This window comes from Mesorhizobium captivum (assembly GCF_033977165.1).
Taxonomy (GTDB): Bacteria; Pseudomonadota; Alphaproteobacteria; order Rhizobiales; family Rhizobiaceae; genus Mesorhizobium; species Mesorhizobium captivum.
In genome coordinates, this window is record NZ_JAVIJB010000002.1 from 334,033 (window position 1) to 390,360 (window position 56,328).

A 56,328-nucleotide genomic window follows, 5' to 3' on the forward strand; every position below is an offset into this window, starting at 1 on the left:
GCGCAGCTCGGCCAGCTGATCGACCAGGCGGCCGTCAATCTCGGCCAGGTCGAGGAACGCCTCACCGGCAGCACGCAGAGCTTCGCCACGACCACGGAAAAGGCCGCCCAAACCTTCGCCAGCTCGGCACGTCTCGTCGATTCGAACACGACGCGGCTCACCGATCTGTCGTCGGCGACCTTGCGCGAGGTCGCCTCGATCGCGACCAAGTTCGACGAGCACAGCCGCCTGCTGTCAAGCGCCTCGGACCTGCTGAGCTCCGCACAGAGCAATCTCGAGCACACGCTGGAGCGGCAGTCTTCGCTGGAAGACCTCGCCGTCGGGCTGGTCAAGAAGTCGGAGGACCTCGAGAAGGTCATGCGCTCGTTCGAGAGCCTCGTCGGCCAGACGATGCAGAACGCCGAAGGCCGGACGATGGAATCGGCGGAAAAGATCCGCACGGCCATCGCCGAGGTCGTCGATTCGGCGACGCGGCGCTTCGCCGACGCGACCGAGGAGATGCGGCGCACCGCGGGCTCTATCAAGAGCGAGCTCGAGCTGACCCGCGCCGAGCTCAAGAAGGGCGTCATCGAGATGCCGGAGGAAGCCAAGGAATCGACCTCGGCTATCCGCCGCGCCGTCTCCGAGCAGATCAACGCACTCAAGGAACTGTCGGATATCGTTGCGAAATCCGGCCGCAGCGGCAGCAGCGAGGCGGGCGAGCCCCGCGGCCTGCGCCCCGCGCCGCAGGCGCCTGCCCGCCCCGCCGAACAGCCGCTGCGCCGTCCGCCGGCGCCGCAGTCTCAAGCTGAGCGCCGCGCGCCGCAGGCACCGCTCGCCGAGACGACGCTGCGCGGCACGCTCGATCTCGAGCGTCCCGCGGAGGCGCCGCGCCGCGATCCCAATGGCCGCACGGCGCAGGGCGGCTGGGTGCGTGATCTCCTGACCAATGCCTCGCGTGAGGAAGAGCTGAAGCCGGCGGCGCCGGCGGAAGCGCCGCGCGCGGCGCCTGCCCAGCGCTCGCCGCTGCATGTCATGGAATCGCTCAACTCGCTATCCGTCGACATTGCGCGCGCCATCGACCATGACGCCTCGATCGAGCTGTGGAACCGCTATCGCCGTGGCGAGCGCGACGTCTTCACCCGTCGGCTTTACACGCTGAAGGGCCAGCAGACCTTCGACGAGATCCGCCGCAAGTACCAGGCCGAGGCCGAGTTCCGCGCCGCCGTCGACCGCTACTGCGACGATTTCGAAAAACTGCTCAAGGACGTTTCGCGCAACGACCGCGACAACATCATGGCGCAGACCTACCTGACCTCGGACACCGGCAAGGTCTACACCATGCTGGCCCACGCCAGCGGCCGCCTGCAATAAGCCGGGCCTATCGAGGATATGGAAAAAGGCGGGCCGAAAGCCCGCCTTTTTTGTCCCTGGCAGCAAGCCTGTGACGCGATCTGCAATAGATATCGTCGATAGGCGCTGCCCCTCATCCGCCTGTCGGCACCTTCTCCCGGTATAGTGACGGGGAGAAGGGGATGGCCGCAGCGCCGGCGGCTTCTCGCAACGTTGGCGATTGGCGAAATCGTCGATGGCAGCGTCTTTCTTCCCGTCTCTATACGGGGAGAAATGCCCAGCAGGGCAATGAGGGGCGGCGCCGACTCTTCAATGCTTGTCGCCCGAGGCAAATGGCCTCAGCGACCGGGTGGAACCCGCCTCAGATCACCGAATCCGTCCAGCGGACGATGTCCTTCGCCGCCTGGCCGAACGCGCTGTCCAGCGCGCCGACATAGGCGGCACTGCCGCTGCCCGAGACCGGTGCGCTCGCCGTGAAGCTCTTGGAGGCGCGCACCTCGCCATTGCGGTCGTTGAGGACGCGCACGAACAGCTCGACATCGGCATGTTCGCCGCCATTGACCCGGACTTCGAAGGCACGGACCTCGACGATGATCTGGTAGTCGATCGCCAGACCCTCGCCCGGCTTTCCGACGCCGGCGAAGCTGCCGGAACGCTGGAAGGTCTCGGCGAGCCTTGCCTGCACGATCAGCGGCAGGCGGTCCGCCCATTGCGCGCCCTTGAGGAACTGGATCGACTGGTCGGAGGGCCTGATTACGATGTTCTGGCTGTCCAGCGCCTTCAGCGCCGAGGGCTGGGCGATCAGGATCTGGCGGCGGCTATGGCCGTGCATCTCGATCGACGGAGCGGAAAGCTCGAACGTGTCGAGCGGCGCCGGTTTGCTTGCCAGTGCCGCGCAGCCGGCGAGCGCCAACACGAGCGCCGCGGCGGCAACCGGCTTCAACCACCCTCTACCCGACTTCACGCGCGATCCCCGTTGTCCCCGGACCTTACGATCAACTTACAGCTGCAATCCATGTTCTTGACGTTCGCAGCAGCCGAAGTCAACGCCGCGCCCTGCCATCGAATTGCCGAACCTCTCCCTCGCCGCCCGTCAGGATGCGCTGCGGATTGCGGCTGAGGTCGGTCACTGCTTCCTCGATGCGGTTGATGGACCGCCGGCTGTCCTGCACCAGCGCCTTCACATCCTGCAGCCCCGAGCCCGAGAAGCGCGCCAGATTGTCGGTGATGGTGCCGAGGCGAGCGTTCAGCGTATCGGCGACCTGCTTGAAGGATTTCAGCGTCGCCCTGGCATCGGCCATCACGCCATTGGCCTCGCCGGAACCGAGCAAATGGTCGACCTTTTCGAGGATACCGTCGACGCGCACCGAAGCGTCGTTGAGGCGCTGCGCAAGCTGGCGGGCATTCTTGATGGTGTCGTTGATGTCGTCGGAGCGATTGGCGATCTTGTCTGTGACCTTGGCGATATCGGCGGCCGCCTTGTTGGCGCTGTCGCTGGCCTTCTGGATATTGGCCAGCGCCGTGCGCACGTCGGCTGGATCGATGCCGTCGAGCACGTTGTCGACTTTGGCGAGCGTGCCTTGCGTCTGCTTGGCGAAGTCGTTGATCGAGCCAACCGCCGTGTTGACGTTGTCGATGGTGGCGTCGAATTGCTTCGAGGTTTCCTTCAGGTTTGCGGTCACCGTGTCGACATTGGCGACGATGCTCTTGATCTGGTCCTTGTCGACCGAGTTGAGCAGCCCCTCGGCCGCCTTCAGCGTGCTGTCGAGTCGGCCCGACACATTCTGCAATTGCTCCGAAAGCGAGCTCACGGCGGACAGGAATTTGTCGATGCCGTCCGAATTCTTGGCCAGCGCGTCGGAGAAGGTCTCGACGTTCTTGACGGTCTGCGTCAGCGGGCCGCGAACATCCTTGGTGAAGCCCTCGAGTTCGGACAGCACCTTGTCGGCACGGGTGAAGATGTTCTGCGCCGTCTGCAACAAGTTGGTCACGGCCGACGGATTTGCGACGATCTCTGGAACCCGGCCCTCCTTCTCGGCCTGGTCGAGCAGCTTCACTTCCTTCGGATTGGCACCCCTGAGCTCGATATTGGCCTGGCCGGTAAGGCCCGCGAGCCCGATATCGGCCTGCGTCGACTTGGTGATCGGCGTCATGCGGTCGATCTCGGTGTCGGCGATGGCGACGGTCGGATTGTCGACGTCGATATAGACCCGTTTGACGTCGCCCACCTTGACGCCGTTGAACAGCACGAAGCTGCCGCGACCGAGCCCTGAAGCGGAACCGGGAATGCGCACGCGCAAAAGTGTCGTCTCGCCCCGTTCGCCGATCGCGGCGGTCCAGTAGACGAAGGCGAAGGCCGCGAGGATCGCGGCCAGCGTGAAGATGCCGACAATGACGTAGTTGGCTCTGGTTTCCATTGCCCCACTTATGGCTATGCGCGCGCCGCAAGATCAAGTTGCCGAGCGCGTTTTCCGCGGAAATAGGACTTTACCCACGGCTCCTCGCTCTTGAGCATATCGTCGATCGTGCCTTCGACCAGCACCCTCTTCTTGCCGAGCACCGCTACGTGGTCGCAGGCGGTGAACAGCGTATCGAGGTCGTGCGTGACCATGTAGACCGTCAAATCCATCGTATCGCGCAGCTTGACGACCAGCTCGTCGAACTCGGCGGCGCTGATCGGATCGAGGCCCGAGGTCGGTTCGTCGAGAAAGACGATATCCGGATCGAGCGCCAGCGCGCGCGCCAGCGCCGCGCGCTTGATCATGCCGCCGGAAAGCTCGGAGGGGAATTTCTGCGCCGCGTCGGGCGGCAGCCCGACCAGTTCGACCTTCAGCATAGCGAGTTCGTCCATCAGCGCCTTCGGCAGGTCGAGATATTCGCGCATCGGCACCTGCACGTTTTCCAGCACCGTCAGCGCCGAAAACAGCGCGCCGTGCTGGAAGAGAACGCCAAGCCGCATGTCGATGCGCAGGTGCTCGGCCTCGCTCGCCTTGTCGACGTCGACGCCGAACAGCCTGATCGTTCCCGATTGCTTGGGCATCAGCCCGAGTATGGTGCGCAACAGGACAGACTTGCCGGCGCCCGAGGCACCGACGAAGCCCAGAATCTCGCCACGCTTGATGTCGAGCGAAAGCTTATCGAGGATCACCTTGTCCTCGATGGCAACGGTGACGTCCTGGACCGAAAGCACGGTTTCGCTTTCGTCCGCGTTCTGCGTCGTCTGGACTCCGTTGCCGCTCGCGATTGCCATTTCAGAACTCGATCGCTGCGTAGAACATGGCGAAAAGCCCATCGAGGATGATGACGACGAAGATCGACTTCACCACCGAGGCGGTAACATGCAGGCCGAGCGATTCGGCACTGCCGCCGACCTTCATGCCTTCGACGGAAGCAATGGTGCCGATGATCATGGCCATGAACGGCGCCTTGATCAGCCCGGCGAAGATGGTGCTGAGGTCGATGGCGACACGCAGCCGGTCAATGAAGGCTGCCGGCGGAATGTCGGAATAGAGCCAGGCGGCGACGATGCCGCCGCCAAGAGCCGCGAAATTGGCAATGATCGTCAAGCAAGGCAGCGCGATCACCAGCGCGACGAGTCGCGGAAACACCAGCACGCCGATCGGGTTGAGCCCGATCACTTTCAGCGCATCGACCTCCTCGCGCATCTTCATCGAGCCGATCTCGGCGGTGATGGCGCTGCCTGAACGGCCGGCCAGCATGATCGCCGTCATCAGCACGCCGAGCTCGCGCAGGATCAGCACGCCGACGAGGTCGACGACGAAGATGTCGGCGCCGAAATAGCTGAGCTGATAGGCGCCCTGCTGGGCGACGATGGCGCCGACGATGGCCGACATCAGCACCACCACGGGAATGGCGCCGACGCCCATGCGGTCGATTTGGTTGAAGATCGCGGCTGGATTGACGGCATGGCCGCGGCCGAGCTTCATCTGGGCGCCGCGAATGGTGGCGCCGAGGATGTTCATCGAGGCGAGGAAGTCGTCGCGCATCTCGTAGACGCGGCGGCCGACCAGCTCCAGCGCGCGCAGGATGATGTTGGGCGGCCCGGCCGGGCCCGATTCGGGTTCGCGCCGCACCGCGTCGCCGACGGCGCCGAGCAGGATCGACGCGATTTCACTCTGCCCCTGCACTTGGACCTCGACGCCCTTCTTCTCGAAGACGCTGGCCAGCCGGTCGATCAGCCAGGCGCCGGCCGTGTCTATCTTCTCGACGTGGGAAAGATCGAGCACCAGCTTTTTCGCGCCGCTGCGCTTCTCGATCTTGCGCATCTCGGCGTCGACCGATGCCACCGTCCGCGTCGTCCAGACACCGGAAAAAGCGCAGCCGAGCACGCCGGACTCCTCGCCGACGGCGATGCGCGGCTGATGGTTGTCCTTGGCGGCGGCGCTTGCGTCGCGTTTGCGGATGGTCAACATGGCGTCCTGTTTAGCGTGACGGGACTGGCGTGTCGATTTGCCGGCAGACCGGTGTCGCACAGCCGGAGAAGAAAAATATGGCGCGTGTCATTTCGGTCGAGGCCGAGCGATTCCCGATCGCGGGCACCTTCACCATCTCGCGCGGATCGAAAACCGAGGCCGAGGTCATCACGGTGACGATCGGCGAGAACGGACACGTCGGGCGCGGCGAATGCGTCCCCTACAGGCGCTACGGCGAGACGATGGAGGGCGTGCACGCCGCAATCGAGGCGATGCGCGCCCGGATCATCGGCGGCATCGACCGCATCGCCCTGCTCGCCGCCCTGCCGGCCGGCGCGGCCCGCAATGCCCTCGACTGCGCCCTGTGGGACCTTGAGGCCAAGCTCAGCGGCAGGCCGGTGGCGGACGCGATCGGCGCTGTTTCCCCGAAGGCGCTGGAAACCGCCTACACGCTTTCGCTCGCTGAGCCCGAGGCGATGGCGGCGCAGGCCCGCGCCAACGCCTCGCGGCCGTTGCTCAAGGTCAAGATCGGCGGCGAGAACGATATGGCGAGGATTCGCGCGGTGACCGAAGCTGCTCCGCAAAGCCGCATCATCCTCGACGCCAATGAGGGATGGACCGACGACAATGTCGAAGCCAACCTTGCCTTTGCTGCCGAGTACGGCATCGCGCTGGTCGAGCAGCCGCTGCCGGCAGGCAAGGATGACATCCTGCGTCGGATCGCGCATCCGGTGCCGGTCTGCGCCGATGAAAGTGTGCATGAGGCGAAGAACCTCGAAGCGCTTGTCGGCCTCTACGACGCCGTCAACATCAAGTTCGACAAATCGGGCGGCCTGACCGAAGCGCTGATCCTTCGCGACCGTGCCCGCGAACTGGGTTTCGGCATCATGGTCGGCTGCATGGTCGGCACGTCGCTTGCCATGGCGCCGGCGGTGCTATTGGCGCAAGGCGCCGATTTCGTCGATCTCGACGGCCCGCTGCTGCTTGCGCGCGACCGTGAGCCCGGCCTGGTCTACCAGGGATCGCTGGTGTCACCCCCCGACCGGGCGCTGTGGGGCTGAGCGGGCGGCAAGACCGATCAGCACGAGGCCGGCAATCGCGATCGGGATCATCGCCAGGAACCCGTCGACGCCGAGACGATCGTAAAGCGGGCCGGAAGCGAGCGTCACCGCCGCCATGAAGAAGCCGTTGAAGAAATAGGCAATGCCTTGCGCAGCACCCGTGCGCTCTTCGGAAACCGTTTCGCCGATCATCTTCTGCAGGCCGATCAGCACCATAGCCACCGACACGGAATGCAGCGTCTGGACGCCGAAGAAGCCGGCGACGCCCAGCCCGAGCGGCCAGACCAGCGGAAAGGCGATCCAGCGCACGATCGAGCCGATGCCGGCGATCACCATGACCCTGACGACCGAGACGGAGGCAAAAATGCGATTGAAAAACAAGAACATGCAGACCTCGGCTACCACGCCCCAGGCCCACAGCAGGCCAACGACGGAATCGCCGATGCCGATCGACTTCCAGTAGATCGACACGAAGCCGTAGAGAAATGCGTGGCTGGCGGTGATGATGCCGACGCCGAGGGTGAAATAGAGGAAATAGGCGTTGAGGAGACTCGGGGCCGAATGCTGGATATCGGTCGCCGACAGTGGCGACGCCTTGCGGGGCCGTCCCATGCGCGGCGCCCACAGCCCCGCGACAAGGGCTGCGGCAAGGGCCACGAAGATGATCACCGGGACGGCTTGAGGACCCGTGGCTGCCAGGATGAAGCCGCCCACCACATTGGCGCAGAAATAGGAGATCGAACCCCATTTGCGCATGGCTGTGTAGTTCGAGCCGAATCGGCGCACGCCCGACAGCGCCAGCGAATCGGCCATCGGCGAATGCGGCGTCCAAGGGATCGAGAGCAACAGCGAGACGGCCAGCACGCCCACGTAGGTGGCCGGCAGGAAATAGCCGGCCGAAATGATCATCGTGGCCGCGACAAGCGCGATATAGACGTTGGCGCGATCCTTCGCCCGGTCGGCAAGCGCAGTCAGCATCGGCGTCGTCACAACGCGCAGGAACATCGGCGCGGCCAGGACGACGGCGATCTGCTCGGCATGAAAACCTTTCGCCTCCAGCCAGAGCGGAAAATAGGGCAGATGCGTGCCCTGCGACACGAACAATGTCGCGAAGATCAGGCTCATGCGCAGTTCGAAATGGCTCGGCTTGACGAGTTGCTCAGGCGAAAGCGGCGGCAGCGACATGAATCGATCCAATTACGCTGCATCCCACGACCTGCAACGCGTTTCGATCCGTAACATGCGGCAAGACGCGGCGGAACTGCCTGGACCAATCGATCAAGCTAAAGCTGTTGAAAGACAAAGAAATCTCAGGCCCGTGGCGCTCCTGCGCCCCGGGCTTGCCGCCCTCCTCGCTCAGTTCTGGAAATAGGTCGGCTGGTCGACGTCCTCGATTAGCCCGGGCTGGGTCGGCTCCCAACCCAGTTCCTGCCGGGTCAGCGCGCTCGAGGCCTCGTTGTCGATCGCGGCGAAATGCGCGAACCAGCCGAAATGTTCGGCGGATTCTTCCCGGCTCTTACTCACCACCGGAACGCGGAGCTTGCGACCGATGACGCCGGCGATCTCGCGAAACGGCACGCCCTCCTCGGCGACGGCGTGGTAGCGGGCGCCGCCCCGGCCCTTCTCCAGCACCAGCCTGTAAAGCCTGGCGGCATCGAGCCGGTGCACGGCCGGCCAGTGGTTTAGGCCTTCGCCTGTATAGACCGAGGCGCCCTTCTCACGGGCAATGCCGATCAGGATCGGAACGAAGCCGTGATCGCCCGCGCCATGCACCGACGGCGGCAGGCGGACGATCGAAACGCGCACGCCCTTCTCGGCCGCGGCATAGGCCGTTTGTTCCGAGACACGCGGGATCGCTGGATTGGACGCCGGCGGAACATCTTCGGTCGCGACGCAGCCTGGCTGGACCAGTCCGATGCCGGAGGTGACGATCAGCGGCCGGTCGGTGCCGGCAAGCTCCAAGCCTATCGCCTCGATGGCGCGCCGGTCGGTCTCGCAATTCTCCTTGAACCTCGAGAAGTCGTGGTTGAAGCCGGTGTGGATAACGCCATCCGCCTGCGCCGCGCCGCGCCGGAGGCTGTCGAGGTCCTCCAGATTTCCTCTGAGCACCTCGACGCCCGCGGCGGCGAGAGCGTCGGCGCCGGCATCCGAGCGGGCAAGGCCGAGCACCTGGTGGCCGGCTCCGAGAAGTTCCTGGACAGTGGCCGAGCCGACAAAGCCGGTGGCTCCGGTGACGAAGACACGCATTGCAGTTTCCTTTGCTTGATTTGACCGGTGCCGCTGCCTTGGCGGCTCGTCGCGTTCAAATAAGCGCTTGAGGAAAGACGATCTATGCTGCAACGTCCGTATTATCTTTGCAATCGTCCAGGAGCGCCTATGGACCCGCTATCTGACGTGCTGTCGCTATTGAAACCGCAGAGCAACGTCTCGGCCGGCTTCGATGCCGGCGGAGACTGGTCGATCGAGTTCCCCCGCAACATCGGCATCAAATGCTACGCGGTCGTCTCGGGCCAATGCTGGCTGGTCGTGGAAGGCGTGCCCGAGCCGGTGCATCTAACCGCGGGCGACTGCTTCCTGCTGCCGGGTGGGCGACCGTTCCGTATGACAAGCGATATCAGCCTGACACCGGTCGGCGCGCACACTATCTTTCCCCCTGCCCGCGCCGGCGGCGTCGTCACCTACAATGGCGGTGGCGACGTGTTCCTGGTCGGCAGCCGTTTCGTGCTGAGCGGCCGTCACGCCGACATCCTGCTCAAGATGATGCCGCCGATTATCCATATCCGCCGGGACGAGGACAGATCCGCACTCCGCTGGTCGGTGGAGCGGATGATGCAGGAGCTCAGCGAAGGTCAGCCGGGTGGCTTCCTGGTGGCGCAGCATCTTTCGCACATGATGCTGGTCCAGGCACTGCGCCTGCACATGGCGGAAGGGCCGAATGGCGGCGTCGGCTGGCTTTTTGCCCTGGCCGACAAGCAGATGGGCGCCGCGATCGGCGCCATGCACGAGGATCCTGCTCACCGTTGGACCCTGCAGGAACTGGCGGAGCGCGCCGGCATGTCGCGCTCGAATTTCGCGCTCAAATTCAAGGAGATGGTCGGAACCTCGGCGATGGAATATCTGACCCGCTGGCGCATGCTACTCGCCGGCGAAAGGCTCGCCAATTCCAACGAGCACACTTCGGTCATTGCGCTCTCGCTCGGCTACGAATCCGAGAGCGCCTTCAGTACGGCCTTCAAACGCGTGATGGGTGCTTCGCCGCGCCAGTATGGCCGCGACCGCAGCGCGGTTGCCGCTTGAGGCAGGAAGACGAGAAGCAGCTTAGGCAGCCTTGACCGCCCTGCCCTTGAGATTGACGATATCGACGGGCACCAGCGCGTCCTTGCCGACCGGAACCCCGGGCAGCACATGCGCCCAGGTCAGGATTTCCATGCGGCCGTCGAAATGCTCGACCACCGCCGTGCAGCTCTCCACCCAGTCGCCGGTGTTGATGTACTGCACATCGCCATAGTTTTCGATCGCGGCATGGTGGATGTGGCCACAGATGACGCCGTCGACATGCGAGCGACGCGCTTCCTCGGAGAGCACCGTCTGGAACGAGCCGATGAAGTTCACCGCCTTCTTGACCTTGACCTTCGCCCAGGACGAGAACGACCAGTAAGGCAGCCCGAGCAGATGGCGCAGCTTGGTCACGACGCGGTTGATCAGCATCGCCGCGTCATAGGCGTGGTCGCCGAGATAGGCGAGCCAGCGCTGATTGTGCACGACAGTATCGAACTGGTCGCCATGGATGACGAGCAGGCGCCTGCCGTCGGCGGTCTCGTGGACGGCGCGATCGGCAACGACGATGCCGCCGAAATGCACGCCCTGGAACTGGCGGGCGAACTCGTCATGGTTGCCGGCGATATAGGTGATCGAGGCGCCCTTGCGCGCCTTGCGCAGCAATTTCTGCACCACGTCGTTGTGGCTCTGCGGCCAATGCCAGCTGCGCCGCAGGCGCCAGCCGTCGACGATGTCGCCGACCAGATAGATCGTATCAGCGTCATGATGGCGCAGAAAATCGATCAGGAAATCGGCCTTGGCCGCCTTCGAACCGAGATGCACGTCGGAAATGAACATCGTGCGAAAAGTGCGGGGCTCTGGACCGGACATCGCGATTCACCCTTTGCTTTCGCGTGCCTATGCCTCGATTCATGCAACAACCGTATGACGGTTGCGGTTGGTCCAGCCCAAGCGCTAAAGCAGGTCGCGTGAAAAAGGATTCACGCGACCTGCTTTAGGTTCTTGATTTTAAGCATGTCTTCGTCCCGAAACCGGGCCCACTTTCGGGAGACATGCTTTAGCTTGCCGCCCTCGAAAAAGGAGAAATCACAATGGATCTCGGCATTCGCGGAAAGAAAGCCATCGTCTGCGCTTCGAGCAAGGGACTGGGCCGCGGCTGCGCGATCGCGCTTGCCGAAGCCGGCGTCGAGCTTGTCGTCAACGGCCGCAACGCCGAGCTTCTGGTAAAGACCGCGCAGGAAATCCGCGAAAAGTTCGGCGTCAAGGTGATCGAAGTCGCCGGCGACGTTTCGAAGCCGGAGGTGCAAAAGGCAATGCTTGCCGCCTGCCCTGACCCGGACATCCTGGTCAACAACAATGGCGGCCCGCCGCTTCGCGATTTCCGCGAGCTCGACCGCGCCAAGATCCTCGAGGGCGTGACGCAGAACATGGTGACGCCGATCGAGCTGATCCAGGCGGTGATCGACGGCATGGCCAAGCGCGGCTTCGGCCGCATCGTCAACATCACCTCGCTGTCGGTCTATGTGCCGATCCCGGGGCTCGATCTGTCGTCTGGCGCCCGCGCCGGGCTGACCTCGTTCCTTGCGGGCGTCGCGCGCACGGTGATCGACCGAAACGTGACCATCAACAGCCTTTTGCCCGGCAAGCTCGACACTGACCGGCTGCGCGGCCCGCATGAGGCCGGCACGCCGGAAGACCCGGCAGCCGCTGCCGCGCGGAAAACCCGCATCAGCGCCGATGTGCCGGCAAAACGTCTCGGCACACCGGAGGAATTCGGCCAGATCTGCGCCTTCCTCTGCTCGGTCCACGCCGGCTACCTCACCGGCCAGAACATTCCAGTCGACGGCGGGCTCTATGTCAGCGCGTTCTGACCGGGTTGGTCGGCGGCTACGGCAAAAAGCCAGAGATTTTCACTCCAACCGGCTGAAATAGCTTGGCTATTTCAGCTTCGGCAATGTGAACGCATCAGCCAAGATTTGGCGTCGCGAAGAATCGTCGCCGCATGTATCTGCCTGATGCAATTCCGGACGGAAAACCGTTTCACACTTTTCCTGGAATTGCTCTAAAAGGCTCGAAAGCAGGAAGCGCAGGGAGGGGCCGGATGGACGGCGAGAGCAAGAAAACGGCCAGGTCGGACCTCGACGAGGCCGCGCTCTTCTTCCACAAGCATCCCACCCCGGGGAAGCTCGAGATCCAGGCGACCAAGCCGCTCGGCAACCAGCGGGATCTCGCGCTTGCCTATTCGCCGGGCGTCGCCGCGCCCTGCCTCGAGATCCGCGACGACCCGGCGACCGCCGCCGACTACACGGCGCGCGCCAACCTCGTCGGCGTCGTCTCCAACGGCTCGGCGGTGCTCGGCCTCGGCAATATCGGCCCGCTCGCCTCCAAGCCGGTGATGGAAGGCAAGGCGGTGCTGTTCAAGAAGTTCGCCGGCATCGACGTCTTCGACATCGAGATCGACGCGCCGGAGATCGAGCGCATGGTCGAGACGGTGGCCGCGCTCGAGCCGACCTTCGGCGGCATCAACCTCGAGGACATCAAGGCGCCCGAATGCTTCGAGGTCGAGGAGCGGCTGAAGGCCCGCATGGGCATTCCGGTCTTCCATGACGACCAGCATGGCACGGCGATCATCGTCGCGGCGGCGGTGCTCAACGGGCTGGAATTCGCCGGCAAGACCATCTCCGACATCAAGATCGTCACCTCCGGCGCCGGTGCTGCGGCGCTCGCCTGCCTCAATCTCCTGGTCTCGCTCGGCGCCAAGGTGGAAAACATCTGGGTCACCGACCGTTTCGGCGTCGCCTGGAAGGGCCGCGCCGAGGAGATGGACCGCTGGAAAGACCCTTATGTGAAGGATACGGAAGCGCGCACGCTGGCCGATGTCATCCCGGGCGCCGATGTCTTCCTCGGCCTCTCCGCCGCCGGCGTGCTGAAGCCTGAACTCTTACAGCACATGGCGCCGAAACCCTTGATCCTGGCGCTCGCCAATCCGACGCCGGAGATCATGCCGGAAGTGGCAAGGGCGGCGCGCCCGGACGCCATGATCTGCACCGGGCGTTCTGATTTTCCCAATCAAGTCAACAACGTGCTCTGTTTTCCTTACATCTTCCGCGGCGCGCTGGACTGCGGCGCCAGCGCCATCAACGAGGAGATGAAGATGGCCGCCGTCAGGGCGATCGCGGCTCTTGCCCGCGAGGAGCCTTCGGACGTCGCAGCGCGCGCCTATTCCGGCGAGACGCCGGTGTTCGGCCCGGATTTCCTGATCCCCTCGCCCTTCGACCCGCGCCTTATCCTGCGCATCGCGCCGGCGGTGGCGAAGGCAGCCTGCGACACCGGCGTGGCGACACGGCCGATCGCCGATTTCGCCGCCTATATCGACAAGCTCAACCGTTTCGTCTTCCGTTCCGGCCTGGTGATGAAGCCGGTGTTCTCGTCGGCCAAGGCCTCCAGCGCCAAGCGCGTCATCTATGCCGACGGCGAGGACGAACGTGTGCTGCGCGCCGCGCAAGTGGTGCTGGAGGAAGGCATCGCCGAGCCGATCCTCATCGGCCGCCCGCATGTCGTGGAAGTCCGACTGAAGCGCTACGGCCTGCGCATCCGGCCTGGCGTCGATTTCGGCCTGATCAACCCGGAAGACGATCCGCGCTATCGCCATTATGTCGACCTCCTGATCGAGCTTGCGGGCCGCCGCGGCATAACGACGGAAGCCGCCCGCACCATGGTGCGCACCAACAATACGGTGATCGCCGCGCTCGCGCTGAAGCGCGGCGATGCGGATGCGATGATTTGCGGCCTCGAAGGCCGCTTCGAGCGGCATCTGCGCAATGTCACGCTGATCATCGGGCCGCGTCCCGGCATCAACGACCGCGATCTCTCAACGTTGTCGATGCTGATCTCGCAGCGCGGCATCATCTTCCTCACCGACACCCATGTCTCGGTCGATCCGACGGCGGAGGAGATCGCCGAGATGACGGTGCTGGCGGCTGAGGAAATCCAGCGCTTCGGCATCGAGCCGAAGGCGGCGCTTCTATCGCATTCGGATTTCGGCTCGCGCGATTCGCCCGGCGCGCTGAAGATGCGCCAGGCGGCATCGATCCTGGCGCGCATTGCTCCGGACCTGCAGTGCGACGGCGAGATGCATGCCGACTCGGCGCTGTCGGAACATTTGCGCCAGCGCGTCTACCCACATTCTCGGCTGAAGGGCGAAGCCAATCTCCTGGTCTTTCCGAACCTCGATTCGGCCAACATCACGCTGACGGCGCTGCGCGCGATGATGGACGCGCTGCATGTCGGTCCGATCCTGCTCGGCACCGACAAGCCCGCGCATATCCTCACGCCGTCGGTCACGTCACGTGGCGTCGTCAACATGACGGCGCTGGCGGTGGTCGAGGCGGCGCATAAGGCGCAGGCGATCGCCCATTTGGGTTGAGGACGGCTCTGGCTGTAAACACCGATGGTGCTTGTAAGATGGCGGCGGCCATTGCGGCCACTCCGTCACGTTTCGACATTCAAGCGCGAAAGACGAACGGGCAGCTACGAGGGATGAATGAGCTTCGAACTAGCCATGCTCGCCGCGAGTTGCGTGCTCTGTTTCATTCACATCGTTCTCGCCTCGCATTCGGCGAGCTTCCAGCGCGGTTACCGCTGGACCGCCAGTGCCCGAGACACCGAAGTCCCTCCGCTCACAGGGACGGCGGGGCGCCTGGAAAGGGCACTGCGAAACTTCGTCGAGACCTTTCCGGTGTTCGTCGCGGCGGTTTTCCTTGTCCACGCGGTTGGCCACGAGACCGTGCTCAGCAAGTGGGGGGCCGGACTCTATTTTTCGGCCAGGCTGGTCTATCTTCCGCTCTATGCAATCGGCGTTCCCCTGCTGCGCTCGCTCGTCTGGAACGTTGCGTTTGTTGGAATCGTCCTGCTTTCGCTGGCATCGGTGTGGCCCGATCTGCCTTACTAGGGAACAGTTAACCACGAACGCGGTAGCCTTCCGGCCACAGGCAATCGGGGTTTCAGGCGAATGAAAGGCGCGGGGTTCAAGCTGACCCATCTTGCGGCGCTGCTTGCAGCGCTGGCGGGGTCGGTTGTCACCGTGACCGAACCGCAGGCAGCCTCCAGCACGTGCCGCCAGCTCGAAGCCGAGCTCGGCGCGGCTCGCGGTGGCGGCGGCGGGCCAGGCCTGATCCGCAAATATGACGACGCGATCGCGCGCCAGCGCGAGCAACTGGCGAAGGCGCGCAGCCGGGCAAGCGATGCCAATTGCGGCTTCACGCTGTTTTCGCGCAATGTCAGCCAATGCGCGGCGATCAATGCCTCGATAGAGCGCATGAACGCCAATCTCGACACCTTGCAGGGGAAGCGCGAGCGTCTGGCCGGCGGCGGCACGCGGCGCGACCGCAGCCGCATCCTTGCGGCGCTCGACGCCAATAGCTGCCGCGACGAGATTGCGCCACCACGCGCTCCCATTCAGGAGGCCGTCCGCAACAATGGCGGCGGCAATCTGTTCGAGCAGCTTTTCGGCCGCGATCAGGAAACCGAGCCTCTCGACGTGCCCGATGCATCGGAGGTGCCATCCGATGATCCCAGCTTGCGCAACATCCGCCGCGTGATCAATCAGCCGGACGGCATGGATCTGCCGAGGATGAACGGCGAGTTCCGCACGGTTTGCGTGCGCACCTGCGACGGCTATTTCTTCCCGATGTCGAACGCCGCCTCTTACGGCGATTTCGAACGCGATCAGAAGAATTGCGAATCGAGCTGCCCCGGCACCGAGATGCAGGTCTTCTACTCGCGTGGAATGGAGGACGATTCCGGCACGATGACCTCGTCGGTGACCGGCCGCCCCTACAGCGAGTTGCCGAGCGCCTATCTCTACAAGCAGGCCAACTACTCGCGCCCGCCCGCCTGCGGCTGCAATGCCCAAGCCGAGAACTTCTCGATCATCGCCGGCAATCCGCCCAATCCGGAACAGTCGCAGCCGGACAGCGAGGCGACACCGTTAGTCCCGGTTCCGGCCGCCAAGCCAGATCCGGGCGCCGATCCCGAAACCCTCGCCAATGCCGAAGGGGGACTCGACCGCGAGGCGATCAAGCGCCTGACCGCCAAGACGCCGGTATCGCCTGTATCGGCACTGCCGCCGGAACAGCGCAAGGTCAGGGTCGTCGGGCCAGCGTTCCTTCCCGACCCATCAGCGGCAATAGATCTGCTAGCTCCGGCCCGGAAGAGCGCCCAGTAAGAGCGAGTCGCAGCGGCATGAACAGCGGCTTGCCCTTGCGTCCGGTCGCTTCCCTGATCTTGCCGGTCCAGTCTTTCCAGACGGTGCCGTTCCATGGCTCCTCGGGCAACAGGTCGAACGCCTGGTGGAGGAAGTCGCGGTCCTCGCCGGAGAATTCCGCCGCCTCCTGCGGGCCGTCGCTCAGGATTCGCCACCAGGCGACCGCATCCGACAACCGGTCCAGATTGCCGCGCACCGCCAGCCAGAACGACTCAGCCCTGTCGCCGGAAATGCCGAGCACGATCAGCCGGTCGCGCGCCTCCTCGAACGGCATGTGATGCATGAGGGCCCGGTTGAGCACGAAGAGCTCGTCCGGGTCGAACTTGGCGGCAGACTTGGACGTCGCCGCCGGATCGAAATGCCCGGCGAGTTCGCTGAGATCGTGGGCTGCCGTCACGTTTTCCGACGTGCCGACGAGCACCGCCAGCGAGGCGACCGCCATCGGCTCGATGCCGTCCCCGCGCAGGCTTTCGATCGACAGCGCGCCGGTGCGCTTCGACAGCCCCTCGCCCGACACCGTGGTCAAGAGATTGTGGTGTCCGAAGACTGGCGGTTCAGCGCCCAGCGCCTGGAACAAGGCGATCTGCACGCCGGTGTTGGTGACGTGGTCGTCGCCGCGGATGACATGGGTGACGCCCATCTCGATGTCGTCGACCACGGAAGGCAGCGTGTAGAGATAGGTGCCGTCCTCGCGCAGCAGGACCGGGTCCGACAGCGAGGCGAGATCGACGGTCTCCTCTCCGCGTACCAGGTCATTCCAGTGCACCTCGGTCCGCTCCGGCTGCAGCGGGTCGCTGGTGAAGTTCGGCAACAGGAAGCGCCAATGCGGCCGGCGCCCGTCCGATTCGTACTCGGCCACCTGCTCCGGCGTCAGCGTCAGCGCCTCGCGGCCATAGACCGGCGGCTGGCCGCGCGTGCGGCGCACCTTGCGGCGCAGGTCGAGTTCCTCCGGCGTTTCGTAGCAGGCGTAAAGCACGCGCGCCGCCTTCAGCCGCTCGACCGCCGCATCATAGATCTCGACACGCCGCGACTGGTATTCGGTGACATCAGGGAAGATGCCCAGCCAATGCAGGTCGTAGAGGATGGAATCGGCGAATTCCTGCTTCGAGCGGGCAATATCGGTGTCGTCGAAGCGCTGGATGAAGCGGCCCTTGTTGTTCACGGCGAACAGCCAGTTGAACAGGGCCGTGCGCGCATTGCCGATATGGATGCGGCCGGTCGGCGACGGTGCGAAACGGACGGTAACTGTCATGGGCGGGGCGTAGCGAATGCTTTTACGGTTGACAAGACACGCCCCCGCGCAAGGGCAAGAGATAGTGCAAGCCAGCTAAAATGAAAAGCCTGCCGGCGGCCGTCCCGGACGCCGGGGATTACGGGCCTGCGTGGCGCCAGCCCAGCCGCTCCTCGATACGCCGGGCGCTTTGCCTGACCCGCGACGTCAAATCCGGATCTTTTTGCCGAAGTTTCACATCCGGTACGACAATCGAGATTGTCGCCCGGCACGCCCCAAGGTTGTCGCGGATCGGAGCCGCGATGCAGGCGACCGAAAAATCCGACTCGCCGGCCTGGATCGCGAGCCCCTGGGCCAGCGCCGCCTCCGATGATCGAGCAAGCACGTGCTCGTCCGTTTCAGCGCGTCCTGTCGGCGAAGCGGTCGCCGAGCGGGCAAAAATGGCGAGACGCTCAGCCTCCGGCAGGTGACCGACCAGCAACCGGCCCGACGCTGTCCAGTTGAGCGGCGTGCGCGTGCCGACGCGCGACGTCACCTGGAAATGGTCCTTGCCCTCCTCCATGGCCAAGACGACCATATAGTCGCCGTCGCGGCCGCATATCTGGACGGTTTCCTTCGATCCTTGAGCGAGTTCGTGCATTTCCTGCGTCGCCACATTGAGCAGATCGAGCGTGCGGGCATAAGTCAGCCCGTACTGATAAAGCCTCGGCCCGAGCCATAGCAGGCCGCCATCCTTGCGGTCGAGAAGCTCCTTCTCGACCATATCGTCGACGATGACGTAGACGGTCGACAGCGGCGCGCCGATATCGCGCGCGATTTCATAGGCGGTTGCCGGGCGTCCCCGCCGTTGCAGGCAATCCAAGATCTGCAGCACGCGGTCGATGCCGCTGGTGCGCGACCGGCGCGGTTCGACGGCTACTTCGGTGCGGCTCAGGTCTTGGTCTCTCACGTCAGCAGTCATGTGGTCTCAAATGTTGATCGCGATGATCTAAAGGGCAGCACCCTGGCGATGGTCAACCCGGTTCAGATCAGGCAGTTTTTCATTGTGGCGGATGCAAGCCACGTAGTGTCCGCCGCCGACATGCTCGACCGGCGGGACGGCTTGCGCGCAGGCGGCGATGGCTTCGGGGCAGCGGGTGCGGAAGACGCAGCCGGAGGGCGGCGCGATCGGGCTCGGAATGTCGCCGTGCAAAGGCGTGTGCGTGCGGCGGCGCGTCGGGTCGGGCACCGGCGCCGTTGCCAGCAGCGCCTTGGTGTAAGGATGGCGCGGCGCGGCATAGACAAGCCGGCTCGGCCCACGCTCCATGACGCGGCCGAGATACATGACCACCACTTCGTCGCAGAGATATTCGACCACCGACAGGTCGTGCGCGATGAACAGAAGGGTGAGCCCGAGCTTCTTTTGCAGGTCGCCGAACAGATTGAGCACCTGCGCCTGCACGGAAACATCGAGCGCCGAGACCGGCTCGTCGGCGACGATGAATTGCGGTTCGACGGCAAGTGCCCGCGCAATGCCGATGCGCTGGCGCTGGCCGCCGGAAAATTCATGCGGGTAGCGGCCGGCGTGGTCCGGCGACAGGCCGACCAGCGTCAGCAGCTCGCCGATCCGCTCGGCGCGCCGCCTGCCGCGCGGATAGCCTGCTGTGCTGAGCGCCTCGCCGATAATGCCGCCGATCCGCATGCGCGGATTAAGGCTCGAGAACGGGTCCTGGAAGACGATCTGCAGCCTTTGCCGGTAGCCGCGCATCTCGCGCTGCGACAGCGAGAACAGGTCCACGCCCTCGAACAGCGCCTTGCCGCCTGTCGGCTCGATCAGTCGCAAAAGCGCACGGCCGGCGGTGGTCTTGCCGGATCCGGACTCGCCGACGAGGCCGACGGTCGAGCCGCGCGGGATGTCGAAGCTGACGTCTTCGACGGCATGGACGATGCGGCCGCCCCTGGCCGGGAAATGCTTGGTCAGGCCCTGCACGCTGAGCAGGGGCTTCTCCTCGACGGATGTGGCAGGCGCGCTCATAGCTCGGCGCTCCGGATGCAGCGGGACGCACCATGCGGACCGGCAGGCACAAGCGGCGGCGGCTCGGCTCGGCAGGGGGTGATGGCGAAATTGCAGCGCGGCTCGAAGGCGCAGCCAGGCGGCAGGTTGGTGATCGGCGGCACGCTGCCGGGGATCGAATGCAACGCATGGCGTTGCCCGGCTGCATCGATGTCGCGCGCTGCATTCGGCGTACAGGCAAGCAGGCCCTTGGTGTAGGGATGGCGCTGATGCGCGAAGAGATCATTGACCGGCGCCTGCTCGACGACGCGGCCGCCATACATGACGACGACATTGTGGGCGATCTCGGCCACCACGCCGAGATTGTGGGTGATGAATAGGATCGACATGCCCATCTCGGCTTGCAAGCGGCGCAAGAGATCGAGGATCTGCGCCTGGATGGTGACGTCGAGCGCGGTCGTCGGCTCATCTGCGATCAAGAGCGACGGACTGCAGGACAGCGCCATGGCGATCATGACGCGCTGCCGCATGCCGCCGGACATCTGGTGCGGATAGTCGTCCAGGCGCGATTCCGCGTCGGGGATTTCGACATGTTTCAGCATGGCTAAAGCGCGCCTGCGCGCCTCACGGCGATCGACCGGCTCGTGCAGCGCGATCATCTCGCCGATCTGGTCGCCGACGGTGAACAGCGGGTTCAGACTGGTCATCGGTTCCTGGAAGATCATCGCGATCTCGCTGCCGCGCAGCTTGCGGAACTGCTGCTGGCCGAAGCCAGCGAGGTCGTGGACGCGTTCCTGCCGGTCGCGAAACAGGATGCTGCCGCCGGCAATACGGCCCGGCCGCGACAGCAGTCCCATGATGGAGAGGCTGGTGACGGACTTGCCGGAGCCGGATTCGCCGACCACCGCCAGCGTCCTGCCGCGCTTCAGATCGAAGGTCACGCCATCGACCGCCTTTGCCGTCACCCGGCGCGTCACGAACCAGGTCTTGAGATCGCGGACCGAGAGGATGACGTCGCTGGCTAAAGGCTCGGTCATGATTTCCACCCGCAATGCGGACAGGCATGGGAACCGCCCTCGCCTTCCGCCGGCACATGGCGATGCGCGGCGACGGCCTCTGCGCCCAGAATGGCATGGCGCGGTTCGAACAGCCGATGCAGCGTGCTCAAAGCGCCTTGCGAATCGCGCACGGTCAGGTCGGCGTCGACGACGTCGAACAGTGTGAATTCGGCCGGCTTGCCTTTCTTCAGCAGCCTTTCGGTCGGCAGGCGGATGGCGCGGCGCGGAGCCGTCGTCGACGCCGTCACCACGTCCTCGAATTTCATGCCGAGCGACAATAGCTTGGACATGGTGGTGGCCATGTCCCAAACGGAGGTGTCGAGCGATCGGTTGTGGAGGTCGGTCGAGATCGTGGCCGGCGGCAGGCCGCGCTCAAGCGCGGCCTTGGCGACATCGAAGGAGAAGGACGCGCCACCATGGCCGACATCGAGCACGATGCCGCGCGCCGCCGCCTGCTCGGCGAGCCTGTAGAGGTCGTCGTCCTCGATGATCGAGCCGCCGGCCTTGCCGTTGAAGCAATGGGTGACGATGTCGCCCTCGCTCAAGAGGCCGAGCACGTCGTCATAGAGCGGCGGCGGCTCGCCGACATGCACCATGATCGGCAGCTTCAGGATGCGGCTGAGCTTCTTGGCCAGGCGCACCGGCGTCAGGTCCCAGCCGCCGGTGATGACATGGCTGGCGCGGACCTTCAGCCCGATGATGACGTCGCGATTGGCTTCGATCGTGGCGATGATCCGGTCGAAATCGATCGAGCGCATGTCGATCAGCTCGCTGACGCGGTTGCAGGCGACCAGGCCGATCGAGCCGATGTTCAGGAAGGCGTAGACGTTCTCACGCGCCGGCTCGATGATGAACTCGCGAAAGCCCTGCAAATTCGCCTCGCCGGCCGAGCCGGCATCGACCATCGTGGTGACGCCGCGCGCGGCTCCGCATTGCTCGGGGCGAAGCGAAATGTCGGTGCCGCCATACCAGACATGGACATGGAGATCGGTCCAGCCCGGCGACAAAAACATACCTTTGGCGTCGACGGTCTCGACACCATCGCCGGCGGCTATGGCGGAAGCGGCTTCGGCGATCCGCCCATGCTCGTCGATCATGACGTCGATCGGCCGATCGAAGCCGTCGCCGAACCCGACCGGTCTTGCGTCCTTGATCAGAAGCGGCCGCTCGGCCTTGGGGAAGCGGTTGGCAAACATCAGATATCCTTGGCGAGGCGTGGATCGAGAAGGTCGCGCAGCCCGTCGCCGAGGAGCTGCAGCGACAGCACCGTCACGACGATCGCCGCGCCGGGGAACATCATCACCCAGGGAGCCTGGTCCATGTACTGGCGGCCGGTGGCGATCATCGTGCCCCAGGTCGGAATGTCGGGCGAAATGCCGACGCCGAGGAACGACAAGCCGGCCTCCGCTAGGATGGCATTGGCGAAGATGAAAGTGCCCTGCACCAGGAGCGGCGACGTCACGTTGCGCAGCACATGACGGATCAGGATGATCAGCGTTGGCACGCCGAGCGCCCGCGCCGCTTCCACATAAGGAAGCTCGCGAATGACCAGCGTCGAGGCTCGCACGACGCGGGCGATGCGCGGCGCATAGACGATGCCGAGCGCCACCACGACATTGACCGCCGTCGGGCCGAGCGCGGCGACTAGCGCAATCGCCAGCAGGATATCCGGGAACGCCATCATGGCATCGATCAGCCGCGATACCGGCGTGTCGAGACCTTTGAAATAGCCTGCCGTCAGCCCCAAGATGGTGCCGATGATCGACGACAGAATGACCACGGCGAAGCCGACACTGAGGGAGGTGCGCGCGGCATAGAGCATGCGCGTGAACACGTCGCGGCCGAGATCGTCGGTGCCGAACAGATGATCGAGGCCTGGCGCATGCAGCCGGCTGGCGATGGAGAGTTTCGACGGCGCATAGGGCGCGATGACGGGCGCCAAAATGGCGGCCAGCACGATGATGACCAGCACGATCAGGCCGATGGCCGATGTCGGCCGACCGATCAGCCGCGACAGGATGTTGGGTTCGGAATGGAACGGGACGGAGATCGCGGCCATCAGTAGCGAACCCTCGGATCGACGACGAGGTAGAGCATGTCGATGGCGAAATTGACCAGCACGTAGAGGCCGGCAATGACCAGCAGCGCGCCCTGGATGACGGGATAGTCGCGCCTCAGCACCGCCGACACGACCAGGCTGCCGACGCCCGGCAGGCCGAACACCGTTTCGGTCACCACCGCCCCCGAGATGAGCAGCGCGGCGGTGAGCCCGATAACGGTGATGATCGGGATCAGCGCATTCCTGAAGGCGTGCTTCAGCACGACTCGCCATTCGCTCATGCCTTTCGAGCGAGCGGTGCGCACATAGTCGTCGTTGAGCACGTCGAGCATCGAGGCGCGGGTGAAGCGGGTGATCAGCGCCGAACTGACGAGGCCGAGCGCCAGCGCCGGCAGCACCAGGTGGTTCAGCCGCACAACGAAGGATGCGCCCGGCCCGCCATAGCCGGAAGTGTCGAACCAGCCGAGCCTGACGGCGAAGAACTGGATGAACAAGAGACCCAGCCAGAAGCTCGGCACGCTCGCCGCGAACATGGCGACCGTGGTCGTCGCCTGATCGAAGACCGAGCCGCGCTTGTAGGCGGCGAGGATCCCGACCGGCAAGGCGATCGCCGTCGCGATCAGCAGCGAGAACACTGTGAGGAAGAAGGTGGGCTCGGCGCGCTGGGCGAGCGCTGTCGTGACCGGCTCGTTGAGGAAGATCGACTGGCCGAAATCCCCCTGGACGACGCCGAGCACGTAGCGCCCGAATTGCTCCGGGATCGAGCCATCGAGCCCGAGCCTGGAGCGGAGTGCCGCGATGTCTGAGGCGGACGCATCCGGGCCGAGCATCACCGCGGCCGGATCGCCAGGTGTTATCCGCACAATGACAAAGACGATGGTGACGACCAGCGCCATCACGACGATCATGCCGAGAATCCTGTTGAGGATCGAGCGCAGCATTCAGCCTCTCTTCGGTGGTCTATCGAAGTTCTTGGGTGCCGACCGTAACTGGCCGGCACCCTGTTGCCTGGCCCGGTTGCGCGCCGGGACCTGCGGGAGGAACTTATTTGCCTTCCAGATAAGCGTTCCAGAAATACGGCCACGGCGCCGGCGTCACGTCCTTGAGCGTCGGCGCCTTGGCAGCCAATGCGTTGAAATCGCCGATCTTGACGGCCGGGACCTCGTCGAGCACCGCCTTCTGGACATCCGCGAACAACGCGACGCGCTTGGCCGGATCGGGCTCGGCGTTGAACGCGTCGAGCACCTTGTGCTTGCGGTCGGAAACCCACCATCCGGGCGAGGAGTCCGACATGATGCCGGTCAGCGACGGCTCGGGCAGGAACGGGCTGTGGGTGATGTAGATGTCCCAGAGCGCCGGATCGGTGCGGTTCTTGGTCAGCGTCGCCCATTCGACGACGTCGAGCTTGACCTGGAAGCCGGCCGCCTTGAGATACTCCGCGGCGACCTGCGCCATCTTGTAGTGGAACTCGTATTGGCGGCTGGTGAGGATGCGCAGCGGCTTACCGTCGTAGCCGGCTTCCTTCAGCAGGGCCGCGGCCGCTTCGGTGTCGCCATCGGGTTTGTAGGCTTCGGTGCCGGCATCGGTGTGCCAGGCATAGCTTTCCGGATAAAGGGCGCCGTCGGCGGCGAAGAAATCCTTGGAGCCGAACGCCGCGAGCAGCATGTCGTTGGGCGCAAGCGCTGCCTGGATCGCCTTGCGGATGCGGATGTCGCTGTTGGGTCCCTGCTTGGTGTTGAGGACAAAGACCGGCCAGCCGAAAGGCTTGAGGATGACGGGCGCCGTCTTGCCGCCGGAGATCTTGTCGAAGGATTCGACGGGGAGCGAATCGACATAGGCGAACTGGCCGGCGACCGCCCCTTCCACGCGGGTGTTGGCATCGGGAACCGGCACGAAACGGATTTCGTCGAGATACTGCTTCCTGGCGCCGCCATAGCCGTTCGGCTCGCCGTCGCGCGACTTGTAGCCGTCGAAACGGGCTAGCTGGATGAACTGGTCTGGCTTGCGGTCCTTCAGCATGTAGGGCCCGGTGCCGACAAAGCTGGTCAGCGGGTCCTGCTTGGCGTTCTCAGAGGGAATGATGATGGCGGCCGCGTTGTTCAGCGACAGCAGCGCCAGCAGCGGCGCGAAGGGTTTCTTGAGCGTGATCTTGACCGTGTTGTCGTCGACTGCGTCGACCGAGGCGATCACCTCGGCGGCCTGCTTGCCGCGGGTGGCGATCTTCATCCAGCGCTGCAGCGACGCGACGACGTCGGCGGAATTCATGTCGCTGCCGTCGTGGAACTTCACGCCGGTCCTCAGCTTGATCGTGTAGACGAGCCCGTCGGGCGAAATCTGCGGCATGTCGGCCGCGAGAAGCGGAGTGATGCCCCAATCCTTGTCGAAGGTGTAAAGCGTCTCATAAATGTGCTGGGTGACGATGCCGACGAGATCGGCCGTGGACGCCATCGGATCGAGTGTCGGTGGCTCGCCGATTGTGGCCACGTCGATGACGCCGCCCTTGGCCGGCTCGGCCCAGGCTGTGCCCGTTGCCGAAAGCACAAGCGCCGCCAGCGAAGCAGCAATTTTCACGAAGCGCTTCATCTTGGTTCCCTTCTACTATTCCATATTTGTGGAATTTATATCTTAGTTACGGACTAATTAGTGCATCGGGATATCGCTGCGTCAAGGTCTTTCGGTATTTGCAATGGTTGCACCTGGAACGCGGGCAGGCTCTCGCCGCGTTAGGGCGCTTAGCCATATTTGCCTTGTCAGGGTGCGCGGAACGGGTCGCGATTTGCGGCGCGGAGCGGCTTTCAATCGGGCCGAAGCGAATTCCGCGTCGGCCGTTTCTGTCCCCGTTATCCACATATGTGACACACAACATATTGGGGGTCACAAAACCTACAAAAACGAATCCTTGACGGGTCAGAACGAGTCGCTTTTTATAGGCCATGCGCTCCTGTTGTGGGCGCGACCGGAAAGTTCAGAGGCCGGTCTTTTTTCCCGGATTTTGTGCGTTTTGCCCGCATTTCCGCCTGTCCACGAGGCCGGCGGAAGCGTTGGCGATGTTGGGCTTGGGTGGGCGAAAAGGGAGAATTGTCGGCCTGGAAAAAATGATCTGTTAACACTATATTTAGTGTTTGCAGGCAGGCTCGACCCTAGATAGTGTGAACCTCCCTCTTCCGAGGGAATCGACAAAAGTTTCAGTTTCGAGGGACCCGCGGGTCGGCCGGCAACCTGGGTGACCGCCTGGAAAGGCGTTCGCTTGTCTGCATGGCGTTGCCCGCGACGAGGAGAATGTCGGCGTCGCCCGCGATGCCGGCAAACGGCGGACCGCGCTAATCGCCTTTGGGGCAGAAATCCCTGGGGAAAAGCGCTATATATAGACAAAAGGGACCGGACCAATGCGCATCGAGCGTCGCTTCACCAAGCCAGAACAGTCAGCCTATGCGGAGATCGAATTCCGCAAGGCCCTGTCGGAGATCAAGAATCCCGACGGCTCGGTGGTGTTCCGCCTCGACAACATCGATGTGCCGGCCCAGTTCAGCCAGGTCGCGGCCGACATCCTGGCGCAGAAGTATTTCCGCAAGGCCGGCGTGCCGGCGCGCCTGAAGAAGGTCGAGGAGAACGACGTCCCCTCCTTCCTATGGCGCTCGGTTGCCGACGAGGCCGAGCTCGCCAAGCTCCCGGAGGCTGAACGCTACGGGTCGGAAACCGATGCCCGCCAGGTCTTCGACCGACTGTCCGGCACCTGGACCTATTGGGGCTGGAAGGGCGGCTACTTCAAGTCGGAAGAGCACGCGCGCGCCTTCCGCGACGAGCTCGCTTATATGCTCGCCACCCAGCGCGTCGCGCCGAACTCGCCGCAGTGGTTCAACACCGGCCTGCACTGGGCCTACGGCATCGACGGTCCGAGCCAGGGCCACTTCTATGTCGACCCCTTCACCGGCAAACTGACCAAGTCGAAGTCGGCCTACGAGCATCCGCAGCCGCATGCCTGCTTCATCCAGGGCGTGCAGGACGACCTCGTCAACGAAGGCGGCATCATGGACCTGTGGGTGCGCGAGGCGCGCCTGTTCAAATACGGCTCCGGCACCGGCTCGAACTTCTCGATGCTGCGCGGCGAAGGCGAAAAGCTGTCCGGCGGCGGCCGCTCCTCCGGCCTGATGAGCTTCCTCAAGATCGGCGACCGCGCGGCCGGCGCCATCAAGTCAGGCGGCACGACGCGCCGCGCCGCCAAGATGGTGATCGTCGACGCCGACCACCCCGACATCGAGGAATTTATCGACTGGAAGGTCAACGAGGAACAGAAGGTCGCCTCGCTGGTCACCGGCTCGAAGATCGTCAAGAAGCATCTCGAAGCGATCATGAAGGCCTGCGTCAATTGCGATGGCGATGGCGACGACTGCTTCGACCCGGCTTTGAACACCGCGCTGAAGCGCGAGATCAAGGCGGCCAAGAAGGACGCCGTGCCGGAGAACTACATCTATCGCGTCATCCAGTTCGCCCGCCAGGGCTACACCTCGATGTCGTTCAAGACCTACGACACCGACTGGGATTCGGACGCCTACCTCACCGTCTCCGGCCAGAACTCCAACAACTCGGTGTCGCTGAAGGACAATTTCCTGCGCGCCGTCGAGGCCGATGGCGACTGGCAGCTCACCGCCCGCAAGGACGGCAAGGTGCTGAAGACGCTGAAGGCGCGCGATCTGTGGGAAAAGATCGGCTACGCCGCCTGGGCGTCGGCCGATCCCGGCCTGCACTTCAACACGACGATGAACGACTGGCACACTTGCGCCTCCGCCGGTGCGATCCGGGCCTCCAACCCGTGCTCGGAATACATGTTCCTCGACGACACGGCCTGCAACCTCGCCTCGATCAATCTTCTGCCCTACCGTAGGGAAGACGGCACCATCGACATCGCGGCTTACGAGCACACCGTTCGCCTATGGACCGTCGTGCTCGAAATCTCGGTGATGATGGCGCAGTTCCCGTCGAAGGAGATCGCCAAGCTTTCCTACGATTACCGGACGCTCGGCCTCGGCTATGCCAATATCGGCGGCCTGCTGATGACCTCGGGCATTCCCTACGACTCCGACGAGGGCCGCGCCATCTGCGCCGCGCTCACCGCGATCATGACGGGTGTGGCCTATTCGACCTCGGCCGAGATGGCCTCCGAGCTCGGCGCCTTCCCGGACTACGACCGCAACGCGCAGAACATGCTGCGCGTCATGCGCAACCACCGCCGCGCTGCATACGGAGACAAAGACGGCTACGAGAAGCTCGCCGTCAACCCGGTGCCGCTGGTCGCTTCAGACCTCAAGCAGCAGGCGCTGGCCGAGCATGCCCGCGCCGCCTGGGACCGCGCCATCGAGCTCGGCGAAGAGCACGGCTACCGCAACGCGCAGGCGACCGTGATCGCGCCGACCGGCACGATTGGTCTCGTCATGGATTGCGACACCACCGGCATCGAGCCCGACTTCGCGCTGGTGAAGTTCAAGAAGCTCGCCGGCGGCGGCTACTTCAAGATCATCAACCGCGCCGTGCCGGAAGCGCTCAGGACGCTCGGCTACTCCGAAAGCCAGATCGCCGAGATCGAGGCCTACGCCGTCGGCCATGGCAACCTCAACCAGGCGCCGGGCATCAACCCGTCGACGCTGAAGGCCAGGGGCTTCACCGACGAGAAGATCGCGGCGCTCAACGCGGCGCTTAAGTCGGCCTTCGACATCAAGTTCGTGTTCAACCAGTGGACGCTCGGCGCCGACTGGGTGAAGGAGACGCTCGGCTTCACCGACGAGCAGCTCTCAGACATCTCCTTCGAGATGCTGCCGGCGCTTGGCTTCTCCAGGAAGGACATTGACGCCGCCAACATCCATGTCTGCGGTGCGATGACGCTGGAAGGCGCGCCCTTCCTCAAGGCCGAGCATCTTGCGGTGTTCGACTGCGCCAGCCCCTGCGGCAAGATCGGCAAGCGCTCGCTGTCGATCCAGAGCCACATCCTGATGATGGCCGCGGCGCAGCCCTTCATCTCGGGCGCCATCTCCAAGACCATTAACATGCCGAACGAGGCGACGGTCGAGGACGCCAAGAACGCCTACATGCTGTCCTGGAAGCTGGCGCTGAAGGCCAACGCGCTCTACCGCGACGGCTCGAAGCTGTCGCAGCCGCTCAACGCCTCGCTGCTCGCCGATGACGACGAGGATGAGGACGAGGCGGTCGAGCAGTTTATCGCAGCACCGGCCGCGCAGCGCGCCGTGCAGGTGACGGAGAAGATCGTCGAGCGCGTGGTGGAGCGGCTTTACCGCGACCGCGAGAAGCTGCCGAACCGCCGCAAGGGCTACACGCAGAAGGCCGTCGTCGGCGGCCACAAGGTATATCTCAGGACCGGCGAGTTCGACGACGGCCGCCTCGGCGAGATCTTCATCGACATGCACAAGGAAGGTGCCGCCTTCCGCGCGATGATGAACAACTTCGCCATCGCCATCTCGCTCGGCCTGCAATATGGCGTGCCGCTCGACGAATATGTCGAGGCCTTCACCTTCACCAAGTTCGAGCCGGCCGGCATGGTGCAGGGCAACGACGCGATCAAGAACGCGACGTCGATCCTCGACTACGTGTTCCGCGAGCTCGCCGTCTCCTATCTCGGCCGCCACGACCTCGCCCATGTCGACCAGTCGGACTTCGACAAGACCGCGCTCGGCCGCGGCATCACCGAAGGCAAGGCGACGCCCTTCTCCAAGGGCCTCTATCGCGGCGCCTCGCCGGTGAAGCTGGTGTCGGGCATCGGCAGCGAGCCCAAGGGCTTTGGCGGCTCGGCCCCGACGACCGCCCCTGCCCGCGCAGCACCCACCGCCTTCGCCGGCTCCAACGTGCTGGCGCTGAAGCCGGCAAGCGACGAGGCCCTTGCCTATAAGCGCGACTATGAAGACCGCGCCAGGGAACTGGCCGAAGAGATGGTGGAAGAGGAAGCCGAAACCGCCGGCGGCGCGGAAGCGCTGTTCACCGACGCCGCGGCCAACGAGGCCGCCGAAGCAAAGAAGCTCGCCGCGACCAGACGCCAGCAGTCGCTGCTGCAAGGCTACACCGGCAACGAATGCTCCGAGTGCCACAACTTCACCATGGTGCGGAACGGCACCTGCGAGAAGTGCGATACGTGTGGTTCGACGAGCGGGTGCAGCTGAGGTAGGCAGAATACTGAGGTGAACCTTAAGGAATGTCTCTGGGCACCCTTTTGAGTCCTCCCGCGACTTAAGCCGAGTCCCTGAACTGAAAGCGCCCCGCAGATGACTGCGGGGCGCTTTTTCAAGTGAAGCTAAAGGAAGCGATCTCTCCGGCCGCGAAGGTCGTGGCCAATCTGGACATCCGAATGTAATCGCCTCATTCTCAATTGAGGGGGAAACCGTGAATGGCGACGTATTTCAACGAGTATTTCGGCGTATCTCGTGATGCCGTAGATGACTACGGGGCCTTCAACGTCTCGATCATCAACGACTTGCCGCTGTTTATCGATCCTTTCCTGCTCTTCCAGAGCACGAAGCCCGAGTACAAAGCTCTTCATGCTGAAATCCTAGCCTACATCATTTTCCTGCGTGAGCAGGTCATTGCAGCGAGGATCAACAAGGACCTCATCGCTGCCTGGTTCTGCTTCTCCGAGGTCCGTCAGAACTGGCTTGGCTTCTCTCTTGTCGGGAATGGTGGATCGGGCTTGGGACTTGGTTTCGCACGGTCATTGAGCGCAAACCTCGCAGACCTGTTCGCAAACTTCGGACAGGAGCAAATCACGGAAAGCAGTCACGTGGAAAAGGTCTGCCTCGTCCAGGGAGGAGTGGGCCGAGACAGCATCAGTGATTTCACGACGAACCTGATCAAACACTTCCTCTGCGAGTATACGCAGACCTTTGCCCGCACACACATTGCCCCCGAAAAGCGCAAGATGGTCTGGGTCGACAAAGCTGTGTTCGATTACCAGACCCAGTCGTGGCAGCGTCGATGCTATGAATTGCCATGGCTCAGTAGGGACAATGATTTCGTCCTGCTGACGCCCAAAGACATCCTGACCCGCGAGGAAAACTGGATCAATCGGACGGACATGATCCGGGACTTCGAAAGCATTCCCACGGCGATTCCGGACAACGAACTCAGGGGGCAAGTTTTCGCATATTTCCAAACCGAGCTCCTGCGGGGCGTCGACAAAGACAAGGAACCCACACAAGCTGATCGCGATGAGCGGCTGTCAAAACGCTCATCAAGTTCCCAGACCTGGTCGACTATTACATTCGCTACAAGGAAGAGAATGGCGACAAGGCTGTCGACATCAGCACCGAACGCGTCATCGAAACCCGCCTAGTGTTCGAAGAGCAAGTGCGTCAGTTGCAGCGCGAGTTGGCCAACCTGACCAGCTTCTATAATGTGCAGGGAAGCACATACGAGGAAACCCCACCGCAGGTTGGCGTATCTCAAGGACGTAATTGAGAATAAGGGCGGCCACCGTATCTTCTGGCACGACGGCAAGGCGATCAAGCGCGAAAGCGACCTGCACGTACTCACGCGGCTGGTGTGGTTTGGCTCGCCTTCAGATGTCGGGGCAGAGGCCAATGACGGCCGCGGACCAGTGGACTACAAAATCTCTAGGGGCGCTTTCGATAAGACTCTCATCGAGATGAAGCTCGCGAAAAACTCTTCTCTTAAGCGCAACCTAGAGAATCAATTGCCGATCTATCAGGCCGCGAGCGACGCGAAACAGGGCATCAAGGCCATCATCTACTTCAGCATCGAGGAGAAAATCCGGGTTGAGGCGATTCTGGAGGAGCTAGAACTGACCGGGCATAAGGACGTGGTGTTGATCGATGCGCGGATGGACAACAAACCTTCGGGGTCTAAGGCCTGACTGATCCGCTCAGCCCCTTCAGGCCCGCTCGCTGGCGTTCCCTGGAGCACCCCTCATCCGGCCGCTTCGCGGCCACCTTCTCCCACAAGAAGGGGAGAAGGGGAGCGCCGCGTCTCAATCCTTGAACGCGATCCCGTATTTCGCCGCCTGCTCCTTCGGCATATCGGCCAGCGCCTGGCGCACCGTGTAGCCGCCATAGACGTCGCCGCCGTTGCGGATCATCCAGTCCTCGACATCGGCCTCGGCAACCGTCATGCGGTCGCTCATCTTGTACTGGTTGCCGTTGACCGGCTTGTCGGCCAGCAGGCCGACGAAGTGGCCGTCGCTGAAGGCCACAAGCTGCATCCAGATGTGCTCGGTGGCGCCGTTCTGTGTCAGCGGGAATTTGACCGTATAGGTGCCGGGCGTGCGCGCATCCATCAGTTCATGGAAGCGCGGCAGCGTCGAATGGCCCTTGGCCTTGGCGCCCTGCATTGCCTCGTCCGTGGTGGAATAGGCGACCACATTGTCCTTGGGCTCGCTCCGCATATGGCCGAGCGCGTTGAAAAATCCGTAGCCGACCGCGGCCACAACTGCGGCAGTAACAATCAGTTTGCGCATTGACCCCTCCAGGTAGCGATCACGGATGCGTTACCGGAAGGCGGTTGCCGCGGCGCTAAGGGACAAAGTGAGCGGATGGTTAGCGAAATCCTGAAATTACTACCAAAGGCTGCGGCATCGGAATGATGGAGGTGGCGGAGGCCGGTTCTTATGGAACTCGAGACCGAGAACGCAGTTCACTAGTGCGTGGAATCGCAGGAACTTCAAGTTCACTGCATCAGCGAGAAGCCGGAAGGGAATGAACGCGGTGCCGCCGAAGGAAATGGACGTCGTCCTGCAACAACTGCCGCTGAGGATCGGCGCCTACGTGCCCGACGATCTGCTGGAGGATTGGTTCGCGCCGGGGACGGGCATGCGGCCCGTCAGCAAGGCAGCGCTTGCTGCCGCCGCCAGCTACGGACGACGGTTCGAATGTGAATTCAAGTACTATCCCGAGAGGATGGAAGGCGTGTTCTGGAAATGGGTTCCGGCGATCTGATTTGGACACGTCGGCGGAACTCTCCTGCCGTCGGGCTGGGAGATGTCGGCTCCTCCGGCGGGAACTCAGGTGGCGCGTCAGGCGGAATATCGGGAGGTCCCCTGCCGGGTCCCGGGATGGGATCGGGTGAAGGCGGAGGAACGCCCGGCGGTTCTCCGGGCGGGTTTTCCGGCGGAGATGGAGGCCGGGAGGGCTCGGGATTGGGATCGCCCGGCATCGGTTCGGGATTGTTCGGGTCCGGATTGTTGATTGCAGGCCTCCTGAGTCATGCGGCCAGCGTTGCCCACCAGAAAGATCACCTTTTGCATTCAGGCGGCATGTTCGTATGTGCCCACGAGTTCCGCCGCCTCGATCGCGTGGCGCCGGGCCTCCTTCCAGATTTCCTTGACGCCGGTCTGGCCGGGAATGCCGAGGCTCGGCACATCGAGAGCCGCCAGCCGGAAATGGTAATGGTGGACGCCATGCCCGGCGGGCGGAGCCGGGCCATCGTAGGAGGCGTTGCCGAAGTCGTTCTTCCCCTGCTGGAGCGCTTCGGTTCCCGGCTTCCCGTCCTCCCCTTCGGCGAGTTGCTCGATGTCGGGCGAAATGTTGAACACCGCCCAGTGGCCGAACGTCCCGCGTGGTGCGTCGGGGTCATCCACGATGAGAACCAGGCTCCTCGTCCCGTCAGGTATCCCCGACCATTTCAGGGGCGGAGAAACATTTTCGCCATCGCGGGCGTAACGTTCGGGGATGGGATCGCCGTCGGCGAACGCCGGACTGGTGAGTGTTAATGGCATGTTGGTCCCTTCCGCTTTTGACGCCGCAAGACCGCAACCACCAACGAATGCCGCACCGGATCGTTCCGCGGCGCCAGCGAGTTGCGGCGCGCATGGAATTGTGTTCGTCCTGTCGGATCTTAAGGAAGGACGGCCGGCTCAGCCGCCGGCGGTGAGATCGTGGCGTGGCGCATCGCGCCAACCATGAGCGTCCGGGATCAGCGGTCGCACCCTAATCCGCGTCGGCCACCATTTGCCCGCCGCCCAGCCAACTGCGCCATTGCCGTTCGTCGCCGTGGAAGACGTTGAGGTCGATGCGTCCTCTCACCCCATGCGACAGGCCGGAGCCGGAATACTGCCAGAACAGCCATCTGCGGCCGGGATAGACCTTTGACGGATGCGCGGCGACCGCGCGCAGCCAGAACGGATAGTCGAGAAAAGCGCCGCGCAGATTGTCGCGATAGAAGTCGGGGCTGGTGTAGATGACGGGCCGCTGGCCGTAATGGCGTTCCAGCTTGTCCATGAACACTTGCATCTTCTCCAGCACTTTTTCGCGCGAAGGCCGCCGCCTGCAGGAGGAGTCGCCGTTCCACTCGACGTCGATCACCGGCGGCAGCGCGCCCTCGACCCTCGGCACGTTGCGGATGAACCAGTCGGCCTGCTCGCCGGCGGTGCGGCACCAGTAGAAGAAATGATAGGCGCCGCGCTTCAGTCCGGCGGCGTCGGCGCCGCGCCAGTTCGCCCTGAACATCGGATCGAGATGGTCGCCGCCGTCGGTCGCCTTGATATAGGCGAAATTGGCGCCCTGGGCGCGCAGCTTTTCCCAGTTGATATTGCCCTGCCAGCGCGAGACATCAACGCCGTGCACGGCAAGGTGCCGCGGCGAGGAGCGGCCGAAATTGATCGGCTTGGCGTCGCGGAAAGCGTAGCGGGTGACCGGGCTCGCGAGCATCGCAGGTGCTGCGCGCGACAGCCGCTTCGGCGGCGACACGAGCGCCGCCTCCTGAACCGGCGGCTCGACGCTGTCCGGCAGGTCCTGGGCGAGGAACGCAACCGTCTCCTCCTCGGCCAGGCCGTGAGGACGCGAAACTTCGCCGTCGGGACGCGAATTCTCGTCGTCGAGACGCGCATTGTCCTCGGGCAAAGGCGCAGGCGGCTCGAAGCGGGTGGCGCCCGACATCGACGCGGTCTCGACGGTCGTTGCGGTGTCGGCCGTCCTCACGGCCTTCGTCACGGGCGCGCTCGGCCTGACCACGGAACTTGTCGTCTCATTGGACGGCACCTGCAAGGCGTCGACGCCCGACGTGGACGAGCAGCCGCCGAGGCAAAGCGCTGCGAGCACGAAACTGACGACGCCGAAAATCCGCATCTTGACCTGTACGCAAAACAAAACAGACCGAAGGCAGGAAAGACGCCGCCGGAAGCCCCATTCCTAATGAGAAATTACCAACAAAGTTTGAATCAAAATTTACTTTTGGTTCGGCCGGGCGATTCGCGGCCGGCCCAGCCGCCGTCAATCCGGAAGCCGCAAGGCCCTGATGGATAGCTGCAGGCCCCACTACGACCGACATCTTGAAAGACAGGGTCTAACCCTGCCCCAATTCGTACCCATATAGGGGGCTCGCCAGATGCGTTTGAAACGCTCCGACCCAAGGATTGTCACCCCAAGGACCTGTCACCAATGTCAAAATCACGGACGATCAAAGTTGCGTCGATCTTCCTGATCCTGCTGATGGCGCTTGGAAGCGCCACCATCGGCACCGCGGAGGCGCGTATGGGCGGCAGTTTCGGCAGCCGCGGCAGCCGGACTTTCCAGGCCCCGGCTCCGACGAAGACCGCGCCCTATACCGCGCCCGTGACGCGTTCGATGACGCCGAACACCACCCAGTCGATACCGCCGTCGCAGTCGTTTCCCGGCCAGGCGCGCCCGGGATTCTGGAACGGATTTGGCGGTGGCTTCGTCGGCGGGCTGGTCGGCGGACTGCTCTTCAATGGCCTGTTCGGCATGATGCTCGGCCATGGTTTCGGCGGCATCGGCGGCGGCTTCAGCTTCATCTTCCAGCTACTGCTCATCGGCAGCCTCATCATGCTGGCGATGCGGTTTTTCAGCCGCGATAATGCCGCGCCGGCCAATATGAGAAGCTCCGGCTTTCCCTTCGGCCGGCAAGATTGGGCAGGCACGCAGCCCAACTACCCATCCCGCACCACGGATTTGGGCGCATCCGGCGCTGACGAAATCGGCATCACGGATACCGATCGGGACGCGTTCGAAAATATCCTCGGCGACGTGCAGGCCGCATTCAGTCGCGAGGATCACCAGGGATTGCGAAGGCTGACGACGCCCGAAATGGTTTCCTACCTTTCGGAGGAGCTGGCGGACAACGCAACCCATGGCCTCAAGAACGATGTGACAAATCTTGAGCTGCTGGAAGCCGATATTGCGGAGGCGTGGCGAGAGGGCTCACGCGATTATGCCACCGCGGCAATGCGCTGGTCGGCCATCGATGTCATGCGCAACCGCCAGACCGGCGCCGTCGAAAAGGGCGATCCGAAAAATCCGGTCGAAGCCACCGAACTGTGGACCTTCACCCGCGAGGCCGGCGGGCCGTGGCTGCTGTCCGCGATCCAGGACGCATCCAATTAAACGCAACCGCGGCGCTATCCGCGCCGCGGTAACCTACGCTGGTGCCTACCGGCCTCGCCTGAACACCCCGATCATCGGCCCGAGATTCGAGAAATCGTCGTTGCGGCCGATGGCTGGCGCATAGAGGCTGGATATGGAACCGTCGAGGAACAGCGCGTTCGGGCAGCCGAGCTCGTCGCGGAACAGGCGCGCGAATTCGTGGAAGGTCACGACGTCGTTCGAGATGGCGAAAACGGCGACGCCGTCGGCGCGCACACCGACGCCGTCGCGGATTTTTCGCGACGGGCTGCCCGCCTGGAATTTCGGATGCAGCTTGCCGTCGATGACCAGCATCGGCCCGGACTGGGTTGCGTAATCCACGCGCGGCGAACGCTTCAAAAAGTCCTTCGTCGCGCGAACGCCGGCCTTGCCGTCGCCGAGATAAAAGATGCCGTTCGGCTGCATGGAAAAGTTGCCGCTGCCTGCCCCGGTCTTCGCCGACGTGATCTGTTGTCCCTGCTCGACATAGAGCCCGACCGGCGCGAGGTTGGGATGATACATGCCCGCATTCATGCCGAAGAGCATGGTGCGGCCGGCGGCCTGTTCGGCGGTGCGAAGATTGTGCAGCGAGCGGTAGAACTCGCCGTCCTTGTTCTTCCAGAACAGCTCGATCGAAAAATGTTTCGGATCGGCCTCGCAGACGAGATAGGTCGCGGTCTCGAACGTAAAGTTGCGGCACGGCGGCAGCGCCGCCAGCCATTGGCCGGCGCCTAAGCCCGCGCCGACGGCGGCCGGCAGCGCCGATTTCACCAGGGCAGCGAGCAAAGGCACCGATCGCAGCAGCGTCGCGAGATCCATCAGCGCACCCGAAGAAGGTCCAGGTGCCGGTATAGCGGATTCGGTGAAAGCCTCTAGCTTAACCAGCCGAAAGCGACGCCGATCAAAAGCACGACGCCGAGCAGGCCGCGGTAGATGACGAACGGCCAGGCGGAAAAGCGCTCGAGCACCCGCATCAAACCCCATATGGCGAAGAAGGCCGAGATCGAGGCGACGACAAGGCCGACGGCCAGGACCGACCAGCCATAGGCGCCGAGATGGATCTTATGCAGTTCCCAAAGCTCCTTCAGACCGGCAAGCGCGATCGCCGGCAGGCCGAGCAGGAAGGAGAGCCGCGCCGCCTCCGGCCGGGCAAAGCCAAGTCCAAGCGCCGCCGTCAGCGTCGATCCCGAGCGCGACACACCGGGGATGAGGGCGCCGACCTGGGCGACGCCGACCAGCAAGGCGTCGAGCACGGACACCTTTTCGAGGGTCAGCCTGTGGCGGGCATAGATTTCGGAAAGCGCCAGCAGCACGGCCATGACGATGCAGGCCCAGCCGATCACGGCCAGCCCTCTCAGCGGCGAATTGCAGGCATTGAGAACGCCGGAAAGCGCAAGGCCGGCGATGACGATCGGAACGGTCGCGAGCACGATTCCGACCGCCAGGCGAAAGTAGCGGTTGGCGAAATCGCGGCGCGCGAGCGCCGACAGCGAACCCACCGCGACATCCCTGACATCGCTCCAGAAATAGCTGACGACCGCCGCCAATGCCGCAAGCTGCATGGCGGCGGAGAAGGCTGAGCCGGGATCCTGCCAGCCGAGCACGGCGGGCACGACGCGCATATGCGCCGTCGAAGAGATCGGCAGCAGTTCGGTGATGCCTTGCACGATGCCGAGAAACGCCACCTTGGCATAACCCAGGCCGACAAAGCCCGTATCCAGTCCCTGCGTGCAGACGTCGGTCATCCCGGTCCTTTCCCCAGCACAAAGTGCATCGTCATTCGCAAAGCCCCTCGAAGACAGCCTTAACTGCGCGAAACCGGGAATCCAACTCACGGATTTGTAAGGTGCCGCTAATCGTGCTTGACAATGGGCGTCTCCATATTATCATCCACTAATCTTACACTGTAAGGTAGATCGGAGGAGGACCATCATGTCGACCGCCGCCCTCTCGGAACTGCAGCCAGTCGCGCCGCCGGAGCCGCACCTGCCGGAAATTGCGATCGAGGATGTCTCGCGCGATCTGAGCCGCGCCATCGAACGCGCCGAGGTCAATGCCTGGCTCGACCTCTATGACGCGGCGCCCGCGGATTTTGCCGCCCGGCACGGCCTGTCGATCGCCCGCGACCGCGACTTGGTCTGGACCACCTGCGCGACGATCCCGTTCATCCATTTCAACTGCGCGAAGAACATCGGCGTCGAGGCTCCGGCCTCGGAGGCTCAACTCGACGCGCTGCTGGCGCATTATCGCACGGCCGGCATCTTGCGGCCATGGTTCTACACCAGTCCGCATACCGAGCCGTCGCGGTTGAGATGCTGGCTGGAAGCGCGCGGGCTGCAGCATCAGAGCGGCTGGGAACGCATCTTCCGCGACGCGACGCCGCTGCCGGCCGAACCACTCTTCCAAACCGACGATGTATCGGTCGAAGAAGTCGTACCGAAGACTGCTCCGGAATGGGCATCCTTCATCGATGGCAAGTACAGACTGCCCACTTCGCCCTGGCTCATGGCGCTGGTCGGCCGCAAGGGCTGGCGTCATTATATGCTGAAACGAGACGGCGCGGTGGCCGCAGTGCGCTCACTGTTCATCTCAGACGGCGCAGCCTGGAGCGGCATCGACGCGCCGGTGCCCGGCATCATGGCGCCAAGCTTCGATCTCGACGCCGTGCTTGGCGAAAGGTTGGTCCGCGACGGCATCGCCGCCGGCGCGAAACTGTTCGTCGCCGATATCGAGGCGCCGCGCCCCGAGCGCGATGGCCCGGCCTACCGCAACTACGCGCGGCTCGGTTTCAAAATTGCCTATTTCCGCGACCATTACAGCTATTTGCCGGCGCATTCGAGCTAGAGCCCTTCACGGCTCTAGCGGTACAGCCATTGCGTCAGGCAGCTTCTGGCCACGACATGGGCCGGCGGCACCACAGGCTGGTCGATCCGGGAATCGTCGGCGACCCTGTCGCGCGCTTTTTCCAAGAGCATGCGGAGTTCCGCCGGGCGCACGCGGTCGCGTTCCATCACGAGTTGGATCATCGGGTCGTTCAAAAGCTCGTCCAGGGTGTTGATGCTCTCGCTCATCCGTCGCCTCCTCGATGCCTTCCCGCATGGCGGTTAGATAAGCAGCCAATGATGGCTCGCCAATGACGCTTTGCCGGCTATCTCGTGAATCGAAGATGAAATTTTTGTGCAGTTTTCCCCTTCTCCCCCCTGTGGGAGAAGGGAGAAGTCTAAGCCGGAGGCGCACCCTCAAATTGCGGCAAACCATCATTGAGCCGCACCCAGGGTTGCATGGACGCCGTCCAGAAATGCATGTCTGGCTTGAACACGGACGGATCGTCGAGCGAACCGGACGTGATGCCGAGAATGCCTCTGGAGTCGCGGCGCGAAAACATCGTCGTGCCGCAGGCGGGACAGAAGCCGCGCTTGAGGTCCGGCGATGAATTGACCGTCGCCAAAGGCCCTTCGACGGTCACGTCTTCGATGCGGAACAGGAGCCGCGCGTTGAAGGCGGCCCCGATCGCCTTCTGGCAGATCCAGCAATGGCAGATGCGCTCATTGATCGGCTCGGCCTCGGCACGATAGCGCACCGCGCCGCACAGGCATCCGCCTTGGTATCTCGTCATTGAAAGCACCTGCTTTGTGGAGTCCAGGTGCGGTAGTAGCGGCCGGCATAGAAGCGTCAATCAAAAAGCATTGATAGGATGTGATCGCTTGCGGTGATGACGCTGGCCGCCTTCCCTCGGGCAGCCAGCGGTCAAGGGTCACTCGCTGACCATCTCGTCCCAGGTTTTCACCTTGGTCTCGCCGTCGAGAAAGGGCAGCGTGGTGGTAGCGAGTTCCGGCGCGAAAAAGACATCGTAGTGGGTGCGGTTGGGCAGGATCGCCAGCCGATTCTGCGGCAGGTTCTCGCGCATCCAGCCCGCGTCCTTCTGTCCGCCGCCGAGCAGTTGGAAGAACTTGATCTCATGCTCGGGCTTGTACATGTCGCTGTCGCCATAAACGAGCATGACCGGCATCTTCAGCTTCGGCACATCGGCCGAGAAATCATAATCGTTGCGCATGAAATTGCCGAGCGCGTCGAGCAGCTTCGGGAAATCCTCTGGATGCGGCGCCACGGCGACATAGGATTTGTACATCGGCGTGTCCTTCATGAACGGGGCGGCCGCCGCGCTCACCTGCGCCTGCTGCGGGCGCATCTCGTCGTAGAAGCCATTGGCGGCGTAGCCGGTCGACACCATGACCAGCCTGCGCACCGCCTCAGGGTGCTGGACAGCCATGCGGAAGGCGACGCCGCCGCCGAGCGAATAGCCCATGACATCGACCTGATCGTAGCCGAGCGTCTTGACGATGGCTGCCATGTCGTTGCCCATCGCTTCAAGGCCGAACGGCCGTTCGCCGAGCGCAGTGCGGCCGTGACCTTGCAAGTCCACAGCGATCACCGTGCGGTGCTCCGCGAATTTCGGCAGGATCGGTGCGAACATGTCGGTCGATCCCAAGCCGCCATGCAGCAGGAGCAACGGCTCACCCTTGCCGTAGGTGGCGTAGTAGTAGCTCAGGCCGTCGATCGGCAGCAGGCCGGATTTTTCCGGCTTCAAGAGGGCTTTGGCTTCGGTGGTCATGGCAGGCTTGGACTCCTCGGATTGTGCGTCCGGCGCGGCAATAAGGGCCACGGCCGACGCGAGAATGGCTAAAAGCAGGGTCTTGGACACTTTTGGTCTCCTCCGTCTGTGTGCCCAAGGACGCGGCGACGAAGCCCAAGCCGACATGGCTTGCCAAAAAAATGGAAACGGGCAGCGAGCGGCTGCGTTTCGAGCCCGAGTGGAGAAAGGAGCTTAGTGGCGCCGGGCCTGGACGAGATAGGCGTCGATCTCGGTCTCGCCGAGCCATTTGGCGGCTTCGAGCCGGTGCAGCCCCTCGACCAGGACATGGCGCTTGCCGTCATGGCGCACCTGGATCGGCGTCTTCATGCCGTTCTCTAGGATGTCCTCGGCAAGATGGCGCACGGTCTCGGGATGCAGCGTCTTGCGGCGCGCCGTTGGCACGTAGATGTCGTCGACCTTGACCTTTTGCACGCGCAGCATGTCGGCTCCCAGTGCGGAAATCTTGCCCTAGGGTCTGTCGAGATTCAGGTTAGGCCGAGCCGAGAAGGGCAGTTTCTGAGAACCGGAGCGGAGCGTACTCGAAGTACGTGAGCACCGGAAGCGCAGGGAACTGCCGTTCGCAGGCCGGCCTCACCTGAATATCGATAGACCCCTAGAATGAAATAGTTGGTTTGCCGCATATGGCCAAGCGCTCGCTGGCCCGATTGTTTCCATTTGACGCTTGGCCGGCCGATGGTCTCAATGGCGGCGTCTTGGTTTCAGGTGCTCTTTGACGCAACCGCCCACTGAATTCCCCGATTTCGGGCTGACGCCCGAGCAGCGCCGCGAGGCGGTGCGCGGCCATTACTATGAATGGCCGGGCATGGATGGCTCGAGCGGCGAAATCTGGTGCTACAGCGACCGTTTCTCCTATCGGCCGGGCGAGACCCTAGTGCTGCATGTCAGCTCGACGGCACCGCAATTCGGCATCGTCGTCGTCCGCGACGGCGGCAGCGAAACCAGGGTCTTCGAAAAGACCGGCCTTTCGGCACGCTGGCAGGAGACGCCCGATCAATGCTCGATCGAAGGCTGCGGGTGGGATGCCTCGTTCGAATTCCGCATCGGCAACGACTGGCCGTCGGGCGCCTATCGCGTCACCCTTTCGGCCGAAGGGCGGGACGGCAGTCCGATCCACAGCCACCATCTCTTCATCGTCGCGCCCCTGCCCGGCAAGAAACCCGGCCGCCTGCTGCAGGTCGCGGCGACCGGCACCTGGCTTGCCTACAACACCTGGGGTGGCTCCAACCACTATCAGGGCATCACCGGCCCGAACCGCGATCAATACGCGACGATGGTTTCCACGCAGCGCCCCTGGTGCCGCGGCTTCGTCGTGCTGCCGAAGGAGGCGCCGCGCGTGCCGCTGGAAGTCGCGGTGCCGCCGAAGACGGTGCCGCGCTATCCGCATATGGAATGGGCTTTCGCAACCGGTCATTCGAAGAAATACGCCTCTTCCGGCTGGGCAAGCTACGACAGCCATTTCTTCCGCTTCGCCGAGCGCGCCGGTTACGCGATCGACCTCGCCAGCCAGCACGAGCTCCATTTCTCGCCCGAAATCCTCGACGGCTACCATTGCGCCGTCTTCGTCGGCCACGACGAATACTGGACCTGGGAGATGCGCGACGCGGTCGACCTCTATGTCGAGCGCGGCGGCCATGCGGCGCGTTTTGCCGGCAACTTCATGTGGCAGACACGGCTGGAGGACGAGGGCCGCCGGCAGGTCTGCTATAAATACCGCGCCCGCGCCGAGGATCCAGCCTATCGCGGCGGTGACGTCACCCGCGCCACCAATTCCTGGGAAGCACCGGAGATCGGCCGTCCGGGCAGCGCCACCTTCGGCCTCGACGCGACCAGGGGCGTCTATGCCGGCTGGGGCGGCTGCGCGCCGCGCGGCGTGCGCGGCTTTCCCGTCTACCGACCCGAGCACTGGGCCTTCGCCGGCACCGGCATCTATTATGGCGACCTGCTCGGCGCCGACAGCCACGTCTATGGTTATGAGGTCGACGGGCTCGATTTCGAAATCCGCGGCGGCCTGCCCCACCCGACCGCCACCAGCGGCGCGCCGGACGGCCTACAGGTACTGGCGGTCGGCATGGCGAGCCAGGTCGAGGAAAGCGCCGACATCCCGATCGAGGACCAGTTCCTCACCGACGAGGACGGGCGCTTCACCGCCGAGACGCTGTTCGGCGAGGCCAGCGACGCCAATCTCGACAAGGTCAAGCGCGGCAACGGCATGATCGTCAATTTCCCGCGCGGCAAGGGCGAGGTCTTCCATGCCGGAAGCTGCGAATGGGTCGCCGGCCTGCTAAGGCAGGACGCGATGGTCGAACGCGTGACCAAAAATGTTCTCGACCGCTATCTCGGAAAGTCCTGACATGCCGAAATTGGAAGCCCAGCCCTCGCCCGATACCGAAGCGCGGCCGCCGTCGCATCTGTTCTACCTCTCCAGCCTGCGCCGGCCGCTCGTCGACCGTGCCGAGGGCATCTACTTCTGGACCAAGGACGGCCGCCGCTTCATCGACGGGTCGAGCGGACCGATGGTGGCCAATATCGGTCATTCCAACCGCAACGTGCTCGACGCCATGAAGCGGCAGATGGACAAGACCACTTTCGCCTACCGGCTGCATTTCGAGAACGAGCCGGCGGAGGAGCTGGCGCGGGAGCTCGCCGGCAAGCTGCCGGCCGGCATGGACCGCATCTTCTTCGTCTCCGGCGGCTCCGAGGCAACCGAATCCTGCATCAAGCTCGCCCGGCAATGGGCGGTCGCCACTGGCCAGCCCAAGCGCTGGAAGGTGATCACCCGCTTCCCCTCCTATCACGGTGGCACGCTCGGCTCGCTTTCCGTCACCGGCGACGACGCGCTGGCCGAGACGTTCACGCCGATGATGCGAGTGATGCCGGCTGTGCCGGCGCCAACCGCCTGGCGCGACCGCGACAACCTCTCGATGGAACAGCGCGGCGTCCGCTACGCCGACATGCTGGAGGAAAAGATCCAAGCCGAGGGCCCGGAAAGCGTGCTCGCCTTCATCATGGAGCCGGTCGGGGGGGCCGCGACAGCCGCCCTTGTCGCGCCCGACAGCTATTATCCGCGCATCCGCGAGATCTGCGACCGCTACGGCATCCTGCTTATCCATGACGAGGTGATGAGCGGCGCCGGCCGCACCGGCAAATTCCTTGGCGGCGACCATTGGAACTGCAGGCCCGACATCGTCGCCCTCTCGAAAGGGCTGGGCTCGGGCTATGCGCCGCTCGGCGCGCTGGCAGCACCCGTGCGGCTGGTCGAGCCGCTGCTTGCCTCCGGCGGTTTCCAGCACGGCCACACCTATGCCGGCAACCCGCTTGCCTGCGCCGCCGGGCTGGCCGTGCTCGGCGAGATGGACCGGCTCGATCTCATCGCCAATGCCGCAGCTATGGGCGACGTGCTGATTGGCGAGTTGAGAGAACTGGCGAAACGCTTCCCGTTCATGGCCGACGTGCGCGGCAAGGGATTGCTCCTTGGCGTGGAAATGGTCGCCGATCCGGAGACGCTGAAGCCCATCGAACCCACCCGTAAGGCAACCCAGCGCCTGCTCGATCACGCTTATGCGCGCGGGCTGATCATCTATGGCCGCAAGGTCAAGGGCGGCGTCGACGGCGACAATTTCATGGTGGCGCCGCCGATGATCATCACGCGTGAGCAGATCGGCGAGATGATCGCTATCATCGGCGACTCGCTGGAAGCGCTGGCCGCCGAGCTCGACCTGCCGGTTGAGGGTTGAGGGCGGGTGACGTTTTGAGACATCCTGAGATGTTTGCGATCCTTCGCACCCCCCTCTGTCCTGCCGGCCATCTCCCCCGCAAGGGGGGAGATCGGCAGTTTTGGCCCCGCCGCCGATTCTGCGGCGCTGGAGATTGGCGAAAACCCGGGAGACATCTGATCTCCCCCCTTGTGGGGGAGATGTCCGGCAGGACAGAGGGGGGCGCCTGGGCGCCGTGCTTGTCGTGAGCGTAATTGTTCTCCGCCCCGGCCGTATCGACGACATCGAGACCATCCACGCCGCCCTGCTGCGCCTCGGCACCCACATCGGTGCGCATCAGGAGATCACCTCCACCCCCGATGACCTGCGCCGCTACGGCTTCGGCGAAAAGCCCGCCTTCTCGACCCTGATCGCCGAGGTCGGCGGCGAGTTCGCCGGGCTCTGCCTGCATTTCCCGATTTTCTCGACCTGGATGGGCAGGCCAGGCGTCTACGTGCAGGATCTCTATGTCGAGAACCGCTTTCGCGGCCGCCGCATCGGCGAAAAACTGCTGCGGCGCGTGGCCAGGGAGTGCCGCGCGGCGGGCGGCGTCTATCTCAGGCTCTCCGTCGATACCGACAACGAGACCGCCAAGGCCTTCTATGAGAGACTGGGTATCGGCTGGTCGAGCTACGAGCAGGTGCAAAAGATCGTCGGCGAGGCCTTCTTCGCCTTTGCCGACGCACCGGAGGAAGAATGATGAAAGCCTTCTATGCCGAGGAACAGAAGCGCCACGACCCGAAGGCCTTTCTCTCCAGCGGCGCCCCCCAGCCCAATCCGGAAAAGCCCGAGCGAGTCGAAAGATTGCTAGCCGGCGCAAGATCGGCCGGCCTGACGATCGAGAGGCCGAAGGAGCATGGCCTCGGCCCGGTCGCGGCGGTGCATACGCCCGAATATCTCGACTTCCTCGAGCACATCTTCGCACGCTGGCAGCGTATCGAAGGCGCCTCGGCGGAGGTCATTCCGAACATCCACCCGATCGCCCGCAACGGCTCCTATCCGGCCTCGGCGGTCGGCCAGGCCGGCTATCACATGGCCGACACCGCCTGCCCGATCTCGGCCGAGACCTGGAACAGCGCGCTGTGGAGCGCCTGGAGCGCGGTCGAAGCCGCCGAAGCCGTGATGGCCGGGGCGCCTTCGGCCTATGCGCTCTGCCGACCGCCCGGCCACCACGCCTTCGCGGACGTCGCCGGCGGCTTCTGCTTCATCAACAATTCGGCCGTCGCCGCACAGGTGCTGCGCAGGAACGCCGCGCGCGTTGCGATCCTTGATGTCGACCTGCATCACGGCAACGGCACGCAAGGCATCTTCTACGCGAGGCCCGATGTGCTCACCGTCTCGCTGCACGCCGATCCGGTACGCTTCTATCCCTTTTTCTGGGGGCACGCCGACGAGCGCGGCAAAGGCGCGGGCCTCGGCTACAATTTCAACCTGCCGCTGCCGCGCAAATCCGGCGACGCTGCGTTTCTCGAAGCGCTCGCAACGGCCTTCCGGCGTATCCGCGCCTTCGCGCCCGAGGCGTTGGTCGTGGCGCTCGGGCTCGATGCCTTCGAAGGCGACCCGTTCGGCGGCCTGTCGGTGACGACGCCCGGTTTCGCGCGCATCGGCGAGGCGATAGCCGGGCTCGGCCTGCCGACGGTGATCGTCCAAGAAGGCGGCTATCTCTGCGATGCGCTGGGCGACAACCTCACCGCTTTCCTGACCGGCTTCGGCGGCAAGCGGGGATAAAGCGTTTCAGGCGCGCTGCTGGCTCAGCATCGCGATCACGCGGTGCACCCTTTTCAGCGTTTCGTCGATCTCGGCGGCCGTATTGTAGTGCGCGATGCCGATGCGCACGACGCCTTGTTCCGGCGGGATGCCGAGCTGGTGGACGATTTCCCATGCGTAGTTATGGCCCGACCAGAGAAAAATGTTTTCGGCGTTCATCTGCCGCACGATCGTTTCCGGCGCGATGCCCTCGACCGTGAAGGAAACCGTCGGCACGCGTTCGCCAAGGCGCTCCGGATCGGTGATGCCGCGGATGGTCAGGCCAGCGATATCCGACAGGCCTTCGATCAACTGCCGCGCCAGTGCGTTTTCGTAGGCGATCGACACCTCGAAAGCTTTCGCAATCCGCTGCCGCCGCGAGCCGCCCTCGCCGGCCAAAGCGCCGATATCGGCGAAATAATCGACGGCAGTGGTGAGGCCGGCCATCAGCTCGATCTGCGGCGTGCCGAGTTCGAAACGCTCCGGCAGGCCGTTGGACGAGCAGCGGCATTTGTAGGGCTTCAGCGCATCGACGACGTCGCGGCGGCCCCACAATATGCCCATATGCGGCCCGAAGAACTTGTAGGCCGAGCAGACCAGGAAGTCGCAGCCGAGCTCCTGCACGTCGATCAGCCCATGCGGCGCGAACTGCACGGCATCGACATAGACCAGCGCGCCGGCCCGCTTGGCGATTGCCGTCAGCGCCTTCACGCGGTTGATCGAGCCGGTGAGGTTCGAGGCATAGTTCAGCGCCACCAGCCGCGTCTTTTCCGAAAGCAGCGCCTTCAAAGCGTTTTCCTCGACCTGCCAGCTCCGTTCGTCGAACGGCAGGAAGCGCACGACAAGGCCGAGGTCCTCGGCGAGCTGCAGCCAGGGCGAGACATTGCCCTCATGGTCCATGCGGGTGAGGACGATCTCGTCGCCCGGCGTCATCGTCCGGCCGAGCGTTCGCGACATATGGTAGGTCAAGGTCGTCATGTTGGCGCCGATGATGATCTCCTCGACACTTGCCGCGCCGAGGAAATCGGCCATCGCGGCATGCGCCTCGTCGACCACTTTTTGCGCTGCGACCGTCGTTTCGAAGAAACCGCCAAGATTGGCGTTGGTACTGAGCAGGCAGCGCGACACCGCGTCGGCCACCGCCTGCGGCACCTGCGTGCCGGCTGGATTGTCGAGATAGATGCGGCGGCCTTTGTCGGCCAGCGAAAGCGCCGGAAATTTCCCGCGCACGACCTCGATCGGAAAGTCCGCCATTGTCTCCATCCCTTTGTCTTTTCGAATTATTCCGGTCACGGGCACGGATTGCCGACGCGCTGATGGATGGCGTCGACTGCCTTCTGCATCTCATCCGTCCAGGTGACCTCGGCCGAGGACAGCGCCATGTCGAGCTGCGCGACGCTGGTGGCGCCGACGATGTTCGCAGTCACGAACGGTCGGCTCGACACATAAGCGTTGGCAAAGAGTGCCGGCTCCATGCCGAAGGAGCGCGCCAGCTCGTTGTATTCGAGCAGCACCTCTGCCGCATTCGGCGTCTCATAGCGCTGGCCGCGGTTGAAGAGCTGCGAGCGCGAGCCTTGCGGCCGCGCGCCATGATCGTATTTGCCGGTCAGATAGCCCTGCGCCAGCGGCGAATAGGCAAGCAGCGAAACCTCTTCGCGCTCGCAGACCTCGGCCAGGTTCACCTCGAAGGTGCGATTGACCAGATTGTAGGCGTTCTGCAACGAAGCGACGCGCGGGCCGATGCCCTTGCCGGATTCGGCGAGGAAACGCGTGATGCCCCACGAGCTCTCGTTCGACAGGCCGAAATGCCGGATCTTGCCTGCCTTCACCAGCTCCTCGAAGACGGCGAGCGTCTCGGCAATCGGCGTCTCGCCCGCCGGAGCGCCGGCAGCGTCGGCCCGGCGCGCCACCGCTCCGACGCGGGTCGGGTTCGAGCCCCATGGAATGTCTCGGTCCGGCCAGTGGATCTGGTAGAGGTCGATATAGTCGGTGCGGAGTTTGGCCAGCGACTTTTCGACCGCATCGAAGATGTCGGCGCGCACCAGCTTCGACGGACGGTCGCCGCGGAACCAGGTGTTGGCCGTGCGGCCGACCACTTTCGAGGCGATGATGACCTTGTCACGGTTTCCCTTCGCCTTCATCCAGCTGCCGATGATCCTCTCGGTCCATCCTTGCGTCTCCGCCTTTGGCGGGATCGGGTAAAGTTCGGCCGTATCGATGAAATTCACCCCGCGCGAGAATGCCAGGTCCATCTGCGCATGACCTTCCGCCTCGGTGTTCTGCTGGCCCCAGGTCATCGAGCCCAGGCAGATTTGCGAAACAAGGAGATCGGTCCGACCGAGGCGGCGTTTTTGCATGGAATGTCTCCGGCGGGAGGTTTTGCGCGGGCTGCGCGGGAGGAAAATTCAAGCATAAAGCAAAGGCCGGAGGTTCTCCAAGCCCTGCCGCCGCCGACTTTTGCGTGAAATTGCTAGCGCCGGGTAGCGGCCAACGCCCGCCGCTTGGCCTCGTCGATCAGCATATTGGCCACCTGCATGCGGATCATGGCGCGCTGGCGCAAATGCGGGGCGACGCGATCGGGATGGTTGGAGAAGGCAAAGTTGCGGCGCATGCGGCCGAAATCGGCGTTCTTGGCGGGACGGTCGAGGCCGAGCTCGCCGGCAATCGATTCGGGATCGATCGGCGGCAGCTTTTCTTCCGGCCCGTGCTCTTCGTCGGCAAGCGCGAGCTTAGCCTGGTCGAGAAGTGCCGCGAACTCGGCGGCAAGGTCAGCGCCTGCCTCACGATATTCGGCGGCAACGCTCTCGCCGGCAACTTTGATACGGCCGGAGTGAAGCTCGTCCGCCACCGACAGGTAGTCGAACGGAATGGAGGGCCGGGCGACGGCCTCCTCGCCTTTCTCGGAAGCGATAATCAGGTCGTCTAGCAATGAAGCGAAATCGAGCTTGTTCCCGGTGCCGATCTCAGCCTCCTCCTGTCGCGACGGCATTCATTGTCACCGTCGATCATAGATCGCTCTCGTTAAAAATGAATGCCGACGACGTTAACAATTGCGGGCTTTGTCAGCTCCGAAACCCGTTGCCCGACGCGTCGAAATAAAAAGCCGGGCTGCATTTTCGTGCAGCCCGGCAAGATCGCCAGGAGTGGCGAGGAAAAAGCCAGCCATGCGCCAGCATCGAGGCGTACGGCAGAGCGTCCGCAAAAGTTTCAGAAAGAATCGATTGTGACGAAAAAATTCGCCAGGCATGGCTGCCATGCAATTGCTGCACTGCACAATTGTAACAAATCACTGTATGCTCGGCGTGTGGAGGACAAATTAGGGGCCTGGGATATGGGGTTCTTCACCGAAATGTTCGCGCGGCCACGCCCGCAGGAACAGCAGCGTTACCGCTCGGCGCTCGCGCTTCTCAATGCGATGAGCAGCGCCGACCGCGCCGATATCGGCATCAAGCCGGCCGATTTTCCGCGTATCGCCCGCGAAATGTCGATACGCTGACGATGAAAAGAGGTTTCCCGGCACCGGGAAACCTCTTGGTCTTCAGCGTCCCAAGAACGTCGCCTTGCCCAGCGGCACACCGTTGTGCCGCAGGATGTCGTAGGCCGTGGTGATGTGGAAATAGAAGTTCGGCATGGCGGCGTTGAGCAGATATTGCAGTCCGTTCATCGACACTTCGCGCCCGGCAAGCCTGAGTTCGATCGTCCGCTCCTCCGACCCGTTCAGATCGGCCGCAGAGAACGACCCCAGATGATCGAGCGTCTTGGCGACTCGGGCGTGCAGTTCTCCAAAGCTTGACTCGTTGTCCTCGTATTTCGGCACTTCTCGGCCGGCGAGCCGCGACGGCGCGCCCTTGGCGTGGTCGGTGGCGATCTGCACCTGCCGGGTCAAGGCGAACATGTCGGGCGCCAGCCTGGCGGTCAGGAACACCTGCGGGTCGATCTTGCGGTCGGCGGCGTTCTGTTCGGCCAGCGACAGAACTTTGGACAGTGAATTCAATCTGGCCGAAAAGACGGCCACGGATATGTCGTACATGGAAATGGTCACGGAACACTCTCCCAGGCGGCCTCAGCGCCGCGGCCCGTGAGCTAGCGCCTCCCAGTCCGATTCTTCAAGCAGCTCTGCCCCGGCGTCACCGCGCCGCCGCAATCGCCGTGGTAGTATTTTCGTTATCGAGCGGAGATTCCCCGATGAGACGCATCTTTCTCGCAGCGACTGCCTTGTTCTCCCTTGCCGGCATCGGCCAGTCGGCGCTCGCCGCCGAAGCGCCCTATATTGACGACAGATCCAGTGCCGAGGCGGTCATCCGCTCGCTCTACAGCGCCATCAGCCGACATGAATTCGCCCGCGCCTGGGATTATTTCGGCGATACAAAGCCAGCGAAAGATTTCAACGCTTTCGTCAAGGGTTACGACAATACCGATACGGTCGAGGTCAAGACCGGCGCCGTTTCGAACGAGGGTGCCGCCGGCAGCATCTACTACAGCGTTCCCGTCGCCATCCAGGCGACCGACAAGAAGGGCGAGGCAAAAGTCTTTGCCGGCTGCTACACGCTGCGCCAGGTCAACGCGCAGATCCAGGAGCCGCCGTTCCAGCCCATCTTCATCGACAAGGGCGCGTTGAAACCGTCGACCTCGGACTTCGAGGACGCTGTACCGGCAAACTGCGGAGACGGCCCGCCACCGCCGAAGAAGGATGGAGCGCTGGAACAGGCCAAGAAAGCCTTCCTCGCCACTTACGGCGAACAGTGCGACAAGGAGAATCCGGAGGGCAAACCGGTCGGCGAGCCCGACACCTACTCCATCCACTACAAGGACAAGGATGCCGGAGCCGACGAGCCGGAGCGTGAGACGCGCCTCTTCCGCTTCTTCTGCTCGATGGCCGCCTACAATGAAAGCGCGGTCTATTACATCTATGATGACGTCAACGGCGTAAGGCAGTTGCAATTCGCCTCACCCGAGCTCGACATCCGCTACGAGAATAACAACAGCGAGGGCAAGGTCGAGGGGATCCATATCATCGGCTTCCAGACCGACGATCAGCTGGTCAATTCCGACTATGACGACAAGACCAACACGATTACCTCGATGAACAAATGGCGTGGCGTCGGCGACGCCTCGTCGACCGGCACCTATCTGTTTCGCAACGGCAACTTCTCGCTGGTGCAATACGACGTCGACGCGTCCTATGACGGCGCGATCAACCCCGAGACCGTCCTGGACTACAACACGGCGCCTTGATCACGGCGCTTTCGCCAGCATCCAATTCAGCGTGCCGCGCCAGTCGACCATGCGGATCGGCGTCCCGTGCGTGCCGGTCTCGAAACGGACAAAGCGGGCGGGGTAAGCCTTCGATTTGGCGAGGATCGAGCGGAAGAAGGCTTCCTGCTTCTCCACCGGGAAAACCACGTCATGGCTGCCCTGTCCGAAAAACACCGGCACCCGGCGCTTGAAGGCAGGGCTGGTCAAAAAACTTTCTTCCCAGAGCGAGCCAAGCAGCAGCAGCCCGTTGATGCGGGTGCCGGTGTCCTTGCGATCGGCCAGCTTCCAGCAGAGTATGCCGCCCATCGAGCCGCAGGCGACGAAGATTTTGGCGCCCGGCGATTTCTCGGCATAGTGATCGATCAGCGCCGCCACTTGCGCGGCGCCCCTGTCGCCAAAATCGGGAAAATCCGGTGAAAGATAGAGGCCGCCATTTTCGGCCATCAGATTCTTGAGGCGGTTGAAATTGCCGCCGAAGGTGAAGTCGTCGACGCCCTGCTTGCGGCTGCCGCCCTGCCCGTGCAGGTAAAGCACGATGATGGCCGCACTTTCCGTCTTGCCGACCGCGATATGCCTGACGTCGCCGGTATCGGTTTTCAGCATCAGATCCTGCTGCACTTTGCGCACGCCGGGATCGGTGTATTGCGCATGCACCCGCTTTTCCGGCACCTCGTCGCGCTGGTTGATGTCGCGCATCTCGCGATAGTCGAGCACCGTGTAGGTGCCGTTGTCGCCGGTCGACAGCGTCGCCGGATAGGCGAAAAGGTCGTCCTTGAAGGGTTTTAGCTCGAGCGCGTCGGCGTCGGCGGCAGAGAGGGAGAGAGCTGTTGCGATGAACAGTGCGGGGAAAGATCGGAACTGGAAAGACATGCCAAGAGCCATGCGAAATTCGGCTTCGGTTTGTCAATCCTGCAGCACGCCGCCCGCCCCTTCCAGCGCCTCGCGGGTGTCGACATCGATCGACGCGCCCTGGCCGATCTCGACATCGATGACGTCGAGTCCCTCGGCCTCGACCAGATGGCGCGCGCCGGTGTCACCCTCGAGGTGCGCGACGGCTGAAAACAGCGAACGCGGCAACAGCACGGGGTTGCCGCGCTTGCCGAGATGCGCGGCGCGCACCACGGCGCGACCACCGGAGCGGCGGAAGGCGTCTATCAGGCTGTCGAGATCCCGCGACGAGACGCCCGGCATGTCGCCGAGCACGATCATGGCGCCGGCGGCATCGGGCGCAACCCGCGCGATACCCGCCTTCAGCGACGAGGCCAAGCCGTCGACGAAGTCCGGATTGTCGGCGAGCCTCACATCGAGGCCGGAAAGCGCCGAACGCACGCGCTCGCGCTGATGGCCGGTGACGACGATTGTGGCGGCGGCCTTCGAGCCCAGCGCCCGCTCGGCCGTGCGGCGTACCAGCGGCTTGCCGTCGAACAATGCCAGCAGCTTGTTCGGCCCGCCCATGCGGCTGGAGCGGCCGGCGGCGAGAAGCACGATGTCGACTTTGGGCTCCGATCGTGCCGACTGTGACGCTGGCAGCGGCTCGCGCGGCTGTGGCCTGGTCGGGATTTCCATCAAGAGACCCCCGACGCCCATGCCGGCAATGTCTCGCGCGGTCACGTCGAGCCCGGCGATCAGCCGATCCAGCACCCAGTCGAAACCGTTTTCCTTGGGGCTGCGGGCGCAGCCGGGCGCGCCGATGACGCGCTTGCCAGCCAACGTTCCGAGCACCAGCAGATTGCCGGGATCGACCGGCATGCCCGCGCGGATCACGGTACCACCTGCGCGTTCGATCGCGGCCGGGATGACGTCGGCGAAATCGGCCAGCGCCGAGGCGCCGAAGATCACCACCATATCGTTGTCGCGGGCCAGCGCGCTGGCTGCTTCCGCGACGGGCGCGATCTCATGCGGCGTGCGCCGCTCCGCCGTCAGCCGGCCGCCGGAGCGCGCCAGCCGCGCCTCGGTGACACGCAGCGTCTTGTCGAGCACGCTTGGCTTGATGCTGGGGAGCACCGTCTGGATGACGCCGATGTTGACCGGCCGGTAGGCGTTGACGGCAAATATCTCCCCGCGGGTGCAGATATTCACCACCGCGTCCACCAGGCTTGCGGCGACGGCAAAGGGGATGATCTTAACCGTCGCCACCATCTGGCCCTGCTCGACCGGCGCGTGCTGCGCCAGCGTCGCGATGGTGATGGACGGATCGATGGCATTGATGGCGTCGATCATTTCCACGCTGACAGTGAAGATGCCTGCGGTTTCGGCGTGCAGGTTGACGCGTCCTGTTGCGGCGGGCTTCGTCTCGACGTTGCGATGCGTCATGCTCAAGGCGATCTGTTCGGCCGCGGCATCCTCGCCAAGATCTTCGGGAGCCAGAACGGCCACGACGACTTCGCCGATACCGGTCGCCTTCAGCGCGGCGATATCCTCGCCGCTTAGCCGATGCGCCTTGCGGAACCGCCGCTCGCCGGCGGTAGTCGCATGCGCCAGCACCGCGCCTTCGGCCTCATCGATCGGAACCGGACCGAATTTCACGCCACGGCGCCTTTCGCTTCGAGGCCGCGCGAGCGGAACGCGTGGATGGCCTGCGCAAGGACGGCGACGGCGATCTCGGCCGGGCTCGCGGCGCCGATGTCGAGACCAATCGGCGCGTGGATGCGGGCGATCTGGTCGGCGCTGGCGCCGAGTGCCAGCAGTCGCTCGACCCGCTTGGCATGGGTCTTCCTGCTGCCCAGCGCACCGATATAGAAGCACTTGGCATCGAGCGCTGCCTTCAGCGCGAAATCGTCGATCTTCGGATCGTGGGTGACGGCGGCGAGAGCGGTGTAGCTGTCGAGCGGCTGGCGCTTCAGCACATCTTCCGGCCATTCGGCATGCAGCGCCACATCGGGAAAGCGCTCCGGCGTGGCGAAGGCCGTGCGCGGGTCGACGATCTCGACCGGATAGCCGGCGATCCTGGCCATCGGCGCCAACGCCTGGCTGATATGCACGGCGCCTATCACCACCAGGCGCGGGCGCGGCAAATGCGCGTTGAGGAAGAAGGTCCGCCCTTCCGCCTCGACAGATTCCGAATTGCCGGTGCGGAACGCCCTAGCGATTGCCGCCCCGAGATCGCCCGCAACATGGTCGCCCTCGCGCACGATACGGTCGCGGCCGTCACCGAGATCGGTGACCAGCACCGCCGCGCGGCGAGCGCGGCGTTCCTCGTTGAGTGTCTTGAGAACGTACGGGTCCATAAATGATCAGCCCAGCCGTTCGACATAGACCTTGATGCGGCCGCCGCAGGACAAGCCCACCTGCCATGCCGTTTCGTCGGCAACGCCGAACTCCAGCATCCTGGCCTTGCCGCTGTCGATGACATCGACCGCCTCGGTCACCACCGCGCCTTCGACGCAGCCGCCGGAAACAGAGCCGTGGAAATTCCCCTCGGCGTCGATGACCAGATGGCTGCCGACCGGGCGTGGCGCCGAACCCCAGGTCTCGACCACGGTCGCGATGGCGACATCCTTGCCGTCCTTCATCCAGCCTTCCGCGATGATCAGGGGATCGCGGGCCTCATCGAGATAAATGCTCTCGTCCATCGTCGCTTCTCACAAAGTCTGTTTTTCAGGGGAAACGCATGTTTTCCCCACGAACATATGGCTACGCGGCATGCTTCTCGCCAGTTTGCAGCCAGCGGCGCGGGTCGACAAAAACCGCCGGCCGCCGGTCGAGCGAAGCGCAAAGATCGGCCAGCGCATCGAGATTGTGCACCGCGCGGAACTCGTCGACATGCGGCAGCATCGCCTTCACGCCGCGGGCGCGCGCCTCGAACCCGTCGAAACGCAAAAGCGGATTGAGCCAGATCAGCCGCCGGCACGATTTGTGCAGCCGTTCCATCTCCTCCGACAGGCCGCTGACATCGTCGCGCTCCAGCCCATCGGTGATCAGCAGCACCACAGCGCCCTGCCCCAGCACGCGGCGCGACCACCGCCGATTGAATTCGGCGACCGCATCACCGATGCGGGTGCCGCCCGACCAGTCCTTCACAGCTGCCGAGCATTCGGCCAGCGCCTCGTCGGGATCGCGATGGCGCATCTGGCGGGAGAGGTTCGTCAGCCGCGTGCCGAATACGAAGGCGTGCACGCGCCGGCGCTTTTCCGTCAGCGCGTGGAGGAAGTGGAGGAAGATGCGCGTGTACTGGCTCATCGAGCCGGAAATGTCGGCAAGCACGACCAGCGGCGGATGCACTTCGCGCGGCGAGCGGAATTTCGGCAGGATCAGAGTGCCGCCGGTGCGCGCGGCCGAGCGCATCATGGCGCGCGGATCGATGCGGCGCCCCTGTGCATCAGCCTTGAAGCGGCGCGTGCGCACCAGATCGAAGGGCAGCCGCAAGGCCGTGATCGCCGTTTTGGCCTCGGCCAGTTCGGCCGCATCCATCTGCGCAAAATCCTTGGCCCTCAGCACCTCGTTACCAGAGAAGGTGAAACGCGCATCGACCTCGATCTCCGGCACTTCCCGCACCGGTTGTTTCTTGTGGTGGCCTTCGAACATCGCCTGGCTGACGCGGTTTTCGGCAGCGCGGGGCTTTTGCTTTTCACGATCGTCCGGCGCGACCGGCGAAAACATCGCCAGCAGCTTCTCGATCAATTCGTGCGACTTCCAGAACAGGCGGAAGGCTTCGTCGAAAACCGGATGATCCTCGTGCCGCGAGACCAGCACCGCATGCAGCGTCCAATAGAAATCGTCGCGCGAGCCGATGCCGGCGGCAAGCACAGCCTCGATGGCGTCCTTGACCGAGGCCGGCCCGACGCGCATGCCGGCCTTGCGCAGCGCCCGCGCAAAATAGACGATGTTGTCGGCGATATGCCC

General features: G+C 63.9%; 52 protein-coding genes (2 of these 52 cut by a window edge). 19 read left to right on the plus strand and 33 right to left on the minus strand.

Going from position 1 to position 56,328, the window contains the following annotated elements; genetic code table 11:
- Positions 1–1,353, plus strand: the end of a protein-coding gene (locus RFM40_RS03700; RefSeq protein ID WP_320227176.1) for a kinesin. It extends 4,845 nt beyond the left edge of the window; only the last 1,353 of its 6,198 coding nucleotides appear in the window; its start codon lies beyond the left edge, outside the window; it ends in the stop codon at positions 1,351–1,353.
- Between the two features lie 340 nt (positions 1,354–1,693).
- Here RFM40_RS03700 and RFM40_RS03705 read toward each other — a convergent pair whose 3' ends face one another.
- The 4 genes from RFM40_RS03705 to RFM40_RS03720 all read right to left on the minus strand — a co-directional run bounded on the left by RFM40_RS03705 (position 1,694) and on the right by RFM40_RS03720 (position 5,765).
- Entirely contained in the window at positions 1,694–2,296 is a 603-nt protein-coding gene (locus RFM40_RS03705; RefSeq protein ID WP_320227177.1) for an ABC-type transport auxiliary lipoprotein family protein, read from the minus strand.
- A gap of 79 nt (positions 2,297–2,375) precedes the next feature.
- A complete protein-coding gene (locus tag RFM40_RS03710; RefSeq protein ID WP_320227178.1) occupies positions 2,376–3,749 on the minus strand; it encodes an MlaD family protein in 1,374 nt (457 codons plus the stop codon).
- Between the two features lie 14 nt (positions 3,750–3,763).
- Positions 3,764–4,582 carry an ABC transporter ATP-binding protein gene (locus RFM40_RS03715; protein ID WP_320219103.1) on the minus strand — a complete coding sequence of 273 codons (819 nt, stop codon included), beginning with the start codon at positions 4,580–4,582 and terminating at the stop codon, positions 3,764–3,766.
- 1 nt (position 4,583) lies between these two features.
- On the minus strand, positions 4,584–5,765 hold the full coding sequence (locus RFM40_RS03720; protein WP_320273822.1) for an ABC transporter permease: 1,182 nt from the start codon (positions 5,763–5,765) through the stop codon (positions 4,584–4,586).
- 77 nt (positions 5,766–5,842) lie between these two features.
- On the opposite strand from RFM40_RS03720, the gene dgcA reads away from it, so the two are divergent.
- Positions 5,843–6,826, plus strand: a complete 984-nt coding sequence (dgcA, locus tag RFM40_RS03725) for an N-acetyl-D-Glu racemase DgcA (RefSeq protein WP_320227180.1) — start codon at positions 5,843–5,845, stop codon at positions 6,824–6,826.
- Here the strand turns inward: dgcA and RFM40_RS03730 are convergent.
- A complete protein-coding gene (locus RFM40_RS03730; RefSeq protein ID WP_320227181.1) occupies positions 6,797–8,011 on the minus strand; it encodes an MFS transporter in 1,215 nt (404 codons plus the stop codon). The genes dgcA and RFM40_RS03730 overlap by 30 nt on opposite strands.
- A 171-nt stretch (positions 8,012–8,182) precedes the next feature.
- The gene (locus RFM40_RS03735; protein WP_320277158.1) at positions 8,183–9,073 is read right to left on the minus strand and encodes an SDR family oxidoreductase; all 891 of its coding nucleotides are present in this window, start codon (positions 9,071–9,073) and stop codon (positions 8,183–8,185) included.
- A 129-nt stretch (positions 9,074–9,202) separates the two neighbouring features.
- Between RFM40_RS03735 and RFM40_RS03740 the strand changes: the two genes are divergently transcribed.
- Positions 9,203–10,123 (plus strand): AraC family transcriptional regulator, encoded by a 921-nt coding sequence (locus RFM40_RS03740; RefSeq protein WP_320227182.1) that lies wholly within the window; start codon positions 9,203–9,205, stop codon positions 10,121–10,123.
- A gap of 21 nt (positions 10,124–10,144) precedes the next feature.
- On the opposite strand, the gene RFM40_RS03745 is transcribed toward RFM40_RS03740, so the two are convergent.
- On the minus strand, positions 10,145–10,975 hold the full coding sequence (locus RFM40_RS03745) for a UDP-2,3-diacylglucosamine diphosphatase (RefSeq protein WP_320227183.1): 831 nt from the start codon (positions 10,973–10,975) through the stop codon (positions 10,145–10,147).
- A 221-nt stretch (positions 10,976–11,196) separates the two neighbouring features.
- On the opposite strand from RFM40_RS03745, the gene RFM40_RS03750 reads away from it, so the two are divergent.
- The 4 genes from RFM40_RS03750 (at position 11,197) to RFM40_RS03765 (ending at position 16,331) form a co-directional block, all read left to right on the plus strand.
- A complete protein-coding gene (locus RFM40_RS03750; protein ID WP_320227184.1) occupies positions 11,197–11,976 on the plus strand; it encodes an SDR family oxidoreductase in 780 nt (259 codons plus the stop codon).
- Between the two features lie 230 nt (positions 11,977–12,206).
- Complete coding sequence (locus RFM40_RS03755) at positions 12,207–14,531, plus strand: NADP-dependent malic enzyme (RefSeq protein ID WP_320227185.1); 2,325 nt, start codon at positions 12,207–12,209, stop codon at positions 14,529–14,531.
- A gap of 117 nt (positions 14,532–14,648) precedes the next feature.
- Positions 14,649–15,056 carry an MAPEG family protein gene (locus tag RFM40_RS03760; protein WP_320277159.1) on the plus strand — a complete coding sequence of 136 codons (408 nt, stop codon included), beginning with the start codon at positions 14,649–14,651 and terminating at the stop codon, positions 15,054–15,056.
- Between the two features lie 60 nt (positions 15,057–15,116).
- On the plus strand, positions 15,117–16,331 hold the full coding sequence (locus RFM40_RS03765) for a DUF2865 domain-containing protein (RefSeq protein WP_320227187.1): 1,215 nt from the start codon (positions 15,117–15,119) through the stop codon (positions 16,329–16,331).
- On the opposite strand, the gene gltX is transcribed toward RFM40_RS03765, so the two are convergent.
- From gltX to RFM40_RS03805, 8 genes are all read right to left on the minus strand, one after another.
- Complete coding sequence (gene gltX / locus RFM40_RS03770) at positions 16,249–17,622, minus strand: glutamate--tRNA ligase (RefSeq protein ID WP_320227188.1); 1,374 nt, start codon at positions 17,620–17,622, stop codon at positions 16,249–16,251. The two genes, RFM40_RS03765 and gltX, sit on opposite strands and share 83 nt — an antisense overlap.
- 118 nt (positions 17,623–17,740) lie before the next feature.
- Entirely contained in the window at positions 17,741–18,562 is an 822-nt protein-coding gene (locus tag RFM40_RS03775; RefSeq protein WP_430691634.1) for an IclR family transcriptional regulator, read from the minus strand.
- A 27-nt stretch (positions 18,563–18,589) separates the two neighbouring features.
- Complete coding sequence (locus tag RFM40_RS03780) at positions 18,590–19,615, minus strand: ABC transporter ATP-binding protein (RefSeq protein ID WP_320227191.1); 1,026 nt, start codon at positions 19,613–19,615, stop codon at positions 18,590–18,592.
- The gene (locus tag RFM40_RS03785; RefSeq protein ID WP_320227192.1) at positions 19,612–20,631 is read right to left on the minus strand and encodes an ABC transporter ATP-binding protein; all 1,020 of its coding nucleotides are present in this window, start codon (positions 20,629–20,631) and stop codon (positions 19,612–19,614) included. Before RFM40_RS03785 ends, RFM40_RS03780 begins: the two co-directional genes overlap by 4 nt.
- Positions 20,628–21,848 (minus strand): amidohydrolase/deacetylase family metallohydrolase, encoded by a 1,221-nt coding sequence (locus RFM40_RS03790; protein ID WP_320277160.1) that lies wholly within the window; start codon positions 21,846–21,848, stop codon positions 20,628–20,630. The genes RFM40_RS03785 and RFM40_RS03790 overlap by 4 nt, the downstream gene beginning before the upstream one ends.
- Positions 21,848–22,711 (minus strand): ABC transporter permease, encoded by an 864-nt coding sequence (locus tag RFM40_RS03795; protein ID WP_320227193.1) that lies wholly within the window; start codon positions 22,709–22,711, stop codon positions 21,848–21,850. Before RFM40_RS03795 ends, RFM40_RS03790 begins: the two co-directional genes overlap by 1 nt.
- Positions 22,711–23,652, minus strand: a complete 942-nt coding sequence (locus RFM40_RS03800; RefSeq protein WP_320227194.1) for an ABC transporter permease — start codon at positions 23,650–23,652, stop codon at positions 22,711–22,713. The genes RFM40_RS03795 and RFM40_RS03800 overlap by 1 nt, the downstream gene beginning before the upstream one ends.
- Positions 23,653–23,755: 103 nt before the next feature.
- Positions 23,756–25,294 carry an ABC transporter substrate-binding protein gene (locus RFM40_RS03805; RefSeq protein WP_320227195.1) on the minus strand — a complete coding sequence of 513 codons (1,539 nt, stop codon included), beginning with the start codon at positions 25,292–25,294 and terminating at the stop codon, positions 23,756–23,758.
- A gap of 803 nt (positions 25,295–26,097) precedes the next feature.
- Here RFM40_RS03805 and RFM40_RS03810 point away from each other — a divergent pair.
- From RFM40_RS03810 to RFM40_RS03820, 3 genes are all read left to right on the plus strand, one after another.
- Positions 26,098–29,874, plus strand: coding sequence for a vitamin B12-dependent ribonucleotide reductase (locus tag RFM40_RS03810; RefSeq protein ID WP_320227196.1), 3,777 nt, complete (start codon positions 26,098–26,100; stop codon positions 29,872–29,874).
- Positions 29,875–30,098: 224 nt separating this feature from the next.
- A complete protein-coding gene (locus tag RFM40_RS03815) occupies positions 30,099–31,040 on the plus strand; it encodes a hypothetical protein (RefSeq protein ID WP_320227197.1) in 942 nt (313 codons plus the stop codon).
- Between the two features lie 99 nt (positions 31,041–31,139).
- On the plus strand, positions 31,140–31,580 hold the full coding sequence (locus RFM40_RS03820; RefSeq protein WP_320227198.1) for a hypothetical protein: 441 nt from the start codon (positions 31,140–31,142) through the stop codon (positions 31,578–31,580).
- 114 nt (positions 31,581–31,694) lie between these two features.
- Here RFM40_RS03820 and RFM40_RS03825 read toward each other — a convergent pair whose 3' ends face one another.
- Complete coding sequence (locus RFM40_RS03825; protein WP_320227199.1) at positions 31,695–32,180, minus strand: DUF2314 domain-containing protein; 486 nt, start codon at positions 32,178–32,180, stop codon at positions 31,695–31,697.
- A 238-nt stretch (positions 32,181–32,418) separates the two neighbouring features.
- Between RFM40_RS03825 and RFM40_RS03830 the strand changes: the two genes are divergently transcribed.
- Positions 32,419–32,658: a hypothetical protein gene (locus RFM40_RS03830; protein ID WP_430691635.1), complete on the plus strand. Its 240-nt coding sequence runs from the start codon at positions 32,419–32,421 to the stop codon at positions 32,656–32,658.
- 308 nt (positions 32,659–32,966) lie between these two features.
- Here the strand turns inward: RFM40_RS03830 and RFM40_RS03835 are convergent, their stop codons facing one another.
- Together RFM40_RS03835 and RFM40_RS03840 are read right to left on the minus strand one after the other, a co-directional pair.
- A complete protein-coding gene (locus RFM40_RS03835) occupies positions 32,967–33,437 on the minus strand; it encodes a YbhB/YbcL family Raf kinase inhibitor-like protein (protein ID WP_320227200.1) in 471 nt (156 codons plus the stop codon).
- 211 nt (positions 33,438–33,648) lie between these two features.
- Positions 33,649–34,785 (minus strand): glycoside hydrolase family 25 protein, encoded by a 1,137-nt coding sequence (locus RFM40_RS03840; RefSeq protein ID WP_320227201.1) that lies wholly within the window; start codon positions 34,783–34,785, stop codon positions 33,649–33,651.
- Between the two features lie 312 nt (positions 34,786–35,097).
- On the opposite strand from RFM40_RS03840, the gene RFM40_RS03845 reads away from it, so the two are divergent.
- Positions 35,098–36,060 (plus strand): Tim44 domain-containing protein, encoded by a 963-nt coding sequence (locus RFM40_RS03845; protein ID WP_320277161.1) that lies wholly within the window; start codon positions 35,098–35,100, stop codon positions 36,058–36,060.
- Between the two features lie 45 nt (positions 36,061–36,105).
- Here the strand turns inward: RFM40_RS03845 and RFM40_RS03850 are convergent, their stop codons facing one another.
- A complete protein-coding gene (locus tag RFM40_RS03850) occupies positions 36,106–36,897 on the minus strand; it encodes a phosphodiester glycosidase family protein (RefSeq protein ID WP_320227203.1) in 792 nt (263 codons plus the stop codon).
- Between the two features lie 53 nt (positions 36,898–36,950).
- A complete protein-coding gene (locus tag RFM40_RS03855) occupies positions 36,951–37,823 on the minus strand; it encodes an undecaprenyl-diphosphate phosphatase (protein ID WP_320227205.1) in 873 nt (290 codons plus the stop codon).
- Positions 37,824–38,010: 187 nt separating this feature from the next.
- Between RFM40_RS03855 and RFM40_RS03860 the strand changes: the two genes are divergently transcribed.
- Positions 38,011–38,922, plus strand: coding sequence for a hypothetical protein (locus RFM40_RS03860; protein WP_320227206.1), 912 nt, complete (start codon positions 38,011–38,013; stop codon positions 38,920–38,922).
- Between the two features lie 14 nt (positions 38,923–38,936).
- Here RFM40_RS03860 and RFM40_RS03865 read toward each other — a convergent pair whose 3' ends face one another.
- The 4 genes from RFM40_RS03865 to RFM40_RS03880 all read right to left on the minus strand — a co-directional run bounded on the left by RFM40_RS03865 (position 38,937) and on the right by RFM40_RS03880 (position 41,152).
- The gene (locus RFM40_RS03865; RefSeq protein ID WP_320227207.1) at positions 38,937–39,149 is read right to left on the minus strand and encodes a hypothetical protein; all 213 of its coding nucleotides are present in this window, start codon (positions 39,147–39,149) and stop codon (positions 38,937–38,939) included.
- 149 nt (positions 39,150–39,298) lie between these two features.
- On the minus strand, positions 39,299–39,694 hold the full coding sequence (locus RFM40_RS03870) for a GFA family protein (protein WP_320227208.1): 396 nt from the start codon (positions 39,692–39,694) through the stop codon (positions 39,299–39,301).
- A gap of 138 nt (positions 39,695–39,832) precedes the next feature.
- Positions 39,833–40,780, minus strand: a complete 948-nt coding sequence (locus RFM40_RS03875; RefSeq protein WP_320227209.1) for an alpha/beta fold hydrolase — start codon at positions 40,778–40,780, stop codon at positions 39,833–39,835.
- 123 nt (positions 40,781–40,903) lie between these two features.
- Positions 40,904–41,152, minus strand: a complete 249-nt coding sequence (locus tag RFM40_RS03880; RefSeq protein WP_059189249.1) for a ParB N-terminal domain-containing protein — start codon at positions 41,150–41,152, stop codon at positions 40,904–40,906.
- A gap of 289 nt (positions 41,153–41,441) precedes the next feature.
- Here RFM40_RS03880 and RFM40_RS03885 point away from each other — a divergent pair, with 289 nt between their 5' ends.
- The 4 genes from RFM40_RS03885 to RFM40_RS03900 all read left to right on the plus strand — a co-directional run bounded on the left by RFM40_RS03885 (position 41,442) and on the right by RFM40_RS03900 (position 46,212).
- The gene (locus RFM40_RS03885; protein WP_320227210.1) at positions 41,442–43,082 is read left to right on the plus strand and encodes a N,N-dimethylformamidase beta subunit family domain-containing protein; all 1,641 of its coding nucleotides are present in this window, start codon (positions 41,442–41,444) and stop codon (positions 43,080–43,082) included.
- Between the two features lies 1 nt (position 43,083).
- Positions 43,084–44,466 (plus strand): aminotransferase family protein, encoded by a 1,383-nt coding sequence (locus RFM40_RS03890; RefSeq protein WP_320227211.1) that lies wholly within the window; start codon positions 43,084–43,086, stop codon positions 44,464–44,466.
- Positions 44,467–44,689: 223 nt separating this feature from the next.
- Complete coding sequence (locus RFM40_RS03895) at positions 44,690–45,184, plus strand: GNAT family N-acetyltransferase (RefSeq protein WP_320227212.1); 495 nt, start codon at positions 44,690–44,692, stop codon at positions 45,182–45,184.
- Positions 45,184–46,212, plus strand: coding sequence for a histone deacetylase family protein (locus RFM40_RS03900; RefSeq protein WP_320227234.1), 1,029 nt, complete (start codon positions 45,184–45,186; stop codon positions 46,210–46,212). The genes RFM40_RS03895 and RFM40_RS03900 overlap by 1 nt, the downstream gene beginning before the upstream one ends.
- A gap of 6 nt (positions 46,213–46,218) precedes the next feature.
- On the opposite strand, the gene RFM40_RS03905 is transcribed toward RFM40_RS03900, so the two are convergent.
- The 3 genes from RFM40_RS03905 to RFM40_RS03915 all read right to left on the minus strand — a co-directional run bounded on the left by RFM40_RS03905 (position 46,219) and on the right by RFM40_RS03915 (position 49,219).
- Complete coding sequence (locus tag RFM40_RS03905) at positions 46,219–47,484, minus strand: cysteine desulfurase-like protein (RefSeq protein ID WP_320227214.1); 1,266 nt, start codon at positions 47,482–47,484, stop codon at positions 46,219–46,221.
- Between the two features lie 35 nt (positions 47,485–47,519).
- Positions 47,520–48,587 (minus strand): aldo/keto reductase, encoded by a 1,068-nt coding sequence (locus RFM40_RS03910; protein WP_320227216.1) that lies wholly within the window; start codon positions 48,585–48,587, stop codon positions 47,520–47,522.
- Positions 48,588–48,700: 113 nt separating this feature from the next.
- Positions 48,701–49,219, minus strand: a complete 519-nt coding sequence (locus tag RFM40_RS03915) for a hypothetical protein (protein ID WP_320227217.1) — start codon at positions 49,217–49,219, stop codon at positions 48,701–48,703.
- 42 nt (positions 49,220–49,261) lie between these two features.
- On the opposite strand from RFM40_RS03915, the gene RFM40_RS03920 reads away from it, so the two are divergent.
- The gene (locus tag RFM40_RS03920; protein ID WP_320227235.1) at positions 49,262–49,726 is read left to right on the plus strand and encodes a hypothetical protein; all 465 of its coding nucleotides are present in this window, start codon (positions 49,262–49,264) and stop codon (positions 49,724–49,726) included.
- Between the two features lie 42 nt (positions 49,727–49,768).
- On the opposite strand, the gene RFM40_RS03925 is transcribed toward RFM40_RS03920, so the two are convergent.
- The gene (locus tag RFM40_RS03925) at positions 49,769–50,272 is read right to left on the minus strand and encodes a DUF1993 domain-containing protein (RefSeq protein ID WP_320227218.1); all 504 of its coding nucleotides are present in this window, start codon (positions 50,270–50,272) and stop codon (positions 49,769–49,771) included.
- A gap of 143 nt (positions 50,273–50,415) precedes the next feature.
- Here RFM40_RS03925 and RFM40_RS03930 point away from each other — a divergent pair, with 143 nt between their 5' ends.
- On the plus strand, positions 50,416–51,465 hold the full coding sequence (locus RFM40_RS03930; protein WP_320227219.1) for a DUF1176 domain-containing protein: 1,050 nt from the start codon (positions 50,416–50,418) through the stop codon (positions 51,463–51,465).
- On the opposite strand, the gene RFM40_RS03935 is transcribed toward RFM40_RS03930, so the two are convergent.
- The 5 genes from RFM40_RS03935 to RFM40_RS03955 form a co-directional block, all read right to left on the minus strand.
- Positions 51,466–52,356 (minus strand): alpha/beta hydrolase family protein, encoded by an 891-nt coding sequence (locus RFM40_RS03935; protein WP_320227220.1) that lies wholly within the window; start codon positions 52,354–52,356, stop codon positions 51,466–51,468.
- Positions 52,357–52,389: 33 nt separating this feature from the next.
- Positions 52,390–54,012, minus strand: a complete 1,623-nt coding sequence (locus RFM40_RS03940; protein ID WP_320227221.1) for a molybdopterin-binding/glycosyltransferase family 2 protein — start codon at positions 54,010–54,012, stop codon at positions 52,390–52,392.
- Positions 54,009–54,713, minus strand: coding sequence for an XdhC family protein (locus tag RFM40_RS03945; protein WP_320227222.1), 705 nt, complete (start codon positions 54,711–54,713; stop codon positions 54,009–54,011). The genes RFM40_RS03940 and RFM40_RS03945 overlap by 4 nt, the downstream gene beginning before the upstream one ends.
- 6 nt (positions 54,714–54,719) lie before the next feature.
- Positions 54,720–55,058 carry an XdhC family protein gene (locus RFM40_RS03950; RefSeq protein WP_126100569.1) on the minus strand — a complete coding sequence of 113 codons (339 nt, stop codon included), beginning with the start codon at positions 55,056–55,058 and terminating at the stop codon, positions 54,720–54,722.
- A 61-nt stretch (positions 55,059–55,119) separates the two neighbouring features.
- Positions 55,120–56,328, minus strand: the 3' portion of a protein-coding gene (locus RFM40_RS03955; RefSeq protein ID WP_320277162.1) for a vWA domain-containing protein. Its footprint extends 42 nt past the window's final position; only the last 1,209 of its 1,251 coding nucleotides appear in the window; its start codon lies off the right edge, out of view; its stop codon occupies positions 55,120–55,122.

Excerpts from the sequence above, each read along its gene's own strand:
- RFM40_RS03765 (WP_320227187.1), top strand. The coding sequence starts at position 15,117 with ATGAAAGGCGCGGGGTTCAAGCTGACCCATCTTGCGGCGCTGCTTGCA.
- RFM40_RS03850 (WP_320227203.1), bottom strand. The coding sequence starts at position 36,897 with ATGGATCTCGCGACGCTGCTGCGATCGGTGCCTTTGCTCGCTGCCCTG.
- RFM40_RS03825 (WP_320227199.1), bottom strand. The coding sequence starts at position 32,180 with ATGCGCAAACTGATTGTTACTGCCGCAGTTGTGGCCGCGGTCGGCTAC.
- RFM40_RS03900 (WP_320227234.1), top strand. The coding sequence starts at position 45,184 with ATGAAAGCCTTCTATGCCGAGGAACAGAAGCGCCACGACCCGAAGGCC.
- RFM40_RS03865 (WP_320227207.1), bottom strand. The coding sequence starts at position 39,149 with ATGAGCGAGAGCATCAACACCCTGGACGAGCTTTTGAACGACCCGATG.
- RFM40_RS03810 (WP_320227196.1), top strand. The coding sequence starts at position 26,098 with ATGCGCATCGAGCGTCGCTTCACCAAGCCAGAACAGTCAGCCTATGCG.
- RFM40_RS03835 (WP_320227200.1), bottom strand. The coding sequence starts at position 33,437 with ATGCCATTAACACTCACCAGTCCGGCGTTCGCCGACGGCGATCCCATC.
- RFM40_RS03915 (WP_320227217.1), bottom strand. The coding sequence starts at position 49,219 with ATGCCGTCGCGACAGGAGGAGGCTGAGATCGGCACCGGGAACAAGCTC.
- gltX (WP_320227188.1), bottom strand. The coding sequence starts at position 17,622 with ATGACAGTTACCGTCCGTTTCGCACCGTCGCCGACCGGCCGCATCCAT.
- dgcA (WP_320227180.1), top strand. The coding sequence starts at position 5,843 with ATGGCGCGTGTCATTTCGGTCGAGGCCGAGCGATTCCCGATCGCGGGC.
- RFM40_RS03760 (WP_320277159.1), top strand. The coding sequence starts at position 14,649 with ATGAGCTTCGAACTAGCCATGCTCGCCGCGAGTTGCGTGCTCTGTTTC.
- RFM40_RS03860 (WP_320227206.1), top strand. The coding sequence starts at position 38,011 with ATGTCGACCGCCGCCCTCTCGGAACTGCAGCCAGTCGCGCCGCCGGAG.
- RFM40_RS03880 (WP_059189249.1), bottom strand. The coding sequence starts at position 41,152 with ATGCTGCGCGTGCAAAAGGTCAAGGTCGACGACATCTACGTGCCAACG.
- RFM40_RS03735 (WP_320277158.1), bottom strand. The coding sequence starts at position 9,073 with ATGCGTGTCTTCGTCACCGGAGCCACCGGCTTTGTCGGCTCGGCCACT.
- RFM40_RS03715 (WP_320219103.1), bottom strand. The coding sequence starts at position 4,582 with ATGGCAATCGCGAGCGGCAACGGAGTCCAGACGACGCAGAACGCGGAC.
- RFM40_RS03785 (WP_320227192.1), bottom strand. The coding sequence starts at position 20,631 with ATGACCGAGCCTTTAGCCAGCGACGTCATCCTCTCGGTCCGCGATCTC.
- RFM40_RS03840 (WP_320227201.1), bottom strand. The coding sequence starts at position 34,785 with ATGCGGATTTTCGGCGTCGTCAGTTTCGTGCTCGCAGCGCTTTGCCTC.
- RFM40_RS03775 (WP_430691634.1), bottom strand. The coding sequence starts at position 18,562 with ATGACTGCTGACGTGAGAGACCAAGACCTGAGCCGCACCGAAGTAGCC.
- RFM40_RS03780 (WP_320227191.1), bottom strand. The coding sequence starts at position 19,615 with ATGAGCGCGCCTGCCACATCCGTCGAGGAGAAGCCCCTGCTCAGCGTG.
- RFM40_RS03950 (WP_126100569.1), bottom strand. The coding sequence starts at position 55,058 with ATGGACGAGAGCATTTATCTCGATGAGGCCCGCGATCCCCTGATCATC.
- RFM40_RS03710 (WP_320227178.1), bottom strand. The coding sequence starts at position 3,749 with ATGGAAACCAGAGCCAACTACGTCATTGTCGGCATCTTCACGCTGGCC.
- RFM40_RS03795 (WP_320227193.1), bottom strand. The coding sequence starts at position 22,711 with ATGGCCGCGATCTCCGTCCCGTTCCATTCCGAACCCAACATCCTGTCG.
- RFM40_RS03905 (WP_320227214.1), bottom strand. The coding sequence starts at position 47,484 with ATGGCGGACTTTCCGATCGAGGTCGTGCGCGGGAAATTTCCGGCGCTT.
- RFM40_RS03750 (WP_320227184.1), top strand. The coding sequence starts at position 11,197 with ATGGATCTCGGCATTCGCGGAAAGAAAGCCATCGTCTGCGCTTCGAGC.
- RFM40_RS03740 (WP_320227182.1), top strand. The coding sequence starts at position 9,203 with ATGGACCCGCTATCTGACGTGCTGTCGCTATTGAAACCGCAGAGCAAC.
- RFM40_RS03935 (WP_320227220.1), bottom strand. The coding sequence starts at position 52,356 with ATGTCTTTCCAGTTCCGATCTTTCCCCGCACTGTTCATCGCAACAGCT.
- RFM40_RS03800 (WP_320227194.1), bottom strand. The coding sequence starts at position 23,652 with ATGCTGCGCTCGATCCTCAACAGGATTCTCGGCATGATCGTCGTGATG.
- RFM40_RS03805 (WP_320227195.1), bottom strand. The coding sequence starts at position 25,294 with ATGAAGCGCTTCGTGAAAATTGCTGCTTCGCTGGCGGCGCTTGTGCTT.
- RFM40_RS03815 (WP_320227197.1), top strand. The coding sequence starts at position 30,099 with ATGGCGACGTATTTCAACGAGTATTTCGGCGTATCTCGTGATGCCGTA.
- RFM40_RS03830 (WP_430691635.1), top strand. The coding sequence starts at position 32,419 with ATGAACGCGGTGCCGCCGAAGGAAATGGACGTCGTCCTGCAACAACTG.
- RFM40_RS03845 (WP_320277161.1), top strand. The coding sequence starts at position 35,098 with ATGTCAAAATCACGGACGATCAAAGTTGCGTCGATCTTCCTGATCCTG.
- RFM40_RS03745 (WP_320227183.1), bottom strand. The coding sequence starts at position 10,975 with ATGTCCGGTCCAGAGCCCCGCACTTTTCGCACGATGTTCATTTCCGAC.
- RFM40_RS03730 (WP_320227181.1), bottom strand. The coding sequence starts at position 8,011 with ATGTCGCTGCCGCCGCTTTCGCCTGAGCAACTCGTCAAGCCGAGCCAT.
- RFM40_RS03720 (WP_320273822.1), bottom strand. The coding sequence starts at position 5,765 with ATGTTGACCATCCGCAAACGCGACGCAAGCGCCGCCGCCAAGGACAAC.
- RFM40_RS03890 (WP_320227211.1), top strand. The coding sequence starts at position 43,084 with ATGCCGAAATTGGAAGCCCAGCCCTCGCCCGATACCGAAGCGCGGCCG.
- RFM40_RS03755 (WP_320227185.1), top strand. The coding sequence starts at position 12,207 with ATGGACGGCGAGAGCAAGAAAACGGCCAGGTCGGACCTCGACGAGGCC.
- RFM40_RS03790 (WP_320277160.1), bottom strand. The coding sequence starts at position 21,848 with ATGTTTGCCAACCGCTTCCCCAAGGCCGAGCGGCCGCTTCTGATCAAG.
- RFM40_RS03910 (WP_320227216.1), bottom strand. The coding sequence starts at position 48,587 with ATGCAAAAACGCCGCCTCGGTCGGACCGATCTCCTTGTTTCGCAAATC.
- RFM40_RS03855 (WP_320227205.1), bottom strand. The coding sequence starts at position 37,823 with ATGACCGACGTCTGCACGCAGGGACTGGATACGGGCTTTGTCGGCCTG.
- RFM40_RS03870 (WP_320227208.1), bottom strand. The coding sequence starts at position 39,694 with ATGACGAGATACCAAGGCGGATGCCTGTGCGGCGCGGTGCGCTATCGT.
- RFM40_RS03930 (WP_320227219.1), top strand. The coding sequence starts at position 50,416 with ATGAGACGCATCTTTCTCGCAGCGACTGCCTTGTTCTCCCTTGCCGGC.
- RFM40_RS03945 (WP_320227222.1), bottom strand. The coding sequence starts at position 54,713 with ATGGACCCGTACGTTCTCAAGACACTCAACGAGGAACGCCGCGCTCGC.
- RFM40_RS03920 (WP_320227235.1), top strand. The coding sequence starts at position 49,262 with ATGCCGACGACGTTAACAATTGCGGGCTTTGTCAGCTCCGAAACCCGT.